52 protein-coding genes (2 of these 52 only partly in view) are annotated in these 57,671 nt (G+C 72.4%); 37 read left to right on the top strand and 15 right to left on the bottom strand.

The window, feature by feature from the left end:
• The 3 genes from AB0L29_RS06200 to AB0L29_RS06190 all read right to left on the bottom strand — a co-directional run.
• Positions 1–1,174 carry the 5' portion of a DUF58 domain-containing protein gene (locus AB0L29_RS06200; protein WP_365823858.1) on the bottom strand. Its footprint begins 197 nt before the window's first position, so only the first 1,174 of its 1,371 coding nucleotides appear in the window; its start codon is at positions 1,172–1,174; its stop codon lies off the left edge, out of view.
• On the bottom strand, positions 1,174–2,211 hold the full coding sequence (locus AB0L29_RS06195; protein ID WP_365823856.1) for a MoxR family ATPase: 1,038 nt from the start codon (positions 2,209–2,211) through the stop codon (positions 1,174–1,176). The genes AB0L29_RS06200 and AB0L29_RS06195 overlap by 1 nt, the downstream gene beginning before the upstream one ends.
• Before the next feature lie 204 nt (positions 2,212–2,415).
• The gene (locus tag AB0L29_RS06190) at positions 2,416–2,991 is read right to left on the bottom strand and encodes a carbonic anhydrase (RefSeq protein WP_365823854.1); all 576 of its coding nucleotides are present in this window, start codon (positions 2,989–2,991) and stop codon (positions 2,416–2,418) included.
• A gap of 432 nt (positions 2,992–3,423) precedes the next feature.
• Between AB0L29_RS06190 and rsmH the strand changes: the two genes are divergently transcribed.
• The 16 genes from rsmH to AB0L29_RS06110 all read left to right on the top strand — a co-directional run bounded on the left by rsmH (position 3,424) and on the right by AB0L29_RS06110 (position 21,152).
• Entirely contained in the window at positions 3,424–4,380 is a 957-nt protein-coding gene (gene rsmH / locus AB0L29_RS06185) for a 16S rRNA (cytosine(1402)-N(4))-methyltransferase RsmH (RefSeq protein WP_365823852.1), read from the top strand.
• A gap of 21 nt (positions 4,381–4,401) precedes the next feature.
• Positions 4,402–4,854 (top strand): septum formation initiator family protein, encoded by a 453-nt coding sequence (locus tag AB0L29_RS06180; RefSeq protein WP_365823850.1) that lies wholly within the window; start codon positions 4,402–4,404, stop codon positions 4,852–4,854.
• A 5-nt stretch (positions 4,855–4,859) separates the two neighbouring features.
• Positions 4,860–6,812 carry a penicillin-binding protein 2 gene (locus AB0L29_RS06175; RefSeq protein WP_365823848.1) on the top strand — a complete coding sequence of 651 codons (1,953 nt, stop codon included), beginning with the start codon at positions 4,860–4,862 and terminating at the stop codon, positions 6,810–6,812.
• A gap of 219 nt (positions 6,813–7,031) precedes the next feature.
• Positions 7,032–8,552, top strand: a complete 1,521-nt coding sequence (locus AB0L29_RS06170) for a UDP-N-acetylmuramoyl-L-alanyl-D-glutamate--2,6-diaminopimelate ligase (RefSeq protein WP_365823846.1) — start codon at positions 7,032–7,034, stop codon at positions 8,550–8,552.
• Positions 8,553–8,580: 28 nt separating this feature from the next.
• The gene (murF, locus tag AB0L29_RS06165; protein WP_365823844.1) at positions 8,581–9,996 is read left to right on the top strand and encodes a UDP-N-acetylmuramoyl-tripeptide--D-alanyl-D-alanine ligase; all 1,416 of its coding nucleotides are present in this window, start codon (positions 8,581–8,583) and stop codon (positions 9,994–9,996) included.
• Positions 9,996–11,066 (top strand): phospho-N-acetylmuramoyl-pentapeptide-transferase, encoded by a 1,071-nt coding sequence (mraY, locus tag AB0L29_RS06160; RefSeq protein WP_365824071.1) that lies wholly within the window; start codon positions 9,996–9,998, stop codon positions 11,064–11,066. Before murF ends, mraY begins: the two co-directional genes overlap by 1 nt.
• Positions 11,048–12,499: a UDP-N-acetylmuramoyl-L-alanine--D-glutamate ligase gene (murD, locus tag AB0L29_RS06155; protein WP_365823842.1), complete on the top strand. Its 1,452-nt coding sequence runs from the start codon at positions 11,048–11,050 to the stop codon at positions 12,497–12,499. The genes mraY and murD overlap by 19 nt, the downstream gene beginning before the upstream one ends.
• Before the next feature lie 110 nt (positions 12,500–12,609).
• Positions 12,610–13,962 carry a putative lipid II flippase FtsW gene (gene ftsW / locus AB0L29_RS06150; RefSeq protein ID WP_365823840.1) on the top strand — a complete coding sequence of 451 codons (1,353 nt, stop codon included), beginning with the start codon at positions 12,610–12,612 and terminating at the stop codon, positions 13,960–13,962.
• 6 nt (positions 13,963–13,968) lie between these two features.
• Positions 13,969–15,066: an undecaprenyldiphospho-muramoylpentapeptide beta-N-acetylglucosaminyltransferase gene (gene murG / locus AB0L29_RS06145; RefSeq protein ID WP_365823838.1), complete on the top strand. Its 1,098-nt coding sequence runs from the start codon at positions 13,969–13,971 to the stop codon at positions 15,064–15,066.
• 25 nt (positions 15,067–15,091) lie between these two features.
• A complete protein-coding gene (locus tag AB0L29_RS06140) occupies positions 15,092–15,886 on the top strand; it encodes an FtsQ-type POTRA domain-containing protein (RefSeq protein WP_365823836.1) in 795 nt (264 codons plus the stop codon).
• Positions 15,887–16,174: 288 nt separating this feature from the next.
• A complete protein-coding gene (ftsZ, locus tag AB0L29_RS06135; RefSeq protein ID WP_365823834.1) occupies positions 16,175–17,368 on the top strand; it encodes a cell division protein FtsZ in 1,194 nt (397 codons plus the stop codon).
• A 10-nt stretch (positions 17,369–17,378) separates the two neighbouring features.
• Positions 17,379–18,107: a peptidoglycan editing factor PgeF gene (gene pgeF / locus AB0L29_RS06130; protein WP_365823832.1), complete on the top strand. Its 729-nt coding sequence runs from the start codon at positions 17,379–17,381 to the stop codon at positions 18,105–18,107.
• Between the two features lie 5 nt (positions 18,108–18,112).
• Complete coding sequence (locus tag AB0L29_RS06125) at positions 18,113–18,832, top strand: YggS family pyridoxal phosphate-dependent enzyme (protein WP_365823830.1); 720 nt, start codon at positions 18,113–18,115, stop codon at positions 18,830–18,832.
• A 129-nt stretch (positions 18,833–18,961) separates the two neighbouring features.
• Positions 18,962–19,603, top strand: a complete 642-nt coding sequence (gene sepF, locus AB0L29_RS06120) for a cell division protein SepF (RefSeq protein WP_365823829.1) — start codon at positions 18,962–18,964, stop codon at positions 19,601–19,603.
• A gap of 59 nt (positions 19,604–19,662) precedes the next feature.
• Complete coding sequence (locus AB0L29_RS06115; RefSeq protein WP_030248691.1) at positions 19,663–19,947, top strand: YggT family protein; 285 nt, start codon at positions 19,663–19,665, stop codon at positions 19,945–19,947.
• 53 nt (positions 19,948–20,000) lie between these two features.
• Complete coding sequence (locus tag AB0L29_RS06110; protein WP_365823828.1) at positions 20,001–21,152, top strand: DivIVA domain-containing protein; 1,152 nt, start codon at positions 20,001–20,003, stop codon at positions 21,150–21,152.
• Between the two features lie 200 nt (positions 21,153–21,352).
• Here AB0L29_RS06110 and ileS read toward each other — a convergent pair whose 3' ends face one another.
• Positions 21,353–24,499 (bottom strand): isoleucine--tRNA ligase, encoded by a 3,147-nt coding sequence (gene ileS / locus AB0L29_RS06105; RefSeq protein WP_365823827.1) that lies wholly within the window; start codon positions 24,497–24,499, stop codon positions 21,353–21,355.
• A gap of 605 nt (positions 24,500–25,104) precedes the next feature.
• On the opposite strand from ileS, the gene AB0L29_RS06100 reads away from it, so the two are divergent.
• From AB0L29_RS06100 to AB0L29_RS06075, 6 genes are all read left to right on the top strand, one after another.
• Complete coding sequence (locus AB0L29_RS06100; protein WP_365823825.1) at positions 25,105–26,166, top strand: TraR/DksA family transcriptional regulator; 1,062 nt, start codon at positions 25,105–25,107, stop codon at positions 26,164–26,166.
• A gap of 124 nt (positions 26,167–26,290) precedes the next feature.
• The gene (gene lspA / locus AB0L29_RS06095) at positions 26,291–26,974 is read left to right on the top strand and encodes a signal peptidase II (RefSeq protein ID WP_365823823.1); all 684 of its coding nucleotides are present in this window, start codon (positions 26,291–26,293) and stop codon (positions 26,972–26,974) included.
• 52 nt (positions 26,975–27,026) lie between these two features.
• Complete coding sequence (locus AB0L29_RS06090; protein ID WP_365823821.1) at positions 27,027–27,971, top strand: RluA family pseudouridine synthase; 945 nt, start codon at positions 27,027–27,029, stop codon at positions 27,969–27,971.
• The gene (locus AB0L29_RS06085) at positions 27,968–28,438 is read left to right on the top strand and encodes a GNAT family N-acetyltransferase (RefSeq protein ID WP_365823820.1); all 471 of its coding nucleotides are present in this window, start codon (positions 27,968–27,970) and stop codon (positions 28,436–28,438) included. The genes AB0L29_RS06090 and AB0L29_RS06085 overlap by 4 nt, the downstream gene beginning before the upstream one ends.
• 88 nt (positions 28,439–28,526) lie before the next feature.
• Positions 28,527–30,113, top strand: a complete 1,587-nt coding sequence (locus AB0L29_RS06080) for a Na+/H+ antiporter (protein ID WP_365823818.1) — start codon at positions 28,527–28,529, stop codon at positions 30,111–30,113.
• Positions 30,114–30,161: 48 nt separating this feature from the next.
• Positions 30,162–30,902, top strand: a complete 741-nt coding sequence (locus tag AB0L29_RS06075) for an SDR family oxidoreductase (RefSeq protein ID WP_365823816.1) — start codon at positions 30,162–30,164, stop codon at positions 30,900–30,902.
• Positions 30,903–30,926: 24 nt separating this feature from the next.
• Here AB0L29_RS06075 and AB0L29_RS06070 read toward each other — a convergent pair whose 3' ends face one another.
• Positions 30,927–32,048, bottom strand: coding sequence for a mechanosensitive ion channel domain-containing protein (locus AB0L29_RS06070; protein ID WP_365823814.1), 1,122 nt, complete (start codon positions 32,046–32,048; stop codon positions 30,927–30,929).
• Between AB0L29_RS06070 and AB0L29_RS06065 the strand changes: the two genes are divergently transcribed.
• Positions 32,047–32,763: a dienelactone hydrolase family protein gene (locus tag AB0L29_RS06065; protein ID WP_365823812.1), complete on the top strand. Its 717-nt coding sequence runs from the start codon at positions 32,047–32,049 to the stop codon at positions 32,761–32,763. The two genes, AB0L29_RS06070 and AB0L29_RS06065, sit on opposite strands and share 2 nt — an antisense overlap.
• A 115-nt stretch (positions 32,764–32,878) precedes the next feature.
• Here AB0L29_RS06065 and AB0L29_RS06060 read toward each other — a convergent pair whose 3' ends face one another.
• The 4 genes from AB0L29_RS06060 to AB0L29_RS06045 all read right to left on the bottom strand — a co-directional run bounded on the left by AB0L29_RS06060 (position 32,879) and on the right by AB0L29_RS06045 (position 37,923).
• Complete coding sequence (locus AB0L29_RS06060; RefSeq protein WP_365823810.1) at positions 32,879–34,546, bottom strand: alkaline phosphatase D family protein; 1,668 nt, start codon at positions 34,544–34,546, stop codon at positions 32,879–32,881.
• A 335-nt stretch (positions 34,547–34,881) separates the two neighbouring features.
• A complete protein-coding gene (locus AB0L29_RS06055; RefSeq protein ID WP_365823808.1) occupies positions 34,882–35,721 on the bottom strand; it encodes a thioredoxin domain-containing protein in 840 nt (279 codons plus the stop codon).
• Between the two features lie 78 nt (positions 35,722–35,799).
• The gene (locus AB0L29_RS06050) at positions 35,800–36,507 is read right to left on the bottom strand and encodes a hypothetical protein (RefSeq protein WP_365823806.1); all 708 of its coding nucleotides are present in this window, start codon (positions 36,505–36,507) and stop codon (positions 35,800–35,802) included.
• 69 nt (positions 36,508–36,576) lie between these two features.
• Positions 36,577–37,923: a DUF2252 domain-containing protein gene (locus AB0L29_RS06045; RefSeq protein ID WP_365823804.1), complete on the bottom strand. Its 1,347-nt coding sequence runs from the start codon at positions 37,921–37,923 to the stop codon at positions 36,577–36,579.
• A 218-nt stretch (positions 37,924–38,141) separates the two neighbouring features.
• On the opposite strand from AB0L29_RS06045, the gene dnaE reads away from it, so the two are divergent.
• On the top strand, positions 38,142–41,681 hold the full coding sequence (gene dnaE, locus AB0L29_RS06040; protein WP_365823802.1) for a DNA polymerase III subunit alpha: 3,540 nt from the start codon (positions 38,142–38,144) through the stop codon (positions 41,679–41,681).
• Positions 41,682–41,796: 115 nt separating this feature from the next.
• On the opposite strand, the gene AB0L29_RS06035 is transcribed toward dnaE, so the two are convergent.
• The gene (locus AB0L29_RS06035; protein ID WP_365823801.1) at positions 41,797–41,958 is read right to left on the bottom strand and encodes a hypothetical protein; all 162 of its coding nucleotides are present in this window, start codon (positions 41,956–41,958) and stop codon (positions 41,797–41,799) included.
• Positions 41,959–42,180: 222 nt separating this feature from the next.
• Here AB0L29_RS06035 and AB0L29_RS06030 point away from each other — a divergent pair, with 222 nt between their 5' ends.
• The 4 genes from AB0L29_RS06030 to AB0L29_RS06015 all read left to right on the top strand — a co-directional run bounded on the left by AB0L29_RS06030 (position 42,181) and on the right by AB0L29_RS06015 (position 46,166).
• Positions 42,181–43,392 carry an NYN domain-containing protein gene (locus AB0L29_RS06030; RefSeq protein WP_365823799.1) on the top strand — a complete coding sequence of 404 codons (1,212 nt, stop codon included), beginning with the start codon at positions 42,181–42,183 and terminating at the stop codon, positions 43,390–43,392.
• Positions 43,393–43,574: 182 nt separating this feature from the next.
• Positions 43,575–44,549, top strand: a complete 975-nt coding sequence (locus AB0L29_RS06025) for an ABC transporter ATP-binding protein (protein ID WP_365823797.1) — start codon at positions 43,575–43,577, stop codon at positions 44,547–44,549.
• 104 nt (positions 44,550–44,653) lie between these two features.
• On the top strand, positions 44,654–45,475 hold the full coding sequence (locus AB0L29_RS06020) for an ABC transporter permease (RefSeq protein WP_365823795.1): 822 nt from the start codon (positions 44,654–44,656) through the stop codon (positions 45,473–45,475).
• Positions 45,476–45,509: 34 nt separating this feature from the next.
• Positions 45,510–46,166, top strand: coding sequence for an AAA family ATPase (locus AB0L29_RS06015; RefSeq protein ID WP_365823793.1), 657 nt, complete (start codon positions 45,510–45,512; stop codon positions 46,164–46,166).
• 315 nt (positions 46,167–46,481) lie between these two features.
• Here the strand turns inward: AB0L29_RS06015 and ybaK are convergent, their stop codons facing one another.
• From ybaK to AB0L29_RS05995, 4 genes are all read right to left on the bottom strand, one after another.
• Positions 46,482–47,033: a Cys-tRNA(Pro) deacylase gene (gene ybaK / locus AB0L29_RS06010; RefSeq protein WP_365823791.1), complete on the bottom strand. Its 552-nt coding sequence runs from the start codon at positions 47,031–47,033 to the stop codon at positions 46,482–46,484.
• A gap of 27 nt (positions 47,034–47,060) precedes the next feature.
• Positions 47,061–47,801 (bottom strand): LON peptidase substrate-binding domain-containing protein, encoded by a 741-nt coding sequence (locus tag AB0L29_RS06005; protein ID WP_365823789.1) that lies wholly within the window; start codon positions 47,799–47,801, stop codon positions 47,061–47,063.
• Positions 47,802–47,812: 11 nt separating this feature from the next.
• Complete coding sequence (locus AB0L29_RS06000) at positions 47,813–48,898, bottom strand: hypothetical protein (RefSeq protein WP_365823787.1); 1,086 nt, start codon at positions 48,896–48,898, stop codon at positions 47,813–47,815.
• A gap of 134 nt (positions 48,899–49,032) precedes the next feature.
• The gene (locus tag AB0L29_RS05995; RefSeq protein WP_365823785.1) at positions 49,033–50,610 is read right to left on the bottom strand and encodes an oxidoreductase; all 1,578 of its coding nucleotides are present in this window, start codon (positions 50,608–50,610) and stop codon (positions 49,033–49,035) included.
• A 172-nt stretch (positions 50,611–50,782) separates the two neighbouring features.
• Between AB0L29_RS05995 and hisD the strand changes: the two genes are divergently transcribed.
• From hisD to hisF, 8 genes are read left to right on the top strand one after another with little or no spacing between them, the layout of a single operon-like run.
• Entirely contained in the window at positions 50,783–52,108 is a 1,326-nt protein-coding gene (hisD, locus tag AB0L29_RS05990; protein WP_365823783.1) for a histidinol dehydrogenase, read from the top strand.
• Positions 52,105–53,214: a histidinol-phosphate transaminase gene (locus tag AB0L29_RS05985; protein WP_365823781.1), complete on the top strand. Its 1,110-nt coding sequence runs from the start codon at positions 52,105–52,107 to the stop codon at positions 53,212–53,214. The genes hisD and AB0L29_RS05985 overlap by 4 nt, the downstream gene beginning before the upstream one ends.
• Positions 53,211–53,804, top strand: a complete 594-nt coding sequence (hisB, locus tag AB0L29_RS05980; protein ID WP_365823779.1) for an imidazoleglycerol-phosphate dehydratase HisB — start codon at positions 53,211–53,213, stop codon at positions 53,802–53,804. The genes AB0L29_RS05985 and hisB overlap by 4 nt, the downstream gene beginning before the upstream one ends.
• Positions 53,801–53,965, top strand: a complete 165-nt coding sequence (locus AB0L29_RS05975; protein ID WP_365823777.1) for a hypothetical protein — start codon at positions 53,801–53,803, stop codon at positions 53,963–53,965. The genes hisB and AB0L29_RS05975 overlap by 4 nt, the downstream gene beginning before the upstream one ends.
• The gene (gene hisH, locus AB0L29_RS05970; protein WP_365823775.1) at positions 53,965–54,633 is read left to right on the top strand and encodes an imidazole glycerol phosphate synthase subunit HisH; all 669 of its coding nucleotides are present in this window, start codon (positions 53,965–53,967) and stop codon (positions 54,631–54,633) included. Before AB0L29_RS05975 ends, hisH begins: the two co-directional genes overlap by 1 nt.
• On the top strand, positions 54,630–55,355 hold the full coding sequence (gene priA, locus AB0L29_RS05965) for a bifunctional 1-(5-phosphoribosyl)-5-((5-phosphoribosylamino)methylideneamino)imidazole-4-carboxamide isomerase/phosphoribosylanthranilate isomerase PriA (RefSeq protein WP_365823773.1): 726 nt from the start codon (positions 54,630–54,632) through the stop codon (positions 55,353–55,355). Before hisH ends, priA begins: the two co-directional genes overlap by 4 nt.
• Positions 55,352–55,744, top strand: coding sequence for a RidA family protein (locus AB0L29_RS05960; RefSeq protein WP_365823771.1), 393 nt, complete (start codon positions 55,352–55,354; stop codon positions 55,742–55,744). Before priA ends, AB0L29_RS05960 begins: the two co-directional genes overlap by 4 nt.
• A 40-nt stretch (positions 55,745–55,784) precedes the next feature.
• A complete protein-coding gene (gene hisF / locus AB0L29_RS05955; RefSeq protein ID WP_365823769.1) occupies positions 55,785–56,540 on the top strand; it encodes an imidazole glycerol phosphate synthase subunit HisF in 756 nt (251 codons plus the stop codon).
• 129 nt (positions 56,541–56,669) lie between these two features.
• Here the strand turns inward: hisF and AB0L29_RS05950 are convergent, their stop codons facing one another.
• Complete coding sequence (locus AB0L29_RS05950) at positions 56,670–57,305, bottom strand: TIGR03085 family metal-binding protein (protein WP_365823767.1); 636 nt, start codon at positions 57,303–57,305, stop codon at positions 56,670–56,672.
• Between the two features lie 82 nt (positions 57,306–57,387).
• Between AB0L29_RS05950 and hisI the strand changes: the two genes are divergently transcribed.
• Positions 57,388–57,671, top strand: the 5' portion of a protein-coding gene (hisI, locus tag AB0L29_RS05945) for a phosphoribosyl-AMP cyclohydrolase (RefSeq protein ID WP_365823765.1). The gene runs 130 nt beyond the window's last position; 284 of the gene's 414 nt are visible here — the first part of the coding sequence; it begins with the start codon at positions 57,388–57,390; its stop codon lies off the right edge, out of view.

Here is a 57,671-nt window from a genome sequence, read left to right as displayed (position 1 = left end):
CGAGCAGGAAGGCGATCGCGCCCCCGCTGCGCTGCCGCATCCGGGCCACCACCGCGGCCTGCTCCTCGTCCAGGTCGCCGAGGAAGGCCACCAGCAACCCCTCGTCCCCGCCGCGCAGCACGTCGTACGCCCGGGACAGGCCCTCCCCGTCGGAGTGGTCGATCACCGCGAGGGTGTCCATCATCAGTCCGGCGGCGTCCGCCGACTCCTGGATCGCGCCCGCGAAGCCGTCGCCGCCCTCGCCGGGCACCGTGTTGCCGGTGTCGGTCAGCAGCCGCACCGAGAAGCCCCGTTCGAGCATGTGCACCAGGACGGACGCGGCGCCCGCCACGGCCCACTCGAAGGCCGCGTCCGGGCCGGCGCCCTCGAAGGCGATGCCGCGGGTGTCGAGGAGGACCGTGCAGCGGGCGCGCTGCGGCTGCTCCTCGCGGCGCACCATCAGCTCGCCGTGGCGGGCGGTGGAGCGCCAGTGCACCCGGCGCAGGTCGTCGCCGTAGCGGTACCCGCGCGGGATCACGTCGTCCTCGCCGGCCAGGGCCAGCGAGCGCTGCCGTCCGTCGCCGTGTCCCTTCGCCTCGCCGCCCAAGCGCACCGGCGGCAGCGGCTCCACGCGCGGGATCACCGTCAGGGTGTCGTACGTGGAGAAGGACCGGGTCAGCTCGCACAGGCCGAACGGGTCGGTCAGGCGCAGCTGCAGCGGACCCAGCGGATAACGGCCGCGCAGGTCGGAGCGGACCCGGTAGGACACCTCGCGGCGGCCCCCCGCCTCGACCCGGTCGAGCACGAAACGGGGGCGCGGGCCGAGCACGTACGGCACCTTGTCCTGGAGCATCAGCAGGCCCGTCGGCAGCCGCGAGACGTTCTCCATCCGCAGGTGGACCCGGGCCTCGGACCCGGCGGGCACGCGCGCGGGGGAGAGGCGGCGGCTGCCCGCGACCCGGTAGCGCGTGCGGTACAGCACGGTCACGCACACCAGCGGCAGCACCGCCAGCAGCAGGCCGACCCGCAGCAGGTCGCTCTGGCCGAGCACGTAGGCGCAGACGGCCGCCGCGACACCGGCGGCCAGGAACGAGCGCCCGCGGGTGGTCAGCCCGGCCAGGGCGGTGCGGATGCCGCTCCGGCCGTCCCGGCCGGCCTCCGCGTGCCCGGTGCCCCCGGCGGACGCGGTGGTCATCACAGCCTCCGCGGCGGCTGCTGCGGATACGCCGGCGTCCCGTGGCCGAGACCGAAGCCGCTCTGCTGCCGGGGCGCCGCGGGCACCGGGGTGCGCTGCAGGATCTCCTGGACGACCTGCTCGGCCGTACGGCGGTTCAGCTGGGCCTGGGCGGTGGGCAGCAGGCGGTGGGCGAGGACGGCCACGGCGAGTGCCTGCACGTCGTCCGGCAGCGCGTACTCCCGGCCGTCGAGGGCGGCGGAGGCCTTCGCCGCGCGCAGCAGGTGCAGCGTCGCGCGCGGGGAGGCGCCCAGTCTCAGGTCGGGATGGGTGCGGGTGGCGGCGACCAGGTCCACGGTGTACCGCCGGACCGCCTCGGAGACGTGCACGCCGCGCACCGCCTCGATCAGCTTCACGATCTCGTGGGCGTGCGCCACCGGCTGCAGGTCCTCCAGCGGCGAGACGCCGCCGTGCACGTCCAGCATCCGCAGCTCGGCCTCCGGGCTGGGGTAGCCGACCGAGACGCGGGCCATGAAGCGGTCGCGCTGCGCCTCGGGCAGCGGGTAGGTGCCCTCCATCTCGACCGGGTTCTGCGTCGCCACCACCAGGAAGGGGCTGGGCAGCTCGTAGGTCTTGCCGTCGATGGTGACCTGGCGCTCCTCCATCGACTCCAGCAGCGCGGACTGCGTCTTGGGCGAGGCGCGGTTGATCTCGTCGCCGATCACCACCTGCGCGAAGATGGCGCCCGGCTTGAACTCGAAGTCCTGGCGCTGCTGGTCCCAGATGGACACGCCGGTGATGTCCGAGGGCAGCAGGTCGGGCGTGAACTGGATGCGCCGCACCGAACAGTCGATGGACCGCGCCAGTGCCTTGGCCAGCATGGTCTTGCCGACTCCGGGGACGTCCTCGATCAGCAGATGTCCCTCGGCGAGCAGTACGGTCAGCGAGAGCCGTACGACCTCGGGCTTGCCCTCGATCACGCCTTCCACCGAACCCCGCACGCGTTCCACCACGGCGGTCAGATCAGTGAGGCTCGCTCGATCGTCATAGGTCGTCACCCGGCCCTCCTCGGCCCGTTCTTGCGGGCCGGCACTGTGACCGGCCCACCCCGAAACACGGACACCACGCGTGAAAAGTTCCGCGCGACGCCACTCCCGCATTCTTGCTGCCGTTACCGATTCGTGTCACTCGCCTGTGGACAACTGGCGACGACATGTCCGGTCCTACGGCCTTTGGCCGCGGGAATGACAGGAATTCGACAGCTAGCCGTTTCGGGGCGGGCGCACAGGTCGGGCCGGATCGACCTCGCGCAGCAGACCCGTCCTCACGTCGAAGACGAAGCCGCGCACATCGTCGGTGTGCAGCAGGAACGGCGAGGTGCGCACCCGCTGCATCGACTGCCGCACGTCCTGGTCGACGTCGCTGAAGGACTCCACCGCCCACGCCGGGCGCTGGCCGACCTCCCGCTCCAGCTCGGTGCGGAAGTCCTCGGTGAGGGCCTCCAGGCCGCAGCCGGTGTGGTGGATGAGGACGACGCTCCTCGTTCCCAGCTTGCGCTGGCTGATGGTCAGCGAGCGGATCACGTCGTCCGTGACGACCCCGCCCGCGTTGCGGATGGTGTGGCAGTCGCCCAGCTGCAGGCCGAGCGCGGCGTGCAGGTCGAGGCGGGCGTCCATGCAGGCCACCACGGCGACGCGCAGAACGGGACGGGCGTCCATGCCGGGGTCGCCGAACGCCGCGGCGTAGCGCCGGTTGGCCTCGACGAGCCGGTCGGTGACGGTGCCGCCACCGGCTGTGGCGCTCTCAGCGCCTGCGGGAACCGATGCGGAAGTCGTCATGACCACAACGGTACTGGTCACCCGCGGTCCGGACCCGCTGTGAGGAAGGACACAGAACGTCGGCGGACCCCGTGTGTGAGGTAACCCACAGGGGTGGGCGGAGCGGCTCGTACGGGTGATCCCCGGCGCTTCGCCGCTTGTCCGGCGCCCGGTGCCGCGACGCGCAGGCCGGTTGATTGACCGGCCGACACGGTGGACTAAAGTGACGCGAAGCGGGAGGCGAGGTCCTCTGCGGAGACTCTCCCCGCTGGACGATTTCCCCCGGAGACCTGGGCGATGTTCCGGAGATCTCCCCGCGTGCGCGGCGCGTACGTACGGTTCGGCCTCCTCCCGCTCCGGTCGGCTGACGCTTCCGGCGCCGGCAGGCCTCCCCTTCACGAGCGGGCGGGGACCCGGCGGTGCGTACGGCGGCGCCGGACCTGAGAGGGCCCCTTGAGCCAGAGTCGACACGTCCCGGTGATGCTCCAGCGGTGCCTGGACCTGCTGGCACCCGCCCTGGAGCGGCCGGACGCCGTGGTCGTCGACTGCACGCTCGGCCTCGGCGGCCACAGCGAGGCCCTGCTCGAGCGGTTCCCCGGGGTCCGCCTGCTGGGCCTGGACCGCGACAAGGAGGCCCTGCGCCTGTCCGGCGAGCGGCTCGCCCCGTACGGCGAGCGGGCCACCCTCGTGCACGCCGTCTACGACGAGCTGCCCGAGGTGCTGCGAAGGCTCGGCATCGCGCGCGTGCAGGGTGTCCTGTTCGACCTCGGCGTCTCCTCCATGCAGCTCGACGAGGCCGACCGCGGCTTCGCCTACGCCCAGGACGCCCCGCTCGACATGCGCATGGACCAGACGACCGGCGTCAGCGCCGCCGAGGTCCTCAACACCTACCCGCCCGGCGAGCTCGTGCGGATCCTGCGCGCGTACGGGGAGGAGAAGCAGGCCAAGCGGATCGTGGCCGCGATCGTGCGCGAGCGCGAGAAGGAGCCGTTCAGTACCAGCGCGCGGCTCGTGGAGCTGATCCGCGACGCGCTGCCGCAGGCCGCCAAGCGCACCGGCGGCAACCCGGCCAAGCGCACCTTCCAGGCGCTGCGCATCGAGGTCAACGGCGAACTCTCGGTGCTGGAGCGGGCCGTCCCGGCCGCGGTGAGGGCGCTGGCCGTGGGCGGGCGGATCGCCGTGCTGTCGTACCACTCGCTGGAGGACCGGCTGGTCAAGCAGGTGTTCGCGGCGGGCGCCGCCAGCACCGCGCCGCCCGGGCTGCCCGTGGTCCCCGAGCGCTACCAGCCCCGGCTCAAGCTGCTCACGCGCGGTGCCGAACTTCCCACCGAGGAGGAGATCGCCGTGAACCGGCGGGCGGCCCCCGCGCGGCTGCGCGGCGCCGAGCGCATCAGGGAGGACGTCGAGTGAGGCCCGCGAAGGGGAGCGTGAGTGAGTAGCAAACCCGAACTGAAGGGGAGGGCGGCCCGCCTGGCGCAGCTCTTGCCCGCGGGTTCCGGACAGGCGGCCCGCACCCCGTTCGTGCTCCTCGTCGTCCTCCTCCTCGCCGGCGGCCTCATCGGCCTGCTGGTGCTGAACTCGGCACTGAGCGAGGGCGCGTTCCGGCTCGACGACCTCCAGCGGGAGACCAAGAACCTCACCGACGAGGAGCAGGCCCTGCAGCGGGACATCGACGCCTACTCCGCCCCCGACGCCCTCCAGCGCCGCGCCCGCGAGCTCGGCATGGTGCCCGGCGGCGACCCGGCCTTCCTCGAGCCCGACGGCACGGTCAAGGGCGTCCCCGGCCCCGCCCGGCCGGCCGCCGCGCGCACCCCCCTCGTCCTGGCGCCCGAGGCGATGGTCACCCGGACCCTCCCGCCCGCGTCCCCGACCCCCGGCAGGTGACGGAAGTGTCCGACAGGGAACCGCCGCGCCGCCGTGTGCCCGGCCCCGCCCGGCCCGCCCGCCCCGGCCCCAAGGCCCGTCCGGCGGCGTCCCGCCCGGTCCGCCGTCCGGCGGCGTCCCGTCCGGCCCCGCGCGTCATCCGGCTCGGCAGCCCCCGCCCCCGGCTCCGCCTGGTCGGCCTCGCGTTCACCCTGGTCCTGGCCGCCTTCGTCGTGCGGCTGTTCCAGGTGCAGGTCGTCGACGCCGGTACGTACGCCGCCAAGGCCGAGCGGAACCGCTACGTCGGCCAGGTGCTCGCCGCCGAGCGCGGCGAGATCACCGACCGCAACGGCATCGCCCTGGCGACCAGCGAGGACGCCTACGACATCACCGCCGACCCCACGATGTTCACGCCCGAGGAACTCGAGGTCGGCGACGGGCCCGAGCAGGCGGCCGCGCTGCTCGCGCCGATCCTCGGCCAGGAACAGGACACGCTGGTCGGGAAACTGCGGCCCGAGGACAAGGACCTGCGCTACGTCAAGCTGGCCGGCCGCCAGACGCCGCAGGTCTGGAAGCAGATCAAGGACCTGAAGAGCGCGCTGGCCGCCAAGGCGCAGACCGACGGGTCCACCGTCAACGTCCTCGCGGGCGTCTTCTCCGTCCCCACCAGCAAGCGCGTGTACCCCAACGGCGACCTCGCCGCCGGGATACTGGGCTGGGTCAACGGCGAGGACAAGGCCGGCGGCGGCATCGAGCTGCAGCTGAACAAGCAGCTGGCCGGCAAGGACGGCAAGATCCGCTACGCCCAGTCCGGCGGGCGCCTGGTCCCGACCGTGGGCTCCACCGAGACGCCCGCCGTGCCCGGCAGCGACGTCGAGCTCACCATCGACCGCGACATCCAGTGGGCCGCGCAGAACGCCATCACCGAGCAGGTGCGCAAGTCCCGGGCGGACCGCGGCTACGTGATCGTCCAGGACACCCGCACCGGCGAGATCCTCGCCATGGCCAACTCGCCCGGCTTCGACCCGAACGACCTGTCCGACGCCAGCCCCGAGGCGCTGGGCAACGCCGCCCTCCAGGACGCCTACGAGCCCGGCTCCACCGCGAAGGTCCTGTCGATGGCGGCGGTACTGGAGGAGAACGCCGCCACACCGGCGACGCACGTCGTCGTGCCCAACCGGCTGCACCGCGGCGACCGCCTCTTCAAGGACGACGTCGACCACCCGACCTGGTACCTCACGCTCAACGGCGTGCTCGCCAAGTCCAGCAACATCGGCACCATCCTGGCCACCGGCCAGCTCGGCAGGACCCAGGCCCAGGCCAACAAGGTCCTCTACGACTACCTGCGCAGGTTCGGCCTCGGCAGTTACACCGGGCTCGGTTTCCCCGGCGAGACCAAGGGCATCCTCGCCCCGCCCGACCAGTGGTCGACCTCGCAGCAGTACACGATTCCTTTCGGCCAGGGCGTGTCCGTCAACGCCATGCAGGCGGCGTCCGTCTACTCGACGATCGCCAACGACGGCGTCCGTATCGAGCCCACCCTGGTGCGCGGCACGAAGGGGGCCGACGGGCGCTTCACCCCGGCCCCGAAGCCCGAGAGGACCAGGGTCGTCAGCGCGAAGACGGCGAAGACCCTCGCCCGGATGCTGGAGTCGGTCGTGGACGACGAGGAGGGCACCGGCACCAGGGCGCGCATCCCCGGCTACCGGGTGGCGGGCAAGACGGGTACGGCCAACCGCGTGGATCCGGCCACCGGCAAGTACCACGGCTACACCTCGTCGTTCGCCGGGTTCGCGCCGGCCGACAACCCCCGCGTCACCGTCTACTGCGCCATCCAGAACGCCACCGAGGGCAGCTACTTCGGCGGCCAGATCTGCGGACCCGTCTACAAGCAGGTGATGGAGTTCGCCCTGAAGACCCTCCAGGTCCCGCCGACCGGTGCCAAGCCCGCGAACCTGCCCGTGACCTTCGAGCCCTGACCCGCTGCCTCCGAGCCCCGATCCGCACCGAGCACCATCGAGCCACCAGGATCCGCCCCCGTGACAACGATCACTCCCGACCCCGGGAACCAGCGCACCCCCGACCCCGGGAGCCGGAGCGCTCCCAGCCCCTCGCTTCGCCCCCGGGCGGGTACGCCCGGTACGCTCACCGCCGTGCCACACGCTGATCAGTCCCAAACCGCCCAGAAGGGCCATCCCGTGACATATCCGGGACCGCCTCGGCCGGTGCAGGTCTCCGCCACATCCCTCGCGGAACTCGCCGGCCAGCTGGGTGCTCCCGCGCCACGGAGCGCCGCCGAGGTCACGGGCATCACCCACGACTCGCGCGCCGTCCGCCCCGGCGACCTGTACGCCGCCCTGCCCGGCGCCCGCGCGCACGGCGCCGACTTCGTCGCCCAGGCCGCGGGTCTGGGCGCGGCCGCCGTGCTGACCGACCCGGCCGGCGCCGAGCGGGCCGCCGCGACCGGCCTGCCGGTCCTGGTCGTCGACGACCCGCGCGGCCGGATGGGCGAGCTGGCGGCCACGATCTACGGCCACCCCGGCCGGGACCTGCTCCAGATCGGCATCACCGGCACCTCCGGCAAGACCACCACCGCCTACCTCGTCGAGGGCGGTCTGAAGACCGCGAAGTCCACCGGGCTGATCGGCACGGTGGAGATGCGCATCGGCGACGAGCGCATCAAGTCCGAGCGCACCACGCCCGAAGCCACCGACCTGCAGGCCCTGTTCGCCGTCATGCGCGAACGCGGCGTCGAGGCGGTCGCCATGGAGGTCTCCAGCCACGCGCTGGTCCTCGGCCGGGTCGACGGCTGCGTCTTCGACGTCGGCGTCTTCACCAACCTCAGCCCGGAGCACATGGAGTTCCACTCCGGCATGGAGGACTACTTCCGGGCCAAGGCGCGGCTGTTCACGCCGGAGCGCAGCCGCCTCGGCGTGGTCAACGCCGACGACGAGTACGGCCGCCGGCTCGCCGCGGAGGCCACCGTCCCGGTCGTCACCTACTCCGCCGAGGGCCGCCCCGACGCCGACTGGCGCGCCGAGGACGTCCGGATCGGCCAGCTCGACTCCACGTTCACGGTCCTCGGCCCCAAGGGCGAGCGGATCGGCGCCAAGGCCCCGCTGCCCGGCCCCTTCAACGTGGCGAACACCCTCGCCGCGATCGTCGCCCTCGCCGCCGCCGGCCTCGACCCGCAGGCCGCCGCCGACGGCATCGCCGCCGTACCGGGTGTGCCGGGCCGGCTGGAGCGCGTGGACGCCGGGCAGCCGTACCTCGCGGTCGTCGACTACGCCCACAAGACCGACGCCGTCGAGTCGGTGCTGCGCGCCCTGCGCAAGGTCACCGAGGGCCGGCTGCACGTCGTGCTCGGCTGCGGCGGCGACCGGGACACCACCAAGCGGGCCCCCATGGGCGCCGCCGCGGCCCGGCTCGCCGACACCGCCGTGCTGACCTCCGACAACCCCCGCTCCGAGGACCCGCTCGCGATCCTCGCCACCATGCTCCAGGGCGCGGCGTCCGTGCCCGTGCACGAGCGCGGCGAGGTACAGGTGTGCGAGGACCGGGCCGCCGCGATCGCCGCCGCCGTCGCCCGCGCGCGGCCCGGCGACACCGTGCTGGTCGCGGGCAAGGGCCACGAGCAGGGCCAGGACATCGCCGGGGTGGTCCGTCCCTTCGACGACCGCCAGGTGCTTCGCGAAGCAATCCAGAAGACCCAGGGATGAAAATCCAGAAGACCCAGGGGATGAACTTGTGATCGCCCTCTCCCTCGCCGAGATCGCAGCAGTCGTCGGCGGGCAGACGCACGACATACCGGACCCTGCCGTCCAGGTCACCGGACCGGTCGTCCGGGACTCCCGCGAGGTGGTGTCCGGAAGCCTCTTCGTCGCCTTCGCCGGCGAGCGCGTGGACGGCCACGACTTCGCCCGGCAGGTCGTCGAGGCGGGCGCGGTCGCCGTCCTCGGCACCCGCCCGGTCGGCGTGCCCGCGATCGTCGTCGACGACGTGCAGACGGCTCTCGGCGCCCTCGCCCGGCACGTCGTCCAGCGCCTCGGCGCCACCCTCGTGGCCCTCACCGGCTCGGCGGGCAAGACCAGCACCAAGGACCTCATCGCCCAGGTGCTCCAGCGCAAGGCGCCGACGGTGTTCACGCCCGGTTCGCTCAACAACGAGATCGGGCTGCCGCTCACCGCGCTCAGCGCCACCGAGGAGACCCGGTTCCTGGTCCTGGAGATGGGCGCCCGCGGCATCGGGCACATCCGCTACCTCACCGGGCTCACCCCCCCCAGGATCGGGCTCGTCCTGAACGTCGGCTCCGCCCACATCGGCGAGTTCGGCGGGCGCGAGCAGATCGCGCAGGCCAAGGGCGAACTGGTGGAGGCGCTGCCCTCCGAGGCCGACGGCGGTGCCGCGATCCTCAACGCGGACGATCCCTACGTACGGGCCATGGCCTCCCGTACGAAGGCGAAGGTGATTCTTTTCGGAGAGTCCGGCGAAGCGGACGTTCGGGCCGAGAACGTGCGACTCACGGACAGCGGACAGCCCTCCTTCAGGCTTCACACACCCTCCGGTGCAAGCGATGTGACCATGCGCCTGTACGGTGAGCATCACGTGTCGAACGCGCTCGCCGCGGCCGCCGTCGCCCACGAGTTGGGCATGTCCGCTGACGAGATCGCCGTCGCGCTCTCCGAGGCGGGCTCCCTCTCCCGCTGGCGGATGGAGGTCACCGAGCGCCCGGACGGCGTGACGATCGTCAACGACGCCTACAACGCGAACCCCGAGTCCATGAAGGCCGCGCTGCGCGCGCTGGCGGCCATGGGCAAGGGACGTCGTACGTGGGCGGTGCTCGGCAAGATGGCCGAGCTCGGGGACGAGGCGCTCGCCGAGCACGACGCGGTCGGACGGCTCGCCGTCCGGCTCAACGTCAGCAAGCTCGTCGCGGTCGGTGGCAGGGAAGCCGCCTGGCTGCAACTGGGCGCATACAACGAGGGTTCGTGGGGTGAGGAGTCGGTGCACGTGTCCGACGCACAGGCGGCGGTCGACCTGTTGCGCAGCGAGTTGCGCCCAGGGGACGTCGTGCTCGTGAAGGCGTCCCGTTCGGTCGGGCTCGAGAAGGTGGCCGAGGCGCTGCTCGAGACCGGTGCCGAGGGTGAGGTCGCCGCCCGATGATGAAGCAGATCCTGTTCGCGGGAGTCATCGGCCTCTTCCTGACGCTGGTCGGCACGCCGCTGCTGATCAAGCTCCTGGCCCGCAAGGGCTACGGCCAGTACATCCGCGACGACGGCCCGCGCGAGCACGCCAGCAAGCGCGGTACGCCGACCATGGGCGGCATCGCCTTCATCCTGGCGACGGTGGCCGCGTACTTCCTGTCCAAGGTGATCACCGGCTACGCGCCGACCTACTCCGGCCTGCTGGTGCTGGGCCTGATGGTCGGCATGGGCCTGGTCGGCTTCCTCGACGACTACATCAAGATCGTCAAGCGGCGTTCGCTCGGTCTGCGGGCCAAGGCGAAGATGGCCGGCCAGCTGATCGTCGGCATCGCCTTCGCGGTGCTCTCGCTGCAGTTCGCGGACGTCCGCGGCAACACGCCCGCGTCCACGAAGCTGTCGTTCATCACGGACTTCGGCTGGACGATCGGCCCGGTGCTGTTCGTGGTCTGGGCGCTGTTCATGATCCTCGCGATGTCGAACGGCGTGAACCTCACCGACGGTCTGGACGGCCTGGCCACCGGCGCCTCCGTCCTGGTCTTCGGCGCCTACACCTTCATCGGCGTCTGGCAGTTCCAGGAGTCCTGCGCCAACGCGCTGGAACTGACCAACCCGGGCGCCTGCTACGAGGTGCGCGACCCGCTCGACCTCGCGGTCGTCTCCTCGGCGCTGATGGGCGCCTGCCTGGGCTTCCTGTGGTGGAACACCTCGCCGGCCAAGATCTTCATGGGCGACACCGGTTCACTGGCGCTCGGCGGCGTGCTCGCGGGCCTCGCGATCTGCTCGCGCACCGAGCTGCTGCTCGCCATCCTCGGCGGCCTGTTCGTCCTCATCACCATGTCGGTCGTCATCCAGGTCGGCTCCTTCCGCCTGACCGGCAAGCGCGTCTTCCGGATGGCGCCACTGCAGCACCACTTCGAACTCAAGGGCTGGTCCGAGGTCCTCGTGGTGGTCCGTTTCTGGATCATCCAGGGCATCTGCGTGATCGTCGGACTGGGCCTCTTCTACGCGGGATGGGCAGCGGACAAGTGACCTCATCGGTGTCTTCGGAACACGCCGGGGCCCCGGCGTTTCAGGGCAAGCACGTCACCGTCGCCGGGCTCGGCGTGTCCGGCGTCCCGGCGGCCAGGGTGCTGCACGGCCTCGGCGCGACCGTCACCGTCGTCAACGACGGCGACGACGAGCGCGCCCGGGCCCAGGCGGCCGAACTGGAGGCGCTCGGCATCACCGTCCGCCTCGGCGACGGCGACACCCTCCCCGAGGGCACCGAGCTCATCGTCACCGCACCCGGCTGGAGGCCGGACAAGCCGCTGTTCGCGGCGGCCGAGGAGGCGGGCGTCCCGGTCTGGGGCGACGTCGAGCTGGCCTGGCGGCTGCGGGGCCCCGACGCGGCCCCCTGGCTGGCCGTCACGGGCACCAACGGCAAGACCACGACCGTGCAGATGCTCGCCTCCATCCTGAAGGCGGCGGGCCTGCGCACCGCCGCCGTCGGCAACATCGGCGTCTCGCTGCTGGACGCGGTCCTCGGCGAGGAGCACTACGACGTGCTGGCCGTGGAGCTGTCCAGCTACCAGCTCCACTGGGCGCCCTCCCTGCGCGCCCACTCGGCCGCCGTCCTGAACCTCGCCCCCGACCACCTCGACTGGCACGGCTCCATGGAGGCGTACGCCAAGGACAAGGGCCGCATCTACGAGGGCAACCGGGTCGCCTGCGTCTACAACGTGGCCGACAGGGCCACCGAGGACCTGGTGCGCGAGGCGGACGTCGAGGAGGGCTGCCGGGCCGTCGGCTTCACGCTCGGCACGCCCGCGCCCTCCCAACTCGGCGTCGTCGAGGGCATCCTGGTCGACCGGGCCTTCGTCGAGAACCGGCACAAGAACGCTCAGGAGCTCGCCGAGATCTCCGACGTGAACCCGCCGGCCCCGCACAACATCGCCAACGCCCTCGCCGCGGCGGCCCTCGCCCGCGCCTTCGGCGTGCCCGCCCGGGCCGTACGGGACGGCCTGCGGGACTTCCGGCCGGACGCCCACCGCATCGCGCACGTCGCCGACGTGGACGGGGTGGCGTACGTCGACGACTCCAAGGCCACCAACACGCACGCGGCCGAGGCCTCGTTGGCGGCGTACGACTCGATCGTGTGGATCGCGGGCGGGCTCGCCAAGGGCGCCACCTTCGACGAGCTGGTCGCCCGGTCGGCGAAGCGGCTGCGCGGGGTCGTCCTCATCGGCGCCGACCGGGCCCTGATCCGTGAAGCCCTCGTGCGACACGCCCCGGAAGTACCCGTCGTCGACCTCGACCGGACCGACACTGGGGCGATGCTCCAGGCCGTCCAGGAGGCCCGGCGGCTCGCGCGGCCCGGCGACACGGTGCTGCTGGCCCCGGCCTGCGCCTCGATGGACATGTTCGCCAACTACAACCAGCGCGGTGACGCGTTCGCTCAGGCGGTTCGCGAACTCGGCGCCTGACCCGGCCGCCTGCGCCGGGCGACCTTGGGAGGGACGCGTGGGACCGGTGAGGCCGATGTGCCCGGCGAGGCCGGCGTATCCGGTACGGCCGTCGCGCGGCGGAGGCCGTCGTGCCCGGTAGCCGCACCGGACGCCCGCCCGTGCAGCGGGCCGCGCGCGGGGCCGCGGCGCCCCGGCCCCCGCGCGAGAACTCCGTCCTGGGCCTGTACGCACGCGCGCGCAGGGCCTGGGACCGGCCGCTGACCGCCTACTACGTGATCCTCGGCGGCAGCATGCTGATCACCGTGCTCGGGCTGGTGATGGTCTACTCGGCCTCCCAGATCACCGCGCTGCAGATGTCGCTGCCCGGTTCGTACTTCTTCCGCAAGCAGCTGCTCGCCGCGGTGATCGGCGCCGGCCTGCTGTACGCGGCCTCCCGGATGCCGGTGCGGCTGCACCGGGCGCTGGCGTACCCGATCCTCGCGGGCGCCGTCTGCCTGATGGCGCTGGTGCAGGTGCCGGGCGTGGGGGTGGCGGTCAACGGCAACCAGAACTGGATCCCCCTCGGCGGCTCCTTCCAGATCCAGCCCAGCGAGTTCGGCAAGCTCGCGCTCGTGCTGTGGGGCGCCGACCTGCTCGCCCGCAAGCGGGACAAGAGGCTGCTGGCGCAGTGGAAGCACATGCTGGTCCCGCTCGTGCCGGCCGCCTTCCTGCTGCTCGGGCTGATCATGCTCGGCGGGGACATGGGCACCGCGATCATCCTCACGGCGATCCTGTTCGGCCTGCTGTGGCTCGCGGGCGCCCCCACCCGGCTGTTCGTCGGCGTGCTGTCGGTCGCCGCCGTGATCGGCGCGATCCTCATCACGTCCAGCTCGAACCGCATGGCGCGGCTGCAGTGCCTCGGCGCCACCGAACCCCAGTCCGGGCCGGTCGACTGCTGGCAGGCCGTGCACGGCATCTACGCCCTCGCCTCCGGTGGGATCTTCGGCTCCGGGCTCGGTGCGAGTGTGGAAAAATGGGGACAACTCCCGGAAGCGCACACCGACTTCATCTTCGCCGTCACCGGTGAGGAACTGGGTCTGGCGGGGACACTGTCGGTGCTCGCCCTCTTCGCGGCTCTAGGCTATGCGGGTATCCGCGTGGCCGGACGCACGGAGGACCCCTTCGTGAGGTATGCCGCGGGAGGCGTGACCACCTGGATCACGGTGCAGGCCGTGATCAACATGGGTGCGGTGCTCGGCCTGCTGCCGATCGCCGGCGTCCCCCTCCCGCTGTTCTCCTACGGGGGGTCCGCCCTGCTGCCGACCATGTTCGCCATCGGGCTGCTGATCGCGTTCGCGCGCGACGAGCCCGCTGCGCGGGCGGCGCTTGCGATGCGGCAACCCCGCTTTGGTAGAAAGCGGGGGGCCAAAGGCTCCGCGGGGCCTCGGAGATGGAACACGATGCGACGGCGCGCCTCGGCGCGTTCGTCCGGAGAGCGGTGAATTTCGGTGCATGTCGTACTCGCCGGCGGAGGAACCGCGGGCCACATCGAGCCCGCGCTCGCCCTCGCGGACGCCCTGCGCAGGCAGGATCCGACCGTGGGCATCACGGCTCTGGGCACGGAGCGCGGCCTGGAGACCCGTCTCGTACCCGAGCGCGGGTACGAGCTCGCGCTGATCCCCGCGGTCCCGCTGCCGCGCAAGCCCACCCCCGAGCTGATCACCGTCCCGGGCCGGCTGCGCGGCACGATCAAGGCGACCGAGCAGATCCTGGAGCGCACCAAGGCGGACGTCGTGGTCGGCTTCGGCGGCTACGTCGCCCTGCCCGGCTACCTCGCGGCCAAGCGGCTCGGCGTGCCGATCGTCATCCACGAGGCCAACGCCCGCCCGGGCCTGGCCAACAAGATCGGCTCGCGCTACGCCAGCCAGGTCGCCGTCTCGACGCCCGACAGCAAGCTGCGGGGCGCCCGCTACATCGGCATCCCGCTGCGCCGCTCCATCGCCACCCTGGACCGGGCCGCCGTACGCCCCGAGGCCCGCGCCGCGTTCGGGCTCGACCCGAACCTGCCCACGCTGCTGGTCTCCGGCGGCTCGCAGGGCGCCCGCCGCCTCAACGAGGTCGTCCAGGCGGTCGCCCCCTACCTGCAGCAGGCCGGCATCCAGATCCTGCACGCGGTCGGCCCGAAGAACGAACTGCCGCAGGTGCAGCAGATGCCGGGAATGCCCCCCTACATCCCGGTAAGTTACCTGGACCGGATGGACCTCGCGTACGCCGCGGCCGACATGATGCTCTGCCGCGCGGGCGCGATGACCGTCGCCGAGCTCTCCGCCGTCGGGCTCCCGGCCGCCTACGTCCCGCTGCCCATCGGCAACGGCGAGCAGCGGCTCAACGCCCAGCCGGTGGTCAAGGCCGGCGGCGGCCTGCTGGTCGACGACGCGGACCTCACCCCGGAGTGGGTGCAGCAGAACGTCCTGCCCGTGCTCGCCGACCCGCACCGGCTGTACGAGATGTCCCGCGCCGCCGCCGAGTTCGGCCGCCGGGACGCCGACGACCTGCTCGTCGGCATGGTGTACGAGGCGGTCGCCGCCGGCCGTGCACACCGCTAGGCCCGTATGACGGAAGGCAGGGAGCGTGGCCGGATCGACCACCGCCGAGCGCGGGGAACGCCAGCAGAAGCCGTCCGGCCCGCCGCCCTTGCTGCGGTCGAGGCGGCGCCGCCTCCGGGCGGTCGTCCTCCTGGCCCTCGCCCTGGTCTTCCTGGGGACTCCGACGCTCTGGCTGCTGTACGGCTCGGCCTGGCTGCGCGTCGAGCGGGTCTCCGTGTCCGGTACCCGGGTCCTGGAGCCGGCCCGGGTGCGCCAGGCCGCCGGCGTTCCGCTCGGAGAGCCGCTGGTCTCCGTCGACACCGATGCGATCGAGGCGCGACTGCGCCGCGAACTGCCCCGCATCGACACGGTGGACGTGGCCCGTTCCTGGCCCCATGGAATCGGACTGGAAGTGACCGAGCGGACCCCGGTCCTCATGGTCCGGAAAGGCCGGAATTTCATCGAAGTGGACGATGAAGGTGTCCGGTTCGCCACGGTTTCCCGGGCTCCGAAAGGAGTTCCCGTCCTCGAATTGAGGGTGTCCCGGTCCGGCACCGCCGCCGCGAGTGCGCGCCGCTTCGGCGAGGACCGGCTGGCCCGGGAGGCGGTCCGGGTCGCCCGCGCCCTTCCGGCCGGGGTCGCGCACCGGACGCGGACCGTCCGGGTGCGCTCGTACGACGACATCTCGCTGGAGTTGGCCGGCGGCCGCACCGTCGACTGGGGCAGCGGCGAGCAGGGGGCGGCGAAGGCCCGTACGCTCACCGCCCTGATGAAAGCGGCGCCGGGGGCGGGGCACTTCGACGTCAGTGTCCCCACCGCCCCGGCGTCATCGGGGAGTTGACGCACATCCGCGCAGGCCAGCACCCTGGTTGGGCACCGCTACGGCTGATCACATAGGGTGAAAAGAAAAACGGGAGGTTCGGCGTGTTCGTTGAACGTGCGCCACTTGTCGACTTACTGTCCTGTTCAGGAGACTCCAGGGAACAGGCACACTGGTAACCCTAAACTTCAGGGTTAGGGTTCGGGTCGGCGATACGGACCGTCCCATTCGGCATCAGTCGTCGGGTCACAGGGCGCAGCGCGCCACGGTGATCCGGCGGCACGTAACTCGAGGCGAGAGGCCTTCGACGTGGCAGCACCGCAGAACTACCTCGCAGTCATCAAAGTCATCGGTGTCGGCGGCGGTGGTGTCAATGCCATCAACCGGATGATCGAGGTCGGTCTCAAGGGCGTCGAGTTCATCGCCATCAACACCGACGCGCAAGCTCTGTTGATGAGCGACGCCGACGTCAAGCTGGACGTCGGCCGCGAACTCACCCGCGGACTCGGCGCCGGAGCCAACCCGGCCGTCGGCCGCAAGGCCGCCGAGGACCACCGCGAGGAGATCGAGGAGGTCCTCAAGGGGGCCGACATGGTCTTCGTGACAGCCGGTGAAGGCGGCGGCACCGGCACCGGCGGCGCGCCCGTCGTGGCCAACATCGCACGCTCGCTCGGCGCTCTCACCATCGGTGTGGTGACGCGCCCGTTCACCTTCGAGGGGCGGCGCCGCGCGAACCAGGCCGAGGACGGCATCGCCGAGCTCCGCGAAGAGGTCGACACCCTCATCGTCATCCCGAACGACCGGCTGCTGTCCATCTCGGACCGCCAGGTGAGCGTGCTCGACGCGTTCAAGTCCGCGGACCAGGTCCTGCTCTCCGGCGTCCAGGGCATCACCGACCTCATCACCACGCCCGGTCTGATCAACCTCGACTTCGCCGACGTCAAGTCGGTCATGTCCGAGGCCGGTTCGGCCCTGATGGGCATCGGCTCGGCCCGCGGCGACGACCGCGCGGTGGCCGCGGCCGAGATGGCGATCTCCTCGCCGCTGCTGGAGGCGTCCATCGACGGCGCCCGCGGTGTGCTGCTGTCCATCTCCGGCGGCTCCGACCTCGGTCTGTTCGAGATCAACGAGGCGGCCCAGCTGGTCAGCGAGGCCGCCCACCCCGAGGCCAACATCATCTTCGGAGCGGTGATCGACGACGCCCTCGGCGACGAGGTCCGGGTCACCGTGATCGCGGCCGGCTTCGACGGCGGCCAGCCGCCGGCCCGCCGGGACAACGTCCTCGGCTCCTCCTCCGCCAAGCGCGAGGAACCGGCGCCGGTGCGGCAGACCGAGTCCCGCCCGTCCTTCGGCTCGCTCGGCAGCGTGACCCCGAAGGAGGACCCGGAGCCCGCGCCGGAGCCGGTGAACGACATCCCGGTCCCCCCGCCGGTCGCCCCGGCGCCGCGGACCTACGCGGACAGCGCGGCCGAGGAACTGGACGTACCGGACTTCCTCAAGTGATCCTTCTGACGTGATAGGACAGCGCGAGAGCGTGAGCGGCGCGCACTTCGCCTTCACCGACCGGTGGGGCGGGGTGAGCGCCGCTCCGTATGAGGAGCTCAATCTCGGCGGCGCGGTCGGCGACGACCCCGACGCCGTCCGCACCAACCGGGAGCTGGCCGCCAAGTCCCTGGGTGTCGAGCCGGAGCGGGTGGTCTGGATGAACCAGGTGCACGGCGCGGACGTGGCGGTGGTGGACGGACCGTGGGGCGACCGGCCGGTGCCGCGGGTCGACGCGATCGTCACGGCGCGGCGGGGGCTCGCCCTGGCCGTGCTCACCGCCGACTGCGTGCCCGTCCTGCTCGCCGACCCCGTGGCCGGGGTCGTCGCCGCGGCCCACGCGGGCCGGCCCGGCATGGTGGCGGGGATCGTCCCCGCCGCGCTGCGCGCGATGACGGACCTGGGTGCCGAACCGTCCCGGATCGTCGCCCGCACCGGACCGGCGGTGTGCGGGAGGTGCTACGAGGTGCCCGAGGCGATGCGCGCCGAGGTGGGCGCCGCCGAGCCGGCGGCGTACGCCGAGACGAGTTGGGGCACGCCGGCGGTCGACGTGGGCGCCGGCGTGCACGCCCAGCTCGACCGGCTCGGGGTGCGCGACCGCGCGCGGTCACCGGTGTGCACGCTGGAGTCGGGCGATCACTTTTCGTACCGCCGCGACCGCACCACCGGGCGGCTCGCGGGCTATGTCTGGTTGGACTGATGGGCATGACGGACCGCAAGGACGAACTCGCCGCGAACCTGGCGAAGGTGGAACGGCGGATCGCCGCCGCCTGCGAGGCCGCCGGACGCAGACGTGAAGAGGTGACCCTGATCGTGGTCACCAAGACCTATCCCGCGACCGATGTGCGGATCCTGTGGGAGCTCGGTGTGCGCCATGTCGCCGAGAACCGCGACCAGGACGCCGCTCCCAAGGCGGCCGCGTGCTCGGACCTGCCCCTCACGTGGCACTTCGTCGGTCAACTTCAGACCAACAAGGTGCGATCGGTGGTCGGTTACGCGGATCTCGTGCAGTCCGTCGATCGTTCCCGGCTCGTCACGGCCCTCTCCAAGGAGGCCGTGCGGGCCGGCCGCGAGGTGGGCTGCCTGATCCAGGTCGCCCTCGACGCGGGCGAGAGCGGGCGCGGCGAGCGGGGCGGCGTGGGGCCCGAGGGGATCGGGGAGTTGGCCGATCTCGTCGCCGCCTCCCCCGGGCTGCGGATCGACGGGCTGATGACCGTCGCGCCGCTCACCGGGGAGTACGCCGGACGCGAACGGGCGGCGTTCGAGCGGTTGATGGATTTGTCGACTGACCTGCGCCGGAGCCATCCGGCTGCCACCATGGTCTCGGCAGGGATGAGTGCGGACCTCGAGCAGGCCGTGGCCGCCGGGGCGACACATGTCCGCGTCGGCACCGCGGTACTCGGAGTCCGCCCCGGCCTCGGGTAACGTCGCCAGGAAGTCGGACCACAGCAGAAAATATGGTCATTGCCGCCGAAAGGCGGATTTATGGACCTCGTGGATCGCGGGCACTTGGCGGTCGTCAGCCGATCCACCACAGAGCGGAGGACTCAGAGCATGGCCGGCGCGATGCGCAAGATGGCGGTCTACCTCGGCCTCGTGGAGGACGATGGGTACGACGGCCGCGGATTCGACCCCGACGACGACTTCGAACCCGAACTGGACCCGGAGCCCGAGCGTGACCACCGACGGCACGAGCCGTCCCACCAGCCGCACGTCTCGCATCAGTCCCAAAGGGACGAAGAGGTGCGAGTCGTGCAGCCGCCCGCCCCGCGCGAGCCGATCGCCCGTGCCGCTTCGCTCCCCGCGGAATCGAGCCGCCCGGCGCGCATCGCGCCCGTGGCATCCATCACACAAGAACGCGCAAGTCTGGAGAAGAACGCACCGGTGATCATGCCCAAGGTCGTGTCGGAACGAGAGCCTTACCGGATCACCACGCTTCACCCGCGGACCTACAACGAGGCCCGTACCATCGGGGAACACTTCCGTGAGGGCACGCCGGTGATCATGAATCTGACCGAGATGGACGACACGGACGCGAAGCGACTTGTCGACTTCGCGGCCGGTTTGGTGTTTGGTCTTCACGGCAGTATCGAGCGGGTGACGCAGAAGGTGTTCCTGTTGTCGCCTGCTAACGTCGATGTCACGGCGGAGGACAAGGCCCGCATCGCAGAGGGCGGGTTCTTCAACCAGAGCTGAGACGCACCACCGGAAACAGCAGTACACAGCAGGGCACAGGGGAGAGGGAAGCACAGGCAATGAGCGTGGTCCTGGATGTCGTCTACATCGCGCTGATGTGCTTCCTCATCGTGCTCATCTTCCGGTTGGTCATGGACTACGTCTTCCAGTTCGCCCGCTCGTGGCAACCCGGCAAGGCGATGGTGGTCGTTCTGGAGGCCACCTACACTGTCACTGATCCACCGCTCAAGCTTCTGCGGCGGGTCATCCCGCCGTTGCGTCTCGGGGGCGTGGCGCTTGACCTGTCCTTCTTCGTACTGATGATCATCGTCTACATCCTGATCTCGATCGTGAGCCGGCTGTGAGCGATGTGAACTACGGTCTTGCCGAATGCCGACGACTACGTTGAGGTGAAGAGATGCCGTTGACCCCCGAGGACGTGCGGAACAAGCAGTTCACGACCGTCCGCCTCCGAGAAGGCTATGACGAGGACGAGGTCGATGCCTTCCTCGACGAGGTCGAAGCCGAACTGACCCGCCTGCTCCGGGAGAACGAGGACCTGCGCGCCAAGCTGGCCGCCGCCACGCGTGCCGCCGCGCAGAACCAGCAGAACATGCGCAAGCCTCCGGAGCAGCAGGACCAGCAGCAGGGCATGCCTCAGCAGGGCATGCCTCAGCAGGGCATGCCCCAGCAAGGCATGCCCCAGCAGGGCATGCGCGGTCCCGGCGCCCCCGTACCCGCCGGCATATCGGGCCCGCCGCAGCAGCAGATGGGTGGCCCCATGGGTGGTCCGCCCCAGCTGCCGAGCGGTGCGCCGCAACTGCCCGCCGGCCCCGGCGGTCAGGGTGGTCCGCAGGGTCCCGGTCCGATGGGCCAGGGCCCGATGGGCCAGGGCCCGATGCAGGGGCAGATGGGTCCGGGTCCGATGGGCGGCCCCATGGGCGGCCCCGGCATGCCCGGTCAGGGCCCCGGCGGCGACAGCGCCGCCCGCGTCCTGTCGCTGGCCCAGCAGACCGCCGACCAGGCGATCGCCGAGGCCCGTTCCGAGGCCAACAAGATCGTCGGCGAGGCCCGTTCGCGTGCCGAGGGTCTCGAGCGTGACGCCCGTGCCAAGGCCGACGCGCTGGAGCGGGACGCGCAGGAGAAGCACCGTGTCGCGATGGGCTCCCTGGAGTCCGCCCGCGCCACGCTGGAGCGCAAGGTCGAGGACCTGCGCGGCTTCGAGCGCGAGTACCGCACGCGGCTGAAGTCGTACCTGGAGTCGCAGCTGCGTCAGCTGGAGACCCAGGCGGACGACTCGCTCGCCCCGCCGCGCACTCCGGCGGCCGCGTCGCTGCCGCCGTCCCCGGCGCCGTCCATGGCTCCGGCCGGGGCGAGCGCGCCGTCCTACGGCGGCAACCAGGCGATGGGCGGCGGTCCGTCGCAGTCCGGTCCGTCCTACGGCGGTCAGCAGCAGATGTCGCCGGCGATGACCCAGCCGATGGCGCCGGTGCGGCCGCAGGGGCCGTCGCCGATGGGACAGGCTCCCTCTCCGATGCGGGGGTTCCTCATCGACGAGGACGACAACTGACGGGTTGTAGTACGGCGTAGACGTCGGCAGCGTTCAGGGCGAGGCCCCGGGTTCGGTCCCGGGGCCTCGCCCTTTCGCTACGCGCGTTCGCATGTCCCGGACGGTTGTTCCCCACGGGAGCGGCCGTGCGTACGCACGCGACGACGAAGGCCCGGTCCCGCCGGGAGCTCCGGCGGGACCGGGCCTTCGGTGCCGCGCGGCTAGGCCTTGCGCAGGCGGAACGTGAGCGACAGGCCCTCGTCCGTGAACGGCGAGCCGTAGGTGTCGTCCGCCTCGCCGCGGGCGAAGTCCGTCGCCAGCACCTCGTCGGCGATCAGGGCGCTGTGGTCGGTCAGGGCCGCGACGACCGCCGGGTCGGTGGAGGTCCAGCGCAGCGCGATGCGGTCGGCCACGTCGAGGCCGCTGTTCTTGCGGGCCTCCTGGATCAGGCGGATCGCGTCACGGGCCAGGCCCGCCCGGCGCAGCTCCTCCGTGATCTCCAGGTCCAGGGCGACGGTCGCACCCGCGTCGGAGGCCACCGACCAGCCCTCGCGCGGGGTTTCGGTGATGATGACCTCCTCGGGGGCCAGCGTGATCGTCTCGCCGTCGACCTCCACCGAGGCCGTGCCCTCGCGCAGGGCCAGCGACAGCGCGGCGGCGTCCGCGTTCGCGACGGCCTTGGCCACGTCCTGGACGCGCTTGCCGAACCGCTTGCCCAGCGCGCGGAAGTTGGCCTTGGCGGTGGTGTCCACCAGGGAGCCGCCCACCTCGCTCAGCGACGCCAGGGACTCGACGTTCAGCTCCTCCGTGATCTGCGTGTGCAGCTCGGGGTCCAGGGTCTCGAAGCCCGTCGCCGCGATCAGCGCGCGCCGCAGCGGCTGGCGCGTCTTGACGCCGGACTCCGCGCGCGTGGCGCGGCCCAGCTCGACCAGCCGGCGGACCAGGACCATCTGCCTCGACAGCTCCGGGTCGATCGCCGACAGGTCCGCCTCCGGCCAGGAGGACAGATGGACGGACTCCGGGGCGCCCGGGGTGACCGGAACGACCAGGTCCTGCCACACCCGCTCGGTGATGAACGGGGTGATCGGCGCCATCAGCTTCGTGACCGTCTCCAGCACCTCGTGCAGCGTGCGCAGAGCGGCCCTGTCGCCCTGCCAGAAGCGGCGGCGGGAGCGGCGCACGTACCAGTTGGACAGATCGTCGACGAACGCGGACAGCAGCTTGCCGGCGCGCTGGGTGTCGTAGCCCTCCAGGGACCGGGTCACCTGGTCGGTCAGCGCGTGCAGTTCGGACAGCAGCCAGCGGTCCAGCAGCGGGCGGTCGGCCGGGGCCGGGTCGGCCTCGCCCGGCGCCCAGCCCGACGTGCGGGCGTACAGGGCCTGGAAGGCGACCGTGTTCCAGTAGGTCAGGAGCGTCTTGCGGACGACCTCCTGGATGGTGCCGTGGCCGACGCGGCGGGCCGCCCACGGGGAGCCGCCGGCCGCCATGAACCAGCGGACCGCGTCGGCGCCGTGCTGGTCCATGAGCGGGATCGGCTGGAGGATGTTGCCCAGGTGCTTGGACATCTTCCGGCCGTCCTCGGCGAGGATGTGGCCGAGGCAGACGACGTTCTCGTACGACGACTTGTCGAAGACCAGCGTGCCGACCGCCATCAGCGTGTAGAACCAGCCACGGGTCTGGTCGATGGCCTCGCTGATGAACTGCGCCGGGTAGCGGGACTCGAACAGCTCCTTGTTCTTGTACGGGTAGCCCCACTGCGCGAACGGCATCGAGCCCGAGTCGTACCAGGCGTCGATGACCTCGGGCACGCGCACCGCTTCGAGGGAGCAGCCCTCGTGACGGCAGGCGAAGGTGACCTCGTCGATGTACGGGCGGTGCGGGTCCAGGCCCGACTGGTCGGTGCCGGTGAGCTCGGTGAGCTCGGCGCGGGAGCCGACGCAGGTGAGGTGGCCGTCCTCGCAGCGCCAGATCGGCAGCGGGGTGCCCCAGTAGCGGTTGCGGGACAGCGCCCAGTCGATGTTGTTGTTCAGCCAGTCGCCGTACCGGCCGTGCTTGACCGTGTCCGGGAACCAGTTGGTGTTCTCGTTCTCCTGGATGAGGCGGTCCTTGATCGCCGTGGTGCGGATGTACCAGGAGGGCTGCGCGTAGTAGAGGAGTGCGGTGTGGCAGCGCCAGCAGTGCGGGTAGCTGTGCTCGTAGGGCAGGTGCCTGAAGAGCAGGCCGCGCTGCCGGAGGTCCTCGGTGAGCTTCTCGTCCGCCTTCTTGAAGAAGACGCCGCCGACCAGCGGGAGCTCCTCCTCGAAGGTGCCGTCGGGGCGGACCGGGTTGACCACGGGCAGGCCGTAGGAGCGGCAGACCTTGAGGTCGTCTTCACCGAAGGCGGGGGACTGGTGGACCAGACCCGTACCGTCCTCGGTGGTGACGTACTCGGCGTTCACCACGAAGTGGGCCGGCTCCGGGAACTCCACCAGCTCGAAGGGGCGCCGGTAGGTCCAGCGCTCCATCTCGGCGCCCGTGAAGGTCTGGCCGGTGGTCTGCCAGCCCTCGCCGAGCGCCTTGCCGACGAGCGGCTCGGCGACGACCAGCTTCTCCTCGCCGTCGGTGGCGACGACGTAGGTGACCTCGGGGTGCGCGGCGACGGCCGTGTTGGACACCAGGGTCCAGGGGGTGGTCGTCCACACCAGCAGGGCGGCCTCGCCGGCGAGCGGGCCGGAGGTGAGCGGGAAGCGGACGTAGACGGACGGGTCGACGACCGTCTCGTAGCCCTGGGCCAGCTCGTGGTCGGACAGGCCGGTGCCGCAGCGGGGGCACCAGGGGGCGACGCGGTGGTCCTGGACCAGCAGGCCCTTGTTGAAGATCTCCTTCAGCGACCACCAGACCGACTCGACGTACTCCGGGTCCATGGTCCGGTAGGCGTCGTCGAGGTCGACCCAGTAGCCCATGCGGGTCGTGAGCTCGGCGAAGGCGTCGGTGTGGCGGGTCACCGACTCGCGGCACCGGGCGTTGAACTCGGCGATGCCGTACGCCTCGATGTCCTGCTTGCCGGAGAAGCCGAGCTCCTTCTCGACGGCGAGCTCGACCGGCAGGCCGTGGCAGTCCCAGCCGGCCTTGCGGGCCACGTGGTAGCCGCGCATGGTGCGGAAGCGGGGGAAGACGTCCTTGAAGACGCGCGCCTCGATGTGGTGGGCGCCCGGCATGCCGTTGGCCGTGGGCGGGCCCTCGTAGAACACCCATTCGGGGCGGCCCTCGGACTGCTGCAGGCTCTTGGCGAAGATCTTCTGCTCGCGCCAGAAGTCGAGCACCGCGTGTTCGAGCGCGGGCAGGTCGACCTGGGCGGGCACCTGGCGGTACTGCGGCTGCGTGTTCAACGAGCTTCCTCCGGCGGACGTGCTGCCTTCCGTCGGAGGGACGAGAGCCGTGTCGATCCGTGCGCCGCCTTCGGCGCGCTCCCGCGGTACCACCCTCCTTGGCCCTCCGGCGCACGGCACGCGTCGGCGAGCCCCCTCATTGGGGTCGCGATGCCGGTTCTACTCGCCCGCGCCGGGGCGTCTCCCGGCCGGGCTTTCTTCCGGCGGCTCCGGGGTGATCTTCACGTCGCGCTCGCCCCCGGGCTCACACCGTCCCCGGGTCGCTCTGGGCTGCGTACGCCGCTACTCGTCCCCATCCACGCTTTTCGCTCCGCCCAGTGTACGGCGCCGCGCGGGCGGCGGCCGACCGGATTCCGGACGCCCGGGGACGGGGCGCCGCACGGCGCCGCGTGACCCGAACGGCGAGGGGCGCGCGTCCGGATCCCAGGACGTCCGGCCCGGCGGATTACCCGGCGGGGAGCTGGGCACAACGGATGCATGCTGGCCGCGCGCGTCCGCGGGGCGGGCGAATCGGGTGGTGTGCCCCGTTGCCGCGGGACTCGAGTCGATTTATCGTCCCAGCACGATGCGCGAGCAAGATCACCATATGTGAAGGGGCCGCGGCCATGGTGGCGAAGAAGACCGCCGCACAGCAGTCGGCGTCCGGCAGGTCCGCGAGCGCCGAGGCCTCCGGCGGTGATCGGGCGTCCGGTGGTGCGGCCAGGGGCGCGGGCGGGAAGAGGAGCACGCGGGGAGGGACGGCGGCGCGGGCCGGGAAGGCGGTACGGGGGGCGGCCGCCGGGGCGGAGGCGCCGGAGGCGGCCTCCGCGCAGGGGGCGCCTTCGAAGAGGAAGGCGGGGACCGAGGGGGAGGGGAGCGGGAAGACGGCGGCCGGGAGGACGGGGAGCACCAAGGCGGCCGGGAAGGCGGCGTCCGGCAGCGCCGCCGGGGCGAAAAAGCCCGCCGGGAAGACCCCGGGCCGGGAACCGGCGGCCGGCGAGGGGGCCGCGGCGCGGAAGCCGGGCGGTCGGGCCCGGGCGGTGGGCGCGCGGGAGGGCGCCGGGCAGGACGGCGGGGCCGAGGGCACCGCCGGCGACAGCGCGGTCGAGCGGGGCACCACCAGGACCAGCGCGGTCACACAGGACACGGCCGGGAGCGGTACGGCCAAGAAGGCGGGCGCGGCCGAGGCCGCGCAGCAGACGGGAGCGACGACGGTGGTTGCGAAGAAGACTCCTGGCACGGCCACGGCGGCGACGACCGCCGTTCCGAAGGCACGGGTCGCCGCGGCGGAGCCGGGCGAGCTCGCGGTGCGTCCGGGCGAGGACCCCTGGACGCCGGAGGAGGCCGAGGAAGCGCGGGCCGAGCTGCTGTCCGAGGAGGCGCGGCTGCGTGAGGAGATCACCTCGTCGGAGCGGTCGCTCGCCGGCCTGATGCGGGACTCCGGCGACGGCGCGGGCGACGACCAGGCGGACACCGGCACCAAGAACATCACGCGCGAGCACGAGCTGGCGCTCGCCGCCAACGCGCGCGAGATGCTCACCCAGACCGAGCGCGCCCTGGAACGCCTGGACGCGGGCACCTACGGCCTGTGCGAGAACTGCGGCAATCCCATCGGCAAGGCCCGCATGCAGGCCTTCCCGCGGGCCACCCTGTGCGTGGAGTGCAAGCAGAAGCAGGAACGCCGGTAGCGGCCGCCGCCGGGGGCCGCCCCCGGCGGCGGGCGGGGCTCGTCGGACGCCTCCTGAGCACCTGCGTCCCGGGAGGCGTGCCGTACCCTCGTCCTCAGTCAGGCACCTAGGTTGAGGGACTCACGTGGCAGAGGCGGAGCGCATCATCGGTACGCCGGGCACCCCGGACGCGGCACGGGCCGGGCAGGAGCGGCCCGGCGACGGGACGGCACCGGGTGGGCGGGCCGGCTCCGAGGAGGCCGGGGCCCCGGCCGGCGAGTCCGGCGCCGGCGGGACGGCCGGGTCCTCCGGCCCGGACGGGCCGGAGGCCGGGCGGCCCCGGGGCGGGCGCCGGGTCGCCGTGCTGTTCGCGGTCGCCGCGTTCGCGTACGCCCTCGACCTGGTCAGCAAGATGATCGTGGTCGCCAAGCTGGAGCACCACCCGCCCGTCGAGGTCTTCGGCGAGTGGCTGAAGTTCGAGGCGATCCGCAACGCGGGCGCGGCCTTCGGCTTCGGCGAGGCCTTCACGGTGATCTTCACGTTGATCGCGGCGGCGGTGATCGTGGTGATCGTCCGGCTCGCCCGCAAGCTCCACAGCCTGCCCTGGGCCATCGCGCTCGGCCTGCTGCTGGGCGGTGCGCTCGGCAACCTCACCGACCGGATCTTCCGTTCGCCGGGCGTCTTCGAGGGCGCGGTCGTCGACTTCATCGCGCCCAAGCACTTCGCCGTCTTCAACCTGGCCGACTCCGCGATCGTGTGCGGCGGCATCCTGATCGTGCTGCTGTCCTTCAAGGGACTCGACCCGGACGGGACCGTCCACAAGGACTGAGGGCCGAGGGCGCGCGTACGGGTCCGCCGGACCCGTCCGGCATACTCGACGGGTGAGCACGATTCCCGAGATCCGCACCCTGCCCGTGCCCGACGGCCTGGAGGGCGAGCGCGTCGACGCCGCCATCTCCCGCATGTTCGGCTTCTCCCGCACCAAGGCCGCCGAGCTGGCGGCGGCGGGGAAGGTCATGGTCGACGGATCGGTGGTCGGCAAGTCGGAGCGGGTGCGCGGCGGGGCCTGGCTGGAGGTCGAGATGCCGCAGGCACCCGCGCCGGTGCAGGTCGTCGCCGAGCCGGTCGAGGGCATGGAGATCGTGCACGACGACGACGACGTGGTGGTGATCGTCAAGCCGGTCGGCGTGGCGGCGCACCCCTCGCCGGGCTGGACCGGTCCGACCGTGATCGGCGGGCTGGCCGCCGCCGGGTACCGCATCTCGACCTCCGGCGCCGCCGAGCGCCAGGGCATCGTCCACCGCCTGGACGTCGGCACGTCCGGCCTGATGGTGGTCGCCAAGTCGGAGTACGCGTACACCTCGCTCAAGCGGCAGTTCAAGGAGCGCACGGTCGACAAGCGCTACCACACGCTCGTGCAGGGCCACCCCGACCCGACCAGCGGCACCATCGACGCGCCCATCGGACGGCACCCCCAGCACGACTACAAGTGGGCGGTCACGGCCGACGGCAAGCCCTCCGTCACGCACTACGACCTCATCGAGGCCTTCCGCGCGGCCTCCCTGCTCGACGTGAAGCTGGAGACCGGCCGCACCCACCAGATCCGCGTCCACATGGCCGCCCACCGCCACCCGTGCGTCGGCGACCTGACCTACGGCGCCGACCCGACCCTGGCCAGGCGCCTCGGCCTGACCCGCCAGTGGCTGCACGCGGTGCGGCTCGGCTTCGAGCACCCCGGGGACGGGCGGTGGGCGGAGTTCGCCTGCGACTACCCGGAGGACCTGCAGAAGGCCCTGGACCAGGTCCGCGAGGAGACCTACGCGTGAACCCGCCGCCGTACACCGTGCGCGTCGCCGAGGACCCCGCCGACCGCGAGGCGTGCTTCGCGGTGCGCAAGGAGGTCTTCGTGGTGGAGCAAGGGGTGCCGGAGGACATCGAGTACGACGCGTACGACGCCGGTGCCGTGCACGTGCTGGCGGTCCGGGAGGACGGCGTGCCGCTCGGGACGGGCCGGCTGCTGCACGGCACCGCGGTGGCGGAGAGGACCGGCGGCGATCCGTCGGTGGGGTCGCTGGGCCGGCTCGCCGTGACCCGGGCCGCCCGGGGACTGGGCGTCGGGGCCGCGCTGGTGCGGGCCGTCGAGGAGGCGGCACGCGCACGCGGGCTCACCGCGGTGGACCTGCACGCGCAGACCCACGCGCTGGGTTTCTACGAGCGGCTCGGGTACGAGGCGTACGGGCCGCAGTACCTGGAGGCGGGCATCCCGCACCGGGCGATGCGGCGCGCCCTGTAGCGGAGGTGACGCACGGGGCCGGTGGGTACCCGGCATGGCAGGCTTGAAGTCCGTCGTGTGAACGCCGAGATTCCCCGGAGCGCTGACCGTGGATCAGTTGGCCCTGTTGTTCGTGCTGTTGCTCGGGGCCCTGGTGAGCGTCCCGGTGGGGGACCGGCTCGCACTGCCGGCGCCGGTGCTGATGACCCTGCTCGGGATCGTCCTGGCGCTGCTCGACTTCGTGCCGAACGTCGACATCCCGCCCGGCCTGATCCTGCCCCTGCTGCTGCCACCGCTGCTGTACGCGGCGGTGCGGCGGACCTCCTGGCGGCAGTTCGCGGCCAACAGACGGCCGATCTTCCTGCTGGCCGTGGCGCTGGTCTTCGTGACCATGGTGTGCGTCGCCGCGGTGGCCCACGCGATCGTGCCGGGGCTGCCGGTCGCCGCCGCCCTGGCGCTCGGCGCGCTGGTTGCACCCCCGGACCCGGTCGCCGCGACCGCCGTGGCCGGCCGGCTCGGGCTGCCGCGCCGGCTGGTGTCCATCCTGGAGGGCGAGGGGCTCTTCAACGACGTGACGGCCATCGTCCTCTACCACGTGGCGATCGCCGCCGTGGTCAGCGGGACCTTCTCGCCGTGGGAGGCCGGGCTCGACCTGGTGCTGTCCGCCGTCGTCGCCGTCGCGGTCGGGCTCGCGCTGGGCTGGGGCGCGAACCGGCTGCTGGACCTGCTGGACGAGGCGACCCTGCAGATCGGGCTGACGCTGCTGGTGCCGTACGCCTCCTACGTCATGGCCGAGGAACTGCACGGCTCCGGGGTGCTCGCCGTGCTGACCACCGCGCTGTTCCTCGCCGAGTACGGCGCCGACCCCGACGACGTGATGACGCGGCTGGCCGGGCACGCCTTCTGGGACGTCGTCGACACCCTCGTCACCGGGGTCGCCTTCGGGCTGATCGGGCTGGAACTGCACAACGCGCTGCGGACCGCGTCCGGGCGGTGGGGCGAGCTGCTCGGCTGGTCGGCGGCGGTCGTGGGCGTCGTCGTCCTCGTCCGGCTGCTGTGGCTGCTGCCGGCGACCTGGCTGACCAAGCGACTGCACGCCGGACGGGACCACGACGAGGACATCCCGATGAGCTGGCGGGAGACCGTGGTCATGTGGTGGTCCGGGATGCGCGGGGTCGCCTCGGTGGCGCTGGCGCTGGCGATCCCGCTGGAGACGCGGGACGGCGCGCCCTTCCCCGAGCGGGACGAGATCGTGTTCATCGCCTTCGGGGTGATCCTGGCGACGCTCCTCGTGCAGGGGCTGACGCTGCCGTGGCTGGTGAAGCGGCTCGGCGTGCGGGCCGACACGGAACGGGAGAAGCAGTTCGAGAAGGAGCTGGCCGTCCGGGCGGCCGGGGCGGCGAAGCGCCGGCTGCGCGAGATCGAGTCGGTGGAGGAGCTGCCGGAGGAGCTGTCGGAGCAGATGCTGCGGCGGGCCTTCGAGATCGGCATGCGGATCAGTCCGGACATGGCGGACGAGGAGCGGCGCGAGGCGCACCAGCAGCGGGTGCGGCGGCTGAAGCGGATCCGGCGGATCCAGCAGGAGATGCTGAGCGCGGCACGGCACGAGGTGCTGGCGGCACGCAGCGAGCCCGGGGCGGATCCGGAGATCGTGGACCGGGTGCTGCGCCATCTCGACGTACGCAGTCTGCGGTGACCCCGCACGTCCCCGGTTTTCCGGCCGGCCTCCTTGTAGGGTCCGGTCATGACTCGCAACGTCGTGATCAGTGGTGGGGGTACGGGGATCGGGCTCGCCGCGGCCCACGCGTTCGCCGCGGACGGGGACCGGGTGCTGCTGCTCGGGCGGCGCGCCGAGGTGCTGGAGAAGGCCGGGGTGCCCGGAGCGCTCACCTACGCGGCCGACCTCAGCAAGCCGCGCGGCGTGCGCGGGGCGGAACGGTTCGTGGCCGCCGAGTTCGGCACCGTGGACGTGCTGATCCACGGCGCCGGGGGCGCCGGGTACCTGGAACCGAAGGTGGACAGCGACGAGCCGCTCGACGTCGTCCTGCACGACTGGGCCCTCAACTTCGGGCTCAACACGCTCACCGCCGTGCTGCTCACCGAGGCGCTGAAGGACCGGCTCGCCGAGCCCGGCGGGCGGGTGCTGTTCCTCGGCTCCATCGCCGCCTACCGGGGCTCCGGGAGAGCGGCGTACGCGGCGGCCAAGGCGGCCCTGCACCCGTACGCCCACGCCCTGGCGCGGCAGCTGGGGCCGCGCGGCGTCACCGTGAACGTGGTCGCGCCCGGCTACGTCGAGGGCACCGGGTTCTTCGGAGACGCCCTGACCGAGGAACGGCGCGCCCAGCGCGTCGCCGAGACCCTGAACGGGCGCGCCGGGACGCCCGGGGACGTCGCCGCGACCCTGCACTGGCTCGCGTCCCCGGGCGCCGGGCACATCACCTCGCAGATCATCCAGGTGAACGGCGGCGCCGAGCGCGGCCACTGACGGGCGGCCGCGGTGGCCGGGCGGTCAGCGCTCCGAGCGCGGCGATTCATGGTAGCGGCGCTGCGCGGGCACCGTTTCCGGGTACGGGCGGTGTCCCTCGCGGCCCGGTGGCGGCACCGCGTCCGCCGTGTTGACCCGGGGCAGGGCGTAGGGGTGCTCGTCGGCCAGCCAGCGGATCATCTTCTCGCGGACCGTGACCCGCACCGTCCACAGGTCGTCCGCGTCCTTGGCGGTCACCAGCCCCCGCACCTGCAGGGTGCTCGGGGTGGTGTCCGTCACATCCAGGCCGAAGGCGCGGCCGTCCCAGGCCGGGCAGTCGCGCAGCAGGTCACGGAGCTTGTCGCGCATCGCGTCCACCGGGGCCGTGTGGTCGAGGTGCCAGTAGACGATGCCGGTCATCTGCGGGGTGTTGCGCGACCAGTTCTCGAACGGCTTGGACGTGAAGTACGACACGGGCATCGTGATCCGGCGCTCGTCCCAGGTGCGCACGGTCAGGAAGGTCAGCGTGATCTCCTCGACCGTGCCCCACTCGCCGTCCACGACCACGGTGTCCCCTATGCGCACCATGTCGCCGAAGGCGATCTGCAGCCCGGCGAACATGTTGCCGAGCGTGGACTGGGCGGCGACACCGGCGACGATGCCGAGGATGCCGGCGGAGGCCAGCAGCGAGGCGCCCGCCGCGCGGAACGTCGGGAACGTCAGCAGCATCGCCGCCACGGCGACCACGCCGACGATCGCGGAGACGACCCGCCTGATCAGCGTCACCTGGGTGCGCACCCGGCGGACCCGGGCCGGGTCGCGGTGCGACCGGGCGCTGGCGTACCGGGCGTACGACGTCTCCACCACCGCCGCCGCGATGCGGATCACCAGCCAGGCGGTCGATCCGATCAGCACCAGCGTCAGCGTCCGGCCGATGACGACCCGGTGGTCCTGCGCCAGCTGGACCTCGTCGTAGGCCCCTCTCAGCAGGGCCGCGCACAGGACGAGCTGGTAGGGGATGCGGGCACGGCGCAGCAGACCCCACAGCGGGGTCTCGTGGTGTCGTTCGTCGGCCTTGCGCAGCAGGAGGTCGGTGGCCCAGCCGATCACCAGCGTGAGCACGACCGAGCCACCGACCACGATCAGCGGTCGTAGCAGGTTCTCCATGCCTCGGAACCTAACCGGCCCCCGGCGGCACGAACATGTGACTTCGGAAACGTTCCGGGTAGTGCCACGGACCTGCGCTGTCACACCCGGCTGGCACCATGGCCCACGGACCTGCGCTGTCACACCCGGCTGGCACCATGGCCCCATGAACATCATGCTCTTTCACTCGACCTATGGCCTCAGGCCCGCGGTGCGCCGGGCCGCCGACCGGCTGCGGGCGGCCGGACACGAGGTGTGGACACCCGACCTCTTCGACGGGCGGACCTTCGAGACGGTCGAGGAGGGCATGGCCCACCAGGAGGAGACCGGCAAGGACGAGCTGCTCAGGCGCGCGGTGCTGGCCGCCGCGCCCTATTCCGAGCGGGGGCTGGTGTACGCCGGCTTCTCGCTCGGCGCCTCGGTCGCGCAGACCCTCGCCCTCGGCGACGACAAGGCGCGCGGGCTGCTGCTCCTGCACGGCACCTCGGACATCGCGCCGAACGCGACGGCGGACGGCCTTCCGGTGCAGCTGCACGTGGCCGAGCCGGACCCGTTCGAGACGGAGGACTGGCTCAGCGCCTGGTACCTGCAGATGGGCCGGACCGGCGCCGACGTCGAGGTCCACAGATACGCCGGGGCCGGTCACCTCTACACCGACCCCGGCCTGCCGGACTACGACGAGGAGGCCGCCGAGGCCACCTGGCGGGTGGCGCTGGGCTTTCTGGAGACCCTTTAGCCGCGAGCCGCGGCTCGCGGCTCGCGGCCGTACGCGGGCCGGCGCCCGTCGCCCCGGCCCCGGCGGCTCCCGTGCGAGCCGCCGTCGGCCGGGAACAGGCCCCCGCCCACCGCCGTCACACGGGGTCGTAGGTCCGCTCGACCTTCTGGGTGCCGCTGCGCGTGCGGTACGAACGGGCCCACGTCGAGGTCGCGTCGCGCCGCGTGCGGTCGGACAGCACGTAGTAGTCCATCTGGGCGCGCTCGGCGGTGACGTCCAGCACGCCGTAGCCGTGCCGGTCGGTATCGACCCAGTGGACGTGCCGGTTGGCGGCGCGGATCACCGGCGCGGCGACCGCGCTGACCGTGCCCTCGGGGACCTTCACCAGGTCGTCGAGGTTGTCGGAGGTGACCGAGGTGACGACGAACTCGGTGGCGGCCGAGGCGGACAGCGGATACGTCCCGGCGTCCACCGGCACGTCGTTGGCCCACGCCATGTGGATGTCGCCGGTCAGGAAGACGGTGTTGCGGATCGCGTGGGCGCGCAGGTGGGCCAGCAGCTCGCGGCGGTCGTCGGTGTAGCCGTCCCACTGGTCGGTGTTGAGGGCCAGGCCCTCCCGCGGCAGGCCCAGCAGCCTGGCGAGCGGTTCGAGCAGATCGGCGGAGAGCGAGCCGATCGCGAACGGGGAGATCATCACGGGGTTGCCGACCAGCCGCCAGGTGGTGTCGGAGGCCTGCAGGCCCGCCTTGAGCCAGTCGAGCTGGGCGCGGCCGGTGAGGGTGCGGTCCGGGTCGTCGACCTCGCCGTCGCCGAGCTTCACCTGCTGCGAGCGGAAGGAGCGCAGGTCGAGCAGCGAAAGATCGGCGAGCCTGCCGAAGCGCAGGCGGCGGTAGGTGGTGCCGGCGATCGCCGGGCGCACCGGCATCCACTCGAAGTAGGCCTGCCTGGCGGCGGCCTGGCGCGCGGCCCAGGCGCCCTCCGCGCCCTCGGTGTGGTTCTCCGCGCCGCCCGACCAGGTGTCGTTGGCGAGTTCGTGGTCGTCCCAGATCGCGACGACCGGGGCGGCGGCGTGCAGGGCCTGCAGGTCGGGGTCGGTCTTGTAACGGGCGTGGCGGACGCGGTAGTCGGCCAGCGTCAGGATCTCGTGGGCGGGCGCGTGCGGGCGGACGACCGTGTCGCGCGTGCCGTACTCGCCGGTGCCGTACTCGTAGATGTAGTCGCCCAGGTGCAGCCAGGCGTCCAGGTCGCCGCGGGCCGCCAGGTGGCGGTACGCGGCGAAGTGGCCGGCCTCCCAGTTGGCGCAGGACACCACGCCGAAGCGCAGGCCCGCGACGGCCGCGTCGGCCGCCGGGGCGGTGCGGGTGCGGGCGACGGGGGAGTCGGTGCCGCCGGCGGAGAAGCGGAAGAAGTAGTCGGTGGCCGGTTCCAGGCCGCGGATGTCGGCCTTGACGGTGTGGTCGGAGGCGGCGGTGGCGAGGGTGGAGCCCTTGGCCACGACGGCCGTGAACGCCCTGTCCCTGGCGACGACCCAGCTCACTTCGGTGTCCGGGCCCGCCCCGGAGCCGGGTATCGCCTCCGGCGTGGGCGTCACGCGCGTCCACAGCAGGACGCCGTCGGGCAGCGGGTCCCCGGAGGCCACGCCGTGCAGGAAGGCGGGGGCGGTGGCGGCGCGTGCGGGGAGCGCCGAGGCGAGCGGGCCGGCCAGGACGGCGGTGGCCGCCGCGGCCTTGACGACCGTACGGCGGCGCGGGGCCGGCGAGCCGGGCGCCCCGGCGCTCTCGGATGATCTGTGTCGAGTGGTCACGGCCGATCAGATTACTGACCGGTAAACAGGAAAGCGGGCGAACTCGCCAAAGTTCGCCCGCTGTTCGCCGCGGCCCCCGGCCGCGGTCCGGGAACCGCTCGCGCCACGCCGTGCCGCGTGCGGTCACGCAGGGCTCCGGGCCGCTGCTCGCCCGCGTGCCGTCCCGTCGGCCCGGTCGTCGCCGGCCGTGAGGATCTCGTCGTCCGAGGGTCTCGTCGCCGGCCGCGAAACCGGCGGCGCTCCCGCCGGAGGGGGGTGGTGCCGGCGCGCTCCGCCGGGGAGGCGGGAGCGGGGCACCGGCCCGTGCGTGCCGATGCCCCGGCCGGTCGCGGACGTCAGCCCTTGAGCGCCGCGTCGACCACCTGGTTGAACTGGTCCACCGTCATGGGCGGGTTGTCGTTGCCGACGGTGAGCTTCTTGCCGTCCATCACGAAGCTCGGCGTGCCGTTCACGCCGTCCTTGTTCGTGTCGAACGTCTTCGACATCGCCAGCGCCCAGGCGTCGTACGTGCCCTTCTTGACGGCGTCCCGGAACTTGGCGTTGCCCTTCAGCGCCGGCACGGTGTCGGCGACGTCGATGAGGTAGTCGTCGTCCTTGAACTTGTCGTCGCTCTCCTGCGGGTGCCACTTCGCGGAGTACAGCGCCGCCTTGTAGTCGATGAAGGCCTCCGGGCTGACGTTCAGCGCCGCACCGAGCGCGGCCATCGCGTTCTTGGAGCCCTCGCCGTTGGAGCCGATCCTGCCCTTGCCCAGGGCGTCGCCGTCGAGGAACGTGCCGCCGACGAACTGGACGCGGTACTTGCCCGCCTCGATGTCCTTCTCGACGGTCGGGCCGACGGTCTGCTCGAACTGGGCGCAGACCGGGCAGCGGGGGTCCTCGTAGACCTTCAGCACCTTCTTGGCACTGCTCTTGCCGACCACGACCGTCGTGCCGTTCGCGCCGCTCGTGTGGGCCGGAGCGACGACCTTCGCGTCCTTCGCGGCCTCCCAGTGGCCCGGCTTGTTGGCCTGCACGACGGCGTAACCTATGCCGCCGGCCGCCGCCAGCACGCCGACGACCGAACAGGCGACCACGATCTGCCGCTTGACCTTCGCCTTCTTCGCCTGGCGCTCGCGCTCGGCGCGCAGCCGCTCGCGGGCCGCCATCTTCGCCGCCTGGCTGTTCCGCTTGCTCATGGTGATGTTCTCCGTGGGGGACGCGCACACCTCGTGTGCGGGATACGTAAGGGAGTACTGCCGGTGCTCGGGGGCGGGTCACCCGAGGGCGACCGAGCACGGCGGTCCACGCCGTCCCAGGGAGTGGACGAGGATCCGGTCCCGGACGGTGGTCGTCCGGCGCACGGGGCGCGCGGGCACGCGCACCGCCGGGGCCCGCTGCGCCGCCACCGCCGCGACCGCGAACAGCAGCGGCCGGACCGCGGTCGAAGCCGTCGCCGCCACCACCCTCAGCAACTGGACCAGCGCCCGCTCGCCGCGGCGCAGCCAGGCGGCGGCGAGCAGGCCGACGCCGACGTGCGCGCCGAGCAGCAGCCAGGCGGTGGAGGGACCGGCGTGGGCGAGCAGGGCCGCGAGCCGCTCACCGCCCGTGCCGGTCCCGGTGACCCGGGCCAGCCCGGTGCCCACCCCGGCGCCCTCGCCGCACAGCACGTCGAGGCCTACGGAGCGCAGCGGCCCGGCGACCGGACCGCCCGCCGGGCCGTAGCAGACGTGCTGACCGGCGGTGAAGACGGTGTCGGCGGCCAGCTCCAGCGGGACCAGCAGGGCGGCGATCCGCCCGAAGGAGCGCTCGCCGCCCGCCAGGGCGTAGGCCAGGGCGAACACGGCGGCGGCGACGGCGGCCACCGTGTTCACCGGCAGCGGGACCCCGGACAGCAGCACGTGCGACGCGGTGCTGAGCGTCACGACCACGGCCGTGAACAGCGCCGCGCGCACGGCTCTGAGCTGGGTCCCGGATATGTCCATAGCGAGAGAAGAGTCTGTCACGCGGTCCCTTAAGGAACTCCTAAAGGGTCCCTGTGAGAAGTCGTTCCGTCACAGACCCGGAATGCGGCCGTTGCGGAACAGGTCCACGAAGATCTGGTGGTCGGCGCGCGCGCGTGCCCCGTAGGCGTGCGCGAAGTCGACCAGCAGCGGCGCGAAGCCGTCCTCGTCGGCGGCGATCGCCGCGTCGATGGCCCGCTCGGTGGAGAACGGCACCAGCGACTCCCCGGACTGGTCGTCCGCCGCCGAGTGCATCGTGGCCGTGGCCCGGCCGAGGTCGGCGACCACCTGGGCGATCTCCTCGAGGTCGTCGATGTCGCCCCAGTCGAGGTCCACGGCGTAGGGCGAGACCTCGGCGACGAGCTGGCCGGCGCCGTCCAGCTCGGTCCAGCCCAGCCACGGGTCGGCGTGCGCCTGCAGGGCGCGCTGGGAGATCACCGTGCGGTGGCCCTCGTGCTGGAAGTAGTCCCGGATCGCCCGGTCCGTGACGTGCCGGGAGACGGCCGGCGTCTGGGCCTGCTTGACGTAGATCACCACGTCGTTCTCCAGGGCGTCGCTGTGGCCCTCCAGGAGGATGTTGTACGACGGCAGGCCGGCCGAGCCGATGCCGATGCCGCGGCGGCCGACGACGTCCTTCACGCGGTAGGAGTCCGGGCGGGCCAGCGAGCTGTCCGGCAGCGTCTCCAGGTAGCCGTCGAAGGCGGCGAGCACCTTGTAGCGGGTGGCCGCGTCCAGCTCGATGGAGCCGCCGCCCGGCGCGAAGCGGCGCTCGAAGTCGCGGATCTCCGTCATCGAGTCCAGCAGCCCGAACCGGGTCAGCGAGCGGGCGTCGCGCAGCGCGTCCAGCAGCGGGCCCTGCGCGGTCTCCAGCGTGAAGGGCGGCACCTCGTCGCTCTTGGCACCGGTGGCCAGCGCGTGGATCCGCTCCCGGTAGGCGCCCGCGTAGACCGACACCAGCCCGGTGATCTGCTCGTCGCTGAGCGCCTTCGCGTACCCGATGAGGGCGATCGAGGCGGCGAAGCGCTTCAGGTCCCAGGTGAAGGGGCCGACGTAGGCCTCGTCGAAGTCGTTGACGTTGAAGATCAGCCGGCCGTTGGCGTCCATGTAGGTGCCGAAGTTCTCCGCGTGCAGGTCGCCGTGGATCCACACGCGCGAGGTGCGCTCGTCCAGGTACGGGCCGCCGCCCGCGGTGTCGCCCCGCCCGCCCCGCCCGGCGTCCAGGTCGTGGTAGAAGAGGCACGCCGTGCCGCGGTAGAAGGCGAAGGCCGAGGCGGCCATCTTCCGGAACTTCACGCGGAACGCGGCCGGGTCGGCGGCCAGGAGCTCGCCGAAGGCGGTGTGGAAGACGGCGAGGATCTCCTCGCCGCGGTGCTCGTCGTCGAGCTGCGGGACCGGCATCGCGGGGTGCCTCCTGGTGCATGACGTCTCGGGGCGGCTGGTCCGCCCCCTTCCTATACGTGCGACGGTCCCCGGGAGTGCCCGTGACCCTCGCCCGAAGGTACGTGGGGATGAGCCCCGCGTGTCAGTGCCGAGGCATAGACTTCGACGCTGTCCCCCAGACTGTCCGCAGCCCGTCGGACCCTCGTCGGCGTACGTTTTCCTTGGAGGCCCCAACCGTGTCGAAGCCGCCGTTCACGCACCTGCACGTCCACACCCAGTACTCGCTGCTGGACGGTGCCGCGCGGCTGAAGGACATGTTCAACGCCTGCAACGAGATGGGCATGACGCACATCGCCATGTCCGACCACGGCAACCTCCACGGGGCGTACGACTTCTTCCACTCCGCGAAGAAGGCCGGGATCACCCCGATCATCGGGATCGAGGCGTACGTCGCGCCCGAGTCGCGGCGCAACAAGCGCAAGATCCTCTGGGGCCAGCCGCACCAGAAGCGGGACGACGTCTCCGGCTCGGGCGGTTACACGCACAAGACGATCTGGGCGTACAACAAGACGGGCCTGCACAACCTCTTCCGGCTCTCCTCCGACGCCTACGCCGAGGGCTGGCTGCAGAAGTGGCCCCGGATGGACAAGGAGACCATCGCCCAGTGGTCCGAGGGGCTCGTCGCCTCCACCGGCTGCCCCTCCGGCGAGGTGCAGACCCGGCTGCGCCTCGGCCACTTCGACGAGGCACTCAAGGCCGCCGCCGACTACCAGGACATCTTCGGCAAGGACCGCTACTTCCTGGAGCTGATGGACCACGGCATCGAGATCGAGCACCGGGTCCGCGACGGCCTGCTGGAGATCGGCAGGAAGCTCGGCATCCCCCCGCTGGTCACCAACGACTCGCACTACACCTACGCGCACGAGGCGGGCGCCCACGACGCGCTGCTGTGCATCCAGACCGGCAAGAACCTCTCCGACCCGGACCGCTTCAAGTTCGACGGCACCGGCTACTACCTGAAGTCCACCGAGGAGATGTACGCCATCGACTCCTCGGACGCCTGGCAGGAGGGTTGCGCCAACACCCGGCTGATCGCCGAGATGGTCGACACCACGGGCATGTTCGAGAAGCGCGACCTCATGCCCAAGTTCGACATCCCCGAGGGCTACACCGAGGTCACCTGGTTCCAGGAGGAGGTCCGCCGCGGCATGGCGCGCCGCTTCCCCGGCGGCGTCCCCGAGGACCGCCAGAAGCAGGCCGAGTACGAGATGGACGTCATCATCCAGATGGGGTTCCCGGGCTACTTCCTCGTGGTCGCCGACTTCATCATGTGGGCCAAGAAGAACGGCATCGCGGTCGGCCCCGGCCGGGGCTCCGCGGCGGGCTCGATCGTCGCCTACGCCCTGGGCATCACCGACCTCGACCCGATCCCGCACGGCCTGATCTTCGAGCGGTTCCTCAACCCCGAGCGCGTCTCGATGCCCGACGTCGACATCGACTTCGACGAGCGCCGGCGCGTCGAGGTGATCCGCTACGTGACGGAGAAGTACGGCGCCGACAAGGTCGCCATGATCGGCACGTACGGCACCATCAAGGCCAAGAACGCGATCAAGGACTCCGCGCGCGTGCTGGGCTACCCGTACGCGATGGGCGACCGCATCACCAAGGCCATGCCCGCCGACGTCCTCGGCAAGGGCATCCCGCTGTCCGGCATCACCGACCCCGAGCACCCGCGCTACTCGGAGGCGGCCGAGGTGCGGGCGATGTACGAGAACGAGCCGGACGTGAAGAAGGTCATCGACACCGCGCGCGGTGTGGAGGGCCTGGTGCGGCAGATGGGCGTGCACGCCGCCGGCGTGATCATGTCCAGCGAGACCATCACCGAGCACGTCCCCGTCTGGGTCAGGCACACCGACGGCGTGACCATCACGCAGTGGGACTACCCGAGCTGCGAGTCGCTCGGCCTGCTGAAGATGGACTTCCTGGGCCTGCGCAACCTGACGATCATGGACGACGCCGTCAAGATGGTGAAGGCCAACAAGGGGATCGACATCGATCTCCTGAGCCTGCCGCTCGACGACCCCAAGACCTTCGAACTGCTCCAGCGCGGCGACACCCTCGGCGTCTTCCAGTTCGACGGCGGGCCCATGCGCTCCCTGCTGCGGCTGATGAAGCCGGACAACTTCGAAGACATCTCCGCCGTGTCGGCCCTGTACCGCCCGGGCCCGATGGGCATGAACTCCCACACGAACTACGCGCTGCGCAAGAACGGGCAGCAGGAGATCACGCCCATCCACCCCGAGCTGGAGGAGCCGCTCAAGGAGGTCCTGGACGTCACCTACGGCCTGATCGTCTACCAGGAGCAGGTGCAGAAGGCCGCCCAGATCATCGCGGGCTACTCGCTCGGCGAGGCCGACATCCTCCGCCGCGTGATGGGCAAGAAGAAGCCCGAGGAGCTGGCGAAGAACTTCACCATCTTCCAGGCCGGCGCCCGCAAGAACGGCTACAGCGACGAGGCCATCCAGGCGCTGTGGGACGTGCTGGTCCCCTTCGCCGGCTACGCGTTCAACAAGGCGCACTCGGCCGCGTACGGCCTGGTGTCGTACTGGACCGCGTACCTGAAGGCGAACCACCCCGCCGAGTACATGGCGGCGCTGCTGACCTCCGTCAAGGACGACAAGGACAAGTCGGCGGTCTACCTCAACGAGTGCCGCCGCATGGGCATCCGGGTGCTCCCGCCGAACGTCAACGAGTCCGAGGCGAACTTCGCCGCCCAGGGCGACGAGGTGATCCTCTTCGGCCTGTCCGCCGTCCGCAACGTCGGCCAGAACGTCGTCGACTCGATCATCAAGACCCGCAAGGCCAAGGGGAAGTACACCTCCTTCCCCGACTACCTCGACAAGGTCGAGGCCGTGGTCTGCAACAAGCGCACCACCGAGTCGCTGATCAAGGCCGGTGCCTTCGACTCGCTCGGCCACACCCGCAAGGGCCTGATGGCGCAGTACGAGCCGATGATCGACAACGTGGTCGCGGTCAAGCGCAAGGAGGCCGAGGGCCAGTTCGACCTCTTCGGCGGCATGGGCGAGGAGACCAGCAGCGAGCCGGGCTTCGGGCTGGACGTGGAGTTCTCCCCCGACGAGTGGGACAAGACCTACCTGCTCGCCCAGGAGCGGGAGATGCTCGGTCTGTACGTCTCCGACCACCCCCTGTTCGGCCTGGAGCACATCCTGTCCGACAAGGCCGACGCGGGCATCTCCCAGCTCACCGGCGGGGACTTCGGCGACGGCGCGGTCGTGACGATCGGCGGCATCATCTCCGGCCTGCAGCGCAAGATGACCAAGCAGGGAAACGCCTGGGCCATCGCCACGGTCGAGGACCTCGCGGGCTCCATCGAGTGCATGTTCTTCCCGGCGACCTACCAGCTCGTCTCGACGCAACTCGTCGAGGACGCGGTGGTGTTCGTCAAGGGCCGCCTGGACAAGCGCGAGGACGTGCCGCGCCTGGTCGCGATGGAGCTGATGGTCCCGGACCTGTCCAACGCGGGCACCAACGCGCCCGTCGTCCTCACCATCCCGGCGGTCAAGGTCACCCCGCCGCTGGTCAGCCGCCTCGGCGAGGTCCTCAGCCACCACAAGGGCGACAGCGAGGTCCGGATCAGGCTCCAGGGCCCGACCAGGACGACCGTGCTGCGCCTGGACCGGCACCGGGTCAAGCCGGACCCGGCGCTCTTCGGCGACCTGAAGGTGCTGCTCGGACCGTCGTGCCTGGCGGGCTGAGCGCCGTCGTGCCCGGCGGGCCGGCCGGCGGCGTGTGACGCGCGTGAGGGGCGCTCCCCGTCCCGGGTGCGCCCCTCGTTCCCGTGTCCGGGTCTCAAGGACCCTTCAGCGGAGATCAGTTGTGGCCGAAGCTGCGCTTGCGCTTGCGGGACGCCACGTCACCGGGGGTCGTCTCGATGTCGGCCTGGGACTCCGTCTCCGCCGCGGGTACCCGGTCGGCCCGCTGACCGCGGTCGGTCGGACGCTGCTTGCGGTCACGGTTCTTGTTCTTGGCCATGGTGATGCCTCCTGTGGGGGATCTAGGGGCCAGGGCCGGAACCAGATTCACACACCCTGATAACAGGCGCATGTCGGACAATTACCGTCTGTGACAGGGCTGGTCGGGACGGGAAGTCCCGAAACGCCACGCCGAAGATCGAGTTCGGGCCGTTAACCCTCGCATCGTCGGGCAGACTCGAAGCAAGCCCGAAGCAAACCTCCCGGAAAGAGGGTGGATCGCGTGGACCGCTGCATCGTCCTGGTGGATGCCGGGTATCTGCTGGGGGCCGCCGCCAGTCTCCTCGCCGGGGAGCCCTCGCGGTCCCGCATCACCGTCGATCACACCGCCCTGATCCAGGGGCTGCGCGAACGCGCCGAGTCCGACACGCAGCAGCCGTTGCTGCGCATCTACTGGTTCGACGGCGCCCCCGACCGCGTGCCGCAGCCCGAGCACCGCCGCCTGCGCGTGATGCCCCGGGTCACCGTCCGGCTCGGCGCGCTGACCCGCAGCGACGGCCGCTGGGCCCAGAAGGGCGTGGACGCCGCGATGCACGCCGAGCTCACCGAGCTGGCCCGCAACCGCGCCTGCTCCGACATCGTGCTGGTCACCGGCGACGGCGACCTGCTGCCCGGCATGATGGCCGCCAAGGAGCACGGGGTCGCCGTCCACCTGTGGGCCGTCCAGGCCGCCGACGGCGACTACAACCAGTCCGAGGACCTGGTCGCCGAGGCCGACGAACGGCGTGTGCTGGACCGTACGTGGATCACCAAGGCGGTCCGCGCGAAGGAGCTCACCGGGGTGTGCGCGCCGCCGCCCGCGCCCCGGCCCGAGATCGCGGCGATCCTCTCCGCGCCGCTGCCCGAGTCCGCGCTGACCGCGGCGGCCGAGCGCCCCGCCCCCGAGCCGCCGCACCCGGCCGCCACCGCCGCCCAGAACGGCACCGCCGAGCGCACGCCCGCGGCCAAGGGCGTGCCCACCCCCAAGGACCTGGCCGCCCTGCGCGCCCCCGGCCCCCCGCAGGCCCAGCACCCCACGACCGCCACCCTGCGCTGGTCCTCCGACAAGGGCTGGGTCGACCGGCCCGTCGCCGAGCCCCCCGAGGCCGCCTCCATGCCCACCCTCGCCCAGCTCACCACGGCCGAGCAGCGGTGGGCCGACCGCGAGGAGGACATCACGACGGTCGGCGGAGATCCGTACGAGGTGGGGCAGGTCTTCGCGCGCCGCTGGGTGGAGCGCCTCGGCGACCAGAGCCACCTGCAGAAGCTGTCCGGCATGTATCCGCGCATCCCGCACCGCATCGACGGGGAGCTGCTGCGCTACGCCGCCCGCTTCGGGCTGCTCGCCCACAAGGACGACCAGATCGACGAGCGGGACCGGTACGCGATCCGGGCCGGCTTCTGGCGGGAGGTCGACGTGCGGACGGGCACGGAACGGACCCCCGCGGCGGACTGACGCCCGCGGGCACCGGGCACCCGCCTCACGGGCGCCGGCCGGGCCCCGCCGGCGGGCTGGCGTTCTACCTGCCGATTCGCCGTTGTGGACCGACCCGGGAACGGGCGGGCGCTCCCGACCACGTAGGCTCGTCCCTTGTGAGTACGCGCGCGGCACAGGCATTTCGGCACGGTGGTGACGTCGTGTGTGCGGTGCGCGGGCTGACCAAGACCTATCCGGCGGTGCGCGGGCGGCGGGGCGTGCCCGCGACGCCCGAGGTCCGGGCCACCGACGCCGTGGAGCTGGACATCCGGCGCGGCGAGATCTTCGGGCTGCTCGGGCCGAACGGGGCCGGGAAGTCCACCCTCGTGCGCCAGCTCACCGGGCTGATGCGGCCCGACCACGGCAGCGTGGAGATCCTCGGGCACGACATCGTGCGCCATCCCGAGCGGGCCTCGCGGATCCTCGCCTACCTCGGGCAGGAGTCCACCGCCCTCGACGAGCTGACCGTGTCCCTCGCCGCCGAGACCACCGGACGGCTGCGCGGTCTGGACGTGCGGCGGGCGCGGGCCGAGCGGGACGCCGTCCTGGACGAGCTGGGTCTCACGCCGATCGCCGGGCGCCCGCTGAAGAAGCTGTCCGGCGGCCAGCGGCGCCTGGCGTGCTTCGCCGCCGCCCTGATGGGGGAGCGGCCGCTGCTGGTGCTCGACGAGCCGACCACGGGGATGGACCCGGTGGCACGGCGGGCGGTGTGGTCGGCCGTGGACCGGCGGCGGGCCGAGCGCGGTACGACCGTGCTGCTCGTCACCCACAACGTCATCGAGGCCGAGACGGTCCTGGACCGGGTCGCCGTCCTGGACCGGGGGCGCGTCATCGCCTGCGACTCGCCCGCCGGGCTCAAGGAGAAGGTCGCCGGCGAGGTCCGCGTCGAGCTGGTGTGGCGCGAGACGGCCCCGCTGCACGTCCCCGAGGTCGCCGCGCTGCGGGACCGCGCCGTGGAGTCGGGGCGCCGCTGGACGCTCCGGCTCGGGCCCGAGGAGGCCCGTACGATCGTCGCCACCGTCACCGGCGGGGCCGCCTTCGCCGCCCTGGACGACTTCACGCTCGCCACGCCGAGCCTGGAGGACGTCTACCTGGCGCTGGGCGGCGCCGCGCAGCAGGGGCTGGTGAAGGCGTGACCGCCCGGGCCCCGGGCGCGCGGGCGTCGAGCACACGGGACGCCGCGTCCGTACCGAACGGGGCGAGGGCCGCGAAGGACCCGAACGAAGGGGAGCAGCGCGACGTGAGTGTCGTACCCGCCGATGTCCTGCCGGGCAAAGCCCTGGCCGTGTCCCGGGGCGCCGACGGCCCGGCCGAACTCGGACCGCGGGCGCGGCTGTGGCCGTCGCTGGCGGCCGTGTACCGGGCGCAGCTGTCCCGGGCGCGGGTGGCGCGGATCCCGCTGCTGTTCGTGGCGACCTTCCAGTCGATCGGGATCATGATCCTGATGCGCGGGGTGGTGGACGGCGGCGACGAGGCGCAGGCGGTGGTCGCGGGGTCGTCGGTGCTCGTCGTGGCCTTCGTCGCGCTGAACCTGCTCGCCCAGTACTTCGGGCAGCTGCGGGCCAGCGGCGGGCTCGACCACTACGCGACGCTGCCGGTGCCGCCGGCGGCGGTGGTGCTGGGCGCGGCGGGCGCGTACGCGTCGTTCACCGTGCCGGGGACCGTGGTGACCGCCGTCTTCGGGTGCGTGCTGTTCGGGCTGCCGCTCGCGCACCTGTGGGTGCTGGCCGCCGTCATCCCGCTCGCGGGCGCCGCGCTCGCCGGGCTGGGCGCGGCGCTGGGGCTGCTCGCGCCGCGCCCGGAGCTGGCCACGCTGCTCGGACAGCTCGGCATGTCGGCCGCGCTGCTGCTGGGGGTGCTGCCGGCGGAGCGGATGCCCGGGGCGGTGCGGCTCGCGCGGGACCTGCTGCCGTCCACGTACGGGGTGGAGGCCTTCGCGCGGACCTTCGGGGAGCGTCCCGACTGGGCCTTCGTCCTCGGCGACCTCGCCGTGTGCGGGGCCGTCGGCGTCCTCTCGCTGGCCGTCGCGACCCGGGCGTACCGCCGGGCCGCCGTCCGGTGACGCGCCGCACGGCCGTACCTGGCACGATGTCAGGGTGACCGCACCTCTGACTCCGCCACCGCATGAGCACTCCACGTACCAGGGATGGCAGGTGCCGCCGTCCGCCGGTCCCGGCGCGGCAACCGCGTACGACAAGGACGGCCCCGGCATGAGGACCGAAGTGCGCGAGGCCGTCGTGATCACGGTGGCGGTGGCGCTCGGCGGGGTGCTGCTCGGGCTGCTGTGGTGGTGGCTGGCGCCGCGGGTGCCGCTGGTCGGTGACGTGGTGGACGGCAACTGGGTCGTCTACCTCAAGGACACCGAGGGCGAGCAGGCCGTCGGGGTGGACGGGACGTTCACGCTGCTGGCGCTGGCCTTCGGCGCGGTGAGCGCGCTGGCCGTGTTCGCCGTACGGCGGCGCGGGGGCGTGCCGCTGGTGGTGGCGCTGGGCGTCGGGGGACTGCTCGGGGCGCTGCTGGCCTGGCGGACCGGGGTGTGGCTCGGCCCCGCGCAGGACGTGATCGCCCAGGCGAAGGACGCGGGCAAGGGAGTGACGTTCCCGGCGCCGATGAAGCTGGGGGCCAAGGGGGCACTGCTGGCCTGGCCGCTGGCCGCGCTGGTGTCGCACCTCGGGCTGACGGCGCTGTTCGGGCCCCGGGACCCGGAGCCGGGGTTCGAGCACGGGCCGTACGGAGAGGCCTCGGCGCCGTAGGCCCCCGGACGGGGGACCGTTCCCGCCCCGCCGGCACGAGCGCCCGCGGCCGGGTCGCCCCGCGGGCCGCCCGCCGTGGTCCGGGCGGCCCTTTGCCGCGGTGCGCCGTTGCGCCGCCCGTGTCCGCGCGCTCCCGCGTTCCCTCCGGCGCGTCCCCGCGGCCCGGCCGAGGAGGGGACGTCCACCGAGGGCTCACGGGCTCAGGCACGGCCGGTGCGGGAGGTCACGCGCGGCCGGTGCGGGAGGTCACGCGCGGTCGGCACGAGGGCTCAGGCGCGGCTGGCGCGAGGGGGCACGCGCGGCCGGCGCGAGGGCTCAGGCGCGGCCGATGGGGGCGAGGACCGCGTCGGTGAGTTTCGCCAGGTCGTCCGGGGACAGCTCGACCTCCAGGCCGCGGCGGCCCGCCGAGACGCAGATCGTCTCGTGCAGCGCCGCCGAGTCGTCCAGCACCGTCGGGAGCTTCTTGCGCTGGCCGAGGGGGGAGATGCCGCCGCGGACGTAGCCGGTGGTGCGCTCGGCGAGCGCCGGGTCCGCCATCGCGGCCCGCTTGCCGCCGGCCGCCGCCGCGAGGGCCTTCAGGTCCAGCTGGCCCGCCACGGGGACCACGGCCACCGTCAGGGCGCCGTCGACGTCCGCCACCAGCGTCTTGAAGACCCGGTCGGGCGAGACGCCCATCGCCTCGGCCGCCTCCTCGCCGTAGGACGGATGGGAAGGGTCGTGGTCGTAGGAGTGGACCGTGTACGCCACCCCGGCCGCCGTCAGCGCCACCGTCGCGGGCGTGCCGCCCGCCCGCCGCCCGCCGCCCTTGTCCGGACGCGCCGCGCGCGCCCCGTCCTCGTGCCGCTGCTTCTTCGCCTTCTTCGCCATCCCGGCCTGCACCTCGAGGATCGTGCGTCAGTTCAGACTCATCGGGCCGCGCGTCAGGTCCGACGCCGGCAACGACGGCAGACTACGGAGGATGGCCGTCTCGGAGCGAAGGAGTTTCAGCTCGTCGCGCAGCCGGGAGGCCGTGTCCGGGGCCTGGAGCAGGCGCTGCTTGGCCGGGGTGTCCAGCATCATCGCCGCGGCCACCAGGTAGGAGACGACGCCCGGGTCGTCGGGCAGGTCGGCGCCGGTCGCCAGCGACCGCTCCCGTGCCCCCGCCAGCCGCTTCTGGTACTGGCGGAAGGACCGCAGCACCCCCTCGGCCAGCGCGCCCGCCTCGTCGCCCGGCTCCTCGGGCAGCGGCTCCAGCTCGGCCGTCAGGAAGGGGCCGGAGGCGTCGACCGACAGCAGCCGCACCCGGGTAGTCCCGGTCGCCAGCACCTCGAAGGTGCCGTCGGCCCGCTCGCGGACCGTGGCCGCGTCCGCCACGCAGCCCACCTTGTGGAAGGCCCTGAGCGGGTCGGGGCCGAAGCCGGCCGCGGGGCCGAGCTCGGGCAGCGCCGTCGGGTCCGGCAGGCCCGGGGCGCTGGGCGCCACCTCGTGGCCGTCGCGGATCGCCACGACGGCGAACCGGCGCGGTTCGTCCTCCGGGGTCTTGAGCAGCTCGCGCATCATGGCGCGATAGCGCTCCTCGAAGACGTTCAGAGGGAGCACGAGCCCGGGGAAGAGCACCGCGTTCAGGGGGAAGAGGGGAAGACGGACGGTGGTCACGACGCAGAAGCCTAATGGTCGCCGGAGCGGATGCGTCCGTCGTGCTCGCCCGGCGGATGCCCGGGGCCCGGCGGATGCGCGGGACCCGGTGGGTGCACGGGCCCCGCGGCAGGCCCCGGCCGGCGTCCGGACGCCGCCGCCCGGATGTCGTCGCGCACCCGCAGGAAGTGGCCGAGCGGGTCGTCCGAGACCCGGTCCCAGGGGAAGGAGGTGGCGTACGGGCCGTTCAGGCGCAGCTGCTCCGCGGCGTCCGCCCAGCGTTCCAGGCGGACCAGGACGAAGAGGAGCAGGTTGCGCATCCTGGCCGGCCACGGGTCGGCCGCCGGCAGCAGGGGGGACAGCGCGATCGCCCGGTCGGCCGCGGCGTCCAGCCGCTCGCGCGGCACCTCGGGCCCGCAGCCGTCGGTGAGGTAGGCGAAGGCCGCGTGCAGGGGCAGCGCCTGGACGAGGGCGTGGGCCGGGGCGTCCTGCGCGGCCCGGTCGGCGAAGTCGAAGCACTCGCGGTGCGAGCCGTGCCAGGACTCGGCCAGGTACCGCAGGGCCGCCACATGGCAGCCGTAGTGGTGCGGGGCACGGCGTACCGCCGCCGCCCACAGCTCCTCGAAGTACTTGTGCCCGGCCCGGGTGCCGCGCGCGTGGTCCAGCGCGACCCGCCACGGCACCGGATCGCGGTCGTCGGCCCGGGCGGCGGCGGTGATCAGCGGGCTCACCTCGCGCAGCAGTTCGGCCCGGGCCGGTGACCGCAGGGCGCGGTCCACCGCCAGCTGGGCCCCGACCAGCAGCGCGCCGGGATCGTGCGGGTCGGCGGCGCGCCAGGCCTCCAGCCACTCGGGGCGGGAGTGCGCGAAGGCCGCCAGCCGGGTGGCGTACCGGTCGCGGCGCTCCCACTCGCCGCCCGCGCGGGTGGCGGCGAGCAGTTCGGCGGCGGGCGCGTAGGAGCCGTCGGCGGCTGCGACCAGGGCGGGGGCCAGGCGGTCGTCGGGCGCGTCGAGGAGCACCTCGTCGTCGGCGCGTGGCTCGGTGACGGGGCGCGCGGCGGTCCTTGCCATCCGGGTCGCGCGGATGAACGGGGGAAGCAGAGCCATGGTGTCGACCATTGAAAGACGGGGGTTCGCGGCGGCGCCAGACCCCTCACGAAACTTGCGCAAAGGTTGTACGCCGAGTGGTCAAGAGCGGCCAAAAGGGTGACTATTCAACAACAATTGCCGCAGAAGTACCACCGGCGGCCTCCTCAGTTGCGCCGCAGCAGCCGTGTCGCCCCCGCCGCCACCGTCGTCGCCAGCACCCAGCCCAGCAGGATCATCACCGTGGCCAGCCACTGCCAGCCCCCGCTCAGTCGCCAGAAGCCGACCTGGCCGAGGTCGATGACCGGCAGCAGCAGGTCCAGGGCGAACAGGGCGGGGTTCCACGGCGGATGCTCACCGCTCTTGAGGGGCGGGTGCTCGCCGTGCGCGAAGGCCACCGAGCCGGCCGCCCACAGCACCGCCATCCACACCGCGGCCCGGCCCGGCCGGTACCCGTAGGCGACGGTCCAGTCCTGCGCGAACCCCCACAGCTTGGCGGCCAAGGGCAGGCTCTCGCGGCGCCGGCGCTGCTTGGCGAGCAGCACCTCGCGGGCGTCCTCGTCCTCGCCGCCGGCCCGCAGCACGGCGGCGAGGCGCTCGTAGGGCTCCGGGTTGTACTCGGCGGTCGCGGCGGCCACCCAGTCCAGCCGCCCGGCCAGCGGGAACGGCCCGCGCGGCACCAGGTTCTCGTAGGAGAAGCCGCCCATGTGCAGCCGGCCCGGGCCCGGCCAGCTGTCCGCGCGGTCCATCAGGTTGACGATCCGCGCTCCCGACAGCACCACGTGCCCGCCGGCCGGCCGCTCCCCGAGGAACCGCAGCTCGGGCGTCTGCACCCGGCGCAGCGACAGCTCCTGGTCGTCGGTGAGGGTGAACCGGGCCGCCTCGAGGTCCACCGCGTCCCCGAACCGCCCGTCGTCCAGCCGTAACCCGCCCTCGCACTCGAAGCGCTGCACACGCGTGCCGCGCGCGGGGGTGATGCCGCTCATCGCCTGGGCGCCCAGGCCCGCCGGGGTCAGGTACAGGGTGCGCTCGACGGTCAGCTGGGGGGCGTTGAGGGCGAGCCGCGCGTGGGGGTTGGACAGCCGGGCGCCGCGCAGGCTCAGCGAGACGCCCACCGTGGCGCTGCGCAGGCTCAGCTCGCCGTGCGACTCCAGCATCTCGGCCTGCAGGTCCTGGCCGACGGACAGGCCGTCCGCGGCGATCGACCGGCCGCTGCGGTCCCGGTGCACGATCGCCTGGTTGAGCATCAGGTCCGTGCCGATCCGCGCGTCGGTGAGCCGGATGCCGTGGTGGAACCGGCAGCGCGGCAGGTGCAGGTCGCCCTCGGTGTTCAGCCGGGCGGCCTCCAGGCGCGGCACCGCGCAGTCCACCAGCCGGACGGTCGTGAAGCGGGCCTCCGGTAACAGCACGTCCCCTTCGAACCGGCAGTCCCGCATCTCGACGTACGGCTCCACCGTGCCGCCCGCGAGGTCCACCGTGCCGCTGATCCGCACGCCGACGAGCTTCAGCGAGGCCACCCGGCCGGCCAGCGGGGGCGGGCCGTCCAGGAGCAGCCAGCAGACGATCCGGCCCCGCACGGTCCGCTCGGGGCCCCAGGGGTGCCCGCCGTGCGGATCGTCGACGACCGCGTCCCCGCTGCTCAGGTCGTACACGCTGCCGTTGCGGAAGGCCTGCCACATGCCGGCCTCCGCGGCGGTCAGGTCGTCCGGCAGGTCCCCGGCCCGCACGCCGGCCCCTTCGGTCACAGCTCTTCCCCTCCTCCCCTGGTGCCCACGGGTTTCGTACATCAGTTCATGCCCGGTGAGTGACGTCGTGAACACTCAAAGTGAGAAGGATCTTCCGGATCCGCGGAGGAATCCGTATCAGCCAGTGAAACGTGCGAACAGGGCACAACCCGGGTCTGAGAGAATTGGGGACGTGATCTCCCGAATCGATCTGCGCGGCGACGCCCTCCCCGAGGGCCCCGCCCTGCGCGACCTGCTGCCCCGAGCCGACTTCGACGTTCAGGCCGCACTGGAGAAGGTGCGTCCGATCTGCGAGGCCGTTCATCATCGGGGCGACGCGGCGCTGATCGACTTCGCCGAGAAGTTCGACGGCGTCACGCTGGACCAGGTGCGGGTGCCCGCCGCGGCCCTCACCCGCGCGCTGGAGGAACTGGACCCGGCCGTGCGCGCGGCCCTGGAGGAGTCCATCCGCCGCGCCCGCCTCGTCCACCGCGCGCAGCGCCGCAGCACCCACACCACCCAGGTCGTGCCCGGCGGCTCGGTCACCGAGAAGTGGGTGCCGGTCGACCGCGTCGGCCTGTACGCGCCGGGCGGCCGGTCCGTGTACCCGTCCTCCGTGGTCATGAACGCCGTGCCCGCCCAGGAGGCCGGCGTCGAGTCCATCGCGCTCGCCTCCCCGCCGCAGGCCGAGTTCGGCGGACTGCCGCACCCGACGATCCTCGCCGCGTGCGCGCTGCTCGGCGTCGACGAGGTGTACGCGGCCGGTGGCGCCACCGCCGTCGCGATGTTCGCCTACGGCACCGAGTCCTGCCCGCCCGCCACCATGGTCACGGGTCCCGGCAACATCTGGGTCGCCGCCGCCAAGCGCTACTTCACCGGCAGGATCGGCATCGACGCCGAGGCCGGCCCGACCGAGATCGCGATCCTCGCCGACTCCACCGCCGACCCGGTGCACGTCGCCGCCGACCTGATCAGCCAGGCCGAGCACGACCCGCTCGCGGCGGCCGTCCTGGTCACCGACTCCGTGGAACTCGCGGACGCGGTGGAGAAGGAGCTGGAGCCGCAGGTCGCGGCCACCCGGCACATCGACGACCGGATCGTCCCGGCGCTGTCCGGCAGGCAGTCCGCGATCGTGCTCGTCGACGGCGTCGAGGAGGGCCTGCGGGTGGTCGACGCCTACGGCGCCGAGCACCTGGAGATCCAGACCGCGGACGCGGCGGCGGTGGCCGACCGGGTCCGCAACGCCGGCGCGATCTTCGTCGGCCCCTGGGCGCCCGTCTCGCTCGGCGACTACGCGGCCGGCTCCAATCACGTCCTGCCCACCGGCGGCTGCGCCTGCCACTCCTCGGGCCTGTCCGTCCAGTCCTTCCTGCGCGGCATCCACGTCGTCGACTACACGAAGGACGCGCTGGCCGAGGTCGCGCACCACGTGGTGACGCTGGCGGAGGCGGAGGACCTGCCCGCGCACGGCGCGGCGATCAAGGCACGGTTCGGCTGGAAGGTGCCGGAGAGCAAGTGAACCCCGGAATCGACGATCTCCCCGTACGGGACGAGCTGCGCGGCAAGTCCCCCTACGGCGCGCCCCAGCTGGACGTCCCCGTACGGCTGAACACCAACGAGAACCCCTACCCGCTGCCCGAACCGCTGGTCGAGCGGATCGCCGAACGGGTGCGGGAGGCCGCCCGCGGCCTGAACCGCTACCCGGACCGGGACGCGGTCGAGCTGCGCACCAGGCTCGCCGAGTACCTGACGAAGACGGCCGGGTACCCGGTCGGCCCGGAGAACGTGTGGGCCGCCAACGGCTCCAACGAGGTCATCCAGCAGCTGCTGCAGACCTTCGGCGGCCCGGGCCGCAGCGCCATCGGCTTCGAGCCGTCGTACTCGATGCACGCTCTGATTGCGCGGGGGACGGGCACCGGCTGGATCCCGGGCCCGCGGGGCGAGGACTTCACGATCGACCTCGCCGCCGCCGAGCGGGCGATCGCCGAGCACCGGCCGGACGTCGTCTTCGTCACCACCCCCAACAACCCCACGGGCAACGCGGTCCCGCCCGGGACGGTCCTCGCGCTGTACGAGGCCGCGCAGGCGGCGAAGCCGTCCATGGTGGTCGTGGACGAGGCCTACGTCGAGTTCAGCCACGGCGACTCGCTGCTGCCGCTCCTCGAAGGGCGGCCGCACCTGGTGATCTCCCGCACCATGTCGAAGGCGTTCGGCGCGGCGGGCCTGCGCCTGGGCTACCTCGCCGCGCACCCGGCCGTCGTGGACGCCGTCCAGCTCGTCCGGCTGCCGTACCACCTGTCGGCCGTCACCCAGGCGACCGCGCTGGCCGCCCTGGAACACACCGACACGCTGCTCGGTTATGTGGAGCAGCTGAAGGCCGAGCGGGACCGGCTGGTCGCCGAGCTGCGCGCGATCGGCTACGAGGTGACCGACTCGGACGCCAACTTCGTGCAGTTCGGGCGGTTCGCCGACGCCCACGAAACCTGGCGAAGGATCCTCGACCGGGGCGTCCTGGTCCGGGACAACGGCGTACCGGGGTGGCTGCGGGTCACCGCCGGAACCCCGGAGGAGAACGACGCGTTCCTCGACGCGGTCCGTGAGTTGAAGAAGGAGCAGAGCACATGAGCCGCGTGGGACGCGTGGAGCGCACGACCAAGGAGACCTCGGTCGTCGTCGAGATCGACCTCGACGGCACCGGCAGGACCGACATCGCCACGGGCGTCGGCTTCTACGACCACATGCTCGACCAGCTCGGCCGGCACGGTCTGTTCGACCTCACCGTGAAGACCGAGGGCGACCTGCACATCGACTCCCACCACACCATCGAGGACACCGCCCTCGCGCTGGGCGCCGCCTTCCGGCAGGCCCTCGGCGACAAGGTGGGCATCTACCGCTTCGGCAACTGCACGGTTCCGCTGGACGAGTCGCTCGCCCAGGTCACCGTCGACCTGTCCGGCCGCCCCTACCTCGTGCACACCGAGCCCGAGAAGATGGCGCCGATGATCGGCGAGTACGACACCACGATGACCCGGCACATCCTGGAGTCCTTCGTCGCCCAGGCCCAGATCGCGCTGCACGTGCACGTGCCCTACGGGCGCAACGCGCACCACATCGTGGAGTGCCAGTTCAAGGCGCTGGCCCGGGCCCTGCGGTACGCCTGTGAGCGCGACCCGCGCGCCGCGGGCATCCTCCCGTCCACGAAGGGTGCGCTGTGAACGGGCTGTCGACCCTCCTGATCGTCGTCGGCCTCTTCCTGATCGGCGGGATCATCTCCTTCGTCAGGCAGCAGATGCCGAAAAGCCTCGTCGTACTGCTCTCGATCAGTGCCGCGATGTGCCTCGTGGCGGGCGTCATGCGGCTGGAGGTGTGGAACTGATGGGTACCACCGGGACGTCCGGGACGTCCGGGACGTCCAAGAAGGTCGTCGTCTTCGACTACGGCTTCGGCAACGTCCGCTCCGCCGAGCGCGCCCTCGCGCGCACCGGGGCCGACGTCGAGATCACGCGCGACTACGACACGGCCATGAACGCCGACGGGCTGCTGGTGCCCGGCGTCGGCGCCTTCGCCGCCTGCATGAAGGGGCTGAAGGAGGCGCGCGGCGACTGGATCATCGAGCGCCGGCTGGCCGGCGGCCGCCCGGTGATGGGCATCTGCGTCGGCATGCAGATCCTGTTCGCGCGCGGCATCGAGCACGGCGTCGAGACCGAGGGCCTGGCCGAGTGGCCCGGCTCGGTCGAGCCGCTGCAGGCCGACGTCGTGCCCCACATGGGCTGGAACTCCGTGGACGCCCCGGCCGGCTCCCAGCTGTTCGCCGGCCTGGACGCGGACACCCGCTTCTACTTCGTGCACTCCTACGCCGTCCACGACTGGACGCTGGAGACGCACAACCCGGCCATCGAGGCCCCCAGGGTCACCTGGTCCACGCACGGCAAGCCGTTCGTCGCCGCCGTCGAGAACGGCGCCCTGTGGGCCACGCAGTTCCACCCCGAGAAGTCCGGCGACGCCGGAGCCCAGCTCCTCACCAACTGGATCGGAACACTGTGAGCAAGCTCGAACTCCTCCCCGCCGTCGACGTCCGCGACGGCCAGGCCGTCCGCCTGGTGCACGGCGAGTCCGGCACGGAGACCTCCTACGGCTCCCCCCTGGAGGCCGCCCTCGCCTGGCAGCGGTCGGGCGCCGAGTGGCTGCACCTGGTCGACCTGGACGCCGCGTTCGGCACCGGGGACAACCGGGAGCTGATCGCCGAGGTCACCCGGGCCATGGACATCAAGGTGGAGCTCTCCGGCGGCATCCGCGACGACGACACCCTGGCCGCCGCCCTGGCCACCGGCTGCACCCGGGTGAACCTGGGCACGGCCGCCCTGGAGACCCCCGAGTGGGTCGCCAAGGTCATCGCCGAGCACGGCGACAAGATCGCCGTCGGGCTCGACGTACGGGGCACCACGCTGCGGGGCCGCGGCTGGACCCGCGACGGCGGCGACCTCTACGAGACGCTGGAGCGCCTCAACAAGGAGGGCTGCGCCCGCTACGTCGTCACGGACATCGCCAAGGACGGCACGCTGCAGGGCCCGAACCTGGAGCTGCTGAGGAACGTCTGCGCGGCCACCGACCGCCCGGTCGTGGCGTCGGGCGGCGTGTCGTCCCTGGACGACCTGCGCGCGATCGCCGGTCTCGTCCCGCTCGGTGTCGAAGGGGCCATCGTCGGGAAGGCGCTGTACGCGAAGGCGTTCACCCTGGAAGAGGCCTTGGAGGCTGTGTCGTCATGACGTCCGGAACCGTGCGGCGTGTGCAGAGCGGAAGTCCCTGGGAAGAGTCCTTCGGTTTTGCACGCGCCGTCGCGGCGGGCGACCGCGTGCTGGTGGCGGGCACCACGTCCTTCAAGGGCAACGTGCTGTACGGGGAGGGCGACCCGTACGAGCAGGCCAAGGTGGCCTTCACCAGCGCGATCGAGGCGATCGGCGAGTTCGGGCTCGGCGTCGAGTCCGTGATCCGCACCCGCGTCTACCTGGCGCACCCGAGGGACGTCGAGGAGGTGGGCCGGGCCCACAAGGAGCTGTTCGGCTCCGTGCGGCCGGCCGCGACCCTCCTCGTCGTGGAGGGCTTCATCGACCCGCGCGTCCTGGTGTCGGTGGAGCTGGAAGCCTTCAGAGGCTGAAGTTCTTTCACAGAAGCATGTATCGAGGAGCGGTGGATCCATGACCCTGGCGGTCCGAGTCATCCCCTGCCTGGACGTGGACAACGGCCGGGTCGTCAAGGGTGTCAACTTCCAGAACCTGCGCGACGCGGGCGACCCCGTCGAGATGGCCAAGGTGTACGACGCCGAGGGCGCCGACGAGCTGACGTTCCTGGACATCACCGCCTCGTCGGGCGACCGCGAGACGACCTACGACGTGGTGCGCCGCACCGCCGAGCAGGTCTTCATCCCGCTGACGGTCGGCGGCGGCGTGCGCACCGCCGAGGACGTGGACAAGCTGCTGCGGGCGGGCGCCGACAAGGTGGGCGTGAACACCGCGGCGATCGCCCGGCCCGACCTGATCCGGGAGATCGCCGAGCGCTTCGGCCGGCAGGTGCTGGTGCTGTCGGTGGACGCGCGGCGCACGGAGTCCGGGTCGTTCGAGGTGACCACCCACGGCGGCCGGCGCGGCACCGGCATCGACGCCGTGGAGTGGGCGCACCGGGCCGCCGAGCTGGGCGCGGGGGAGATCCTGCTCAACTCGATGGACGCGGACGGCACGAAGGACGGCTACGACCTGGAGATGATCGCCGCGGTCCGCAAGCACGTCACGGTCCCGGTGATCGCCTCGGGCGGCGCCGGCAGGCTGGCCGACTTCCCGCCGGCGATCGCGGCGGGCGCGGACGCGGTGCTGGCCGCCTCCGTCTTCCACTTCGGGGACCTGCGGATCGGGCAGGTGAAGGAGACGCTGCGGGAGGCGGGGCACCCCGTCAGGTGACGTGCCCGCGGACCCCCGACGGGAGACCTCCGCGGCACAGCCCCGGCCGGACGACGACGGCCGGGGCTCCGCCGCGGACCCCGGCCGGCCGCCGCCGCGCGGTCCCCGGCGAAGGCCCGCGCCCGCGCCTCAGATGCCCAGCTGCCTGGTCTCCCGCAGCTTCGCGATCGCGTTCTCGTCGCCCTCCAGGTCCACCTTGGCGGCGCTCTGCCGGCCGTACAGGAACAGCACCAGCTCGGACGGCTCGCCGGTCGCCGTGACCACCGGGGTGCCGCGCTGGGCGACCGCCGTCTGGCCGTTCGGACGGCGCAGCACCAGGCCCGTCGGGACCTTGCGGCCCATCAGGCGGGCACTGCGCTCCAGGCGGGACCACAGGGCGTCCTGGAAGACCGGGTCGAGCTCGCGCGGGGCCCAGTCGGGCTGGGCGCGCCGGACGTCCTCGGCGTGGACGTAGTACTCGACGATGTTCGACAGCTCGTCGACCGGCTTGAACGAGAACGGCGAGAACCGCGGCGGGCCGGTGCGGATCAGCCGGACCAGCTCCTCGTACGGCTTCGCGGTGTACTCCGCCATCACCCGGTCCAGGCGCGGCGCGAGCTGCTTGACGAGGATCCCGCCGGCGGCGTCGGGACGGCGCTCGCGCACCACCAGGTGCGCGGCGAGGTCACGGGTGGTCCAGCCCTCGCACAGGGTCGGCGCGTCGGGACCGGCGGTCTCCAACAGATCGGCGAGCAGAAGCCGTTCACGCTTGGCATGGGTCGACATGAAGTCAGCCTACGACCGGTCGCCCGGTCCGGACAGTGGACACGGCCGGGCCGCGCCGCCGCCACGCGGCACAATGGTCGGCATGACCAGCACGTCCCCCCGGCCCGGCCGCCTCGACCCGGAGATCGCCGCGCGCCTGAAGCGCAGCCCCGACGGTCTCCTGCCCGCCATCGCCCAGCAGTACGACACCGGAGAGGTGCTGATGCTGGGCTGGATGGACGACGAGGCACTGCACCGCACACTGACCACCGGCCGCTGCACGTACTGGTCGCGCAGCCGCCGGGAGTACTGGGTCAAGGGCGACACCTCCGGCCACTTCCAGTGGGTGAAGTCCGTCGCCCTCGACTGCGACGCCGACACCGTGCT

The organism is Streptomyces sp. NPDC052701 (assembly GCF_040678355.1).
GTDB lineage: Bacteria > Actinomycetota > Actinomycetes > Streptomycetales > Streptomycetaceae > Streptomyces.
Note: the sequence above shows the minus strand (reverse complement) of the source record. Positions and strands in the feature narration are given on the sequence as shown.

What these genes read in the sequence shown, in the direction of transcription:
- AB0L29_RS06035 (WP_365823801.1), bottom strand. Translation starts at nt 41,958, where the DNA reads ATGGCCAAGAACAAGAACCGTGACCGCAAGCAGCGTCCGACCGACCGC.
- AB0L29_RS05950 (WP_365823767.1), bottom strand. Translation starts at nt 57,305, where the DNA reads ATGTCGACCCATGCCAAGCGTGAACGGCTTCTGCTCGCCGATCTGTTG.
- AB0L29_RS06000 (WP_365823787.1), bottom strand. Translation starts at nt 48,898, where the DNA reads ATGGTCGACACCATGGCTCTGCTTCCCCCGTTCATCCGCGCGACCCGG.
- hisB (WP_365823779.1), top strand. Translation starts at nt 53,211, where the DNA reads ATGAGCCGCGTGGGACGCGTGGAGCGCACGACCAAGGAGACCTCGGTC.
- sepF (WP_365823829.1), top strand. Translation starts at nt 18,962, where the DNA reads ATGGCCGGCGCGATGCGCAAGATGGCGGTCTACCTCGGCCTCGTGGAG.
- AB0L29_RS06050 (WP_365823806.1), bottom strand. Translation starts at nt 36,507, where the DNA reads ATGGACATATCCGGGACCCAGCTCAGAGCCGTGCGCGCGGCGCTGTTC.
- AB0L29_RS06055 (WP_365823808.1), bottom strand. Translation starts at nt 35,721, where the DNA reads ATGAGCAAGCGGAACAGCCAGGCGGCGAAGATGGCGGCCCGCGAGCGG.
- AB0L29_RS06065 (WP_365823812.1), top strand. Translation starts at nt 32,047, where the DNA reads ATGCCTCGGAACCTAACCGGCCCCCGGCGGCACGAACATGTGACTTCG.
- AB0L29_RS06100 (WP_365823825.1), top strand. Translation starts at nt 25,105, where the DNA reads ATGGTGGCGAAGAAGACCGCCGCACAGCAGTCGGCGTCCGGCAGGTCC.
- AB0L29_RS06115 (WP_030248691.1), top strand. Translation starts at nt 19,663, where the DNA reads ATGAGCGTGGTCCTGGATGTCGTCTACATCGCGCTGATGTGCTTCCTC.
- mraY (WP_365824071.1), top strand. Translation starts at nt 9,996, where the DNA reads ATGAAGCAGATCCTGTTCGCGGGAGTCATCGGCCTCTTCCTGACGCTG.
- AB0L29_RS06190 (WP_365823854.1), bottom strand. Translation starts at nt 2,991, where the DNA reads ATGACGACTTCCGCATCGGTTCCCGCAGGCGCTGAGAGCGCCACAGCC.
- AB0L29_RS06045 (WP_365823804.1), bottom strand. Translation starts at nt 37,923, where the DNA reads ATGCCGGTCCCGCAGCTCGACGACGAGCACCGCGGCGAGGAGATCCTC.
- AB0L29_RS06110 (WP_365823828.1), top strand. Translation starts at nt 20,001, where the DNA reads ATGCCGTTGACCCCCGAGGACGTGCGGAACAAGCAGTTCACGACCGTC.
- murD (WP_365823842.1), top strand. Translation starts at nt 11,048, where the DNA reads ATGGGCAGCGGACAAGTGACCTCATCGGTGTCTTCGGAACACGCCGGG.
- AB0L29_RS06125 (WP_365823830.1), top strand. Translation starts at nt 18,113, where the DNA reads ATGACGGACCGCAAGGACGAACTCGCCGCGAACCTGGCGAAGGTGGAA.
- AB0L29_RS06070 (WP_365823814.1), bottom strand. Translation starts at nt 32,048, where the DNA reads ATGGAGAACCTGCTACGACCGCTGATCGTGGTCGGTGGCTCGGTCGTG.
- AB0L29_RS05960 (WP_365823771.1), top strand. Translation starts at nt 55,352, where the DNA reads ATGACGTCCGGAACCGTGCGGCGTGTGCAGAGCGGAAGTCCCTGGGAA.
- hisH (WP_365823775.1), top strand. Translation starts at nt 53,965, where the DNA reads ATGGGTACCACCGGGACGTCCGGGACGTCCGGGACGTCCAAGAAGGTC.
- ybaK (WP_365823791.1), bottom strand. Translation starts at nt 47,033, where the DNA reads ATGGCGAAGAAGGCGAAGAAGCAGCGGCACGAGGACGGGGCGCGCGCG.
- hisF (WP_365823769.1), top strand. Translation starts at nt 55,785, where the DNA reads ATGACCCTGGCGGTCCGAGTCATCCCCTGCCTGGACGTGGACAACGGC.
- AB0L29_RS06075 (WP_365823816.1), top strand. Translation starts at nt 30,162, where the DNA reads ATGACTCGCAACGTCGTGATCAGTGGTGGGGGTACGGGGATCGGGCTC.